A 48990-nucleotide genomic window follows, 5' to 3' on the forward strand; every position below is an offset into this window, starting at 1 on the left:
TACGGAGATCGTCCCGCACGCCAAGGTGCAGAGCGTCCGCCTCACCCAGGGCCCGTGGGCCCGCGCCCGGGGCCTGGCCGACGTCCACGTGGACACCGGCGCGAACGGCACGGTCACGGCCCGGCTGCGCGCGGCGGACGAGGCCGCCGCCCTGCTGGCCGCCCAGGCCGTCCGGGCCCGCACCTCCCGTGCGTCGGCCCGCCCGGACCGCTGGATGACCGGGCGGGGCGCGTGAGCCGGACGGGGGGAGGACTGCGGCACACGAGGTAACTGTGTGATTAAAAGAAGAGCCTATCGGTGACTCCGGGTAGCGAAGGGGGCGACGGATCCTCGACCTGATCCGTCGTCAGCAACCCCAAGGGACAGCACTGATGACTCCGAACAGCTCACGGCTCCTGCGCACGGCACGACTGGCCGCCCCCGCCGTGGCGGCGCTCGCGATGACGATGGCCCTCGCGGGCCCCGCGGCCGCCGACCCCTCGTTCGTGATGCGGTCGGGCGGCGAGGTCCGCTTCGCGGCCCTGCCCGGCGAGCAGAACACCGTGACCTTCAGCATCGGCGGCGGTGGCGTCGTCAACGTCACCGACTCCACGAGCACGATCACGGCCGGCCCCGGCTGTGTCCAGCAGGGACCCAACGCCGTCCGCTGCGGTGTGGTCACCGGGCTGACCCGCATCCAGGCCGCCCTGGGCAACGGGAACGACGTCGCCACCAACAACACCCCGGTTCCGTCCGACATGGACGGCGGATCGGGCGAGGACCGTCTGATCGGCGGCACCGCCGCCGACCGTCTCACCGACTCCGACGGCTGGAACGCCAACACCGGCAGCACCACCACCTTCGAGGGCAACGGCGGCAACGACACCCTCGTCAGCAAGAACGGCGGCTTCGACCGGATCACCTGCGGTACCGGCTTCGACATTCTCGTGGCCGACCAGGCGGCCCTCGACACCGTCCCCGCCGGATCGGGCTGCGAGTTCGTCATCCGCTGACCCCCGCCGCCCACCCGTGCACGGACGGCGTTCCCCCCGGGCCGGCAGCCCGGGGGGAACGCCGTGCGGGGGTCGGACTACGCGCCTGCGCCGCCGCCCGCGCGGACCAGGCCCGTCTCGTACGCCAGGACCACCACCTGGACCCGGTCGCGCAGCCCCAGCTTCGTCAGGATGCGGCCCACGTGCGTCTTCACGGTCGCCTCCGAGAGGACCAGCCGGGCCGCGATCTCCCCGTTCGACAGCCCCTGGGCCACCAGCAGCATGACCTCGCGCTCGCGTTCCGTCAGCCGCTCGATCTCCTTGTTCTGCGGCTCCTGCGTGGTTGTCGGCAGCATCGGCGCGAAGCGGTCCAACAGCCTCCGCGTCGTGGACGGGGCGACCACCGCGTCCCCGCTGTGCACCGAGCGGATGGCCCCCAGCAGCTCGGCCGGCGGGACGTCCTTCAGCATGAAGCCGCTCGCCCCGGCCTTCAGGCCGGAGAAGGCGTACTCGTCCAGGTCGAAGGTGGTCAGGATGATGACCTTGGGGTGCTCCGCCGGCTCGCAGATCCGCCGTGTCGCCTCGACACCGTCCAGCCTCGGCATGCGGACGTCCATCAGCACCACGTCCACCTTCGTGGCCCGCAGCACCTCCAGCGCCTCCAGGCCGTCGCCCGCCTCGGCGACGACCTCCATGTCCGGCTGGGCGGCGAGCACCATCCGGAAGCCGGTGCGCAGCAGCACCTGGTCGTCGACCAGCATCACTCGGATGGACATCAGTTACCTCGTCCTCGTCATCTCTTCTTCAGGGGAAGCAGTGCGCTGATCCGGAAGCCGCCGCCGGGACGCGGGCCCGCGTCCAGGGTTCCGCCGACCATACCGATCCGCTCGCGCATGCCGATCAGTCCGTGCCCGGCGCCGTCCGCGCCGCCGTCCTCGTACAGCTCGTGGGCCGCGCCCCGCCCGTCGTCCTCGACCAGCAGGCCGAGCCCGTCGTCGAAGTAGACCAGCCGGACGCTGGCCGTCGCCTCGGGGCCGCCGTGTTTGCGGGTGTTGGTCAGCGCCTCCTGCACGATCCGGTACGCCGTCAGCTCGACCCCGCTGGGCAGCCGACGCGGCGCGCCCTCGACCTCGAAGTCCACCGCGAGCCCGGCCGCCCGCACCTGCTCGACCAGGACCTCGATCTGTTCGACGTCGGGCTGCGGCACGTAGTCCTCGGACTCCTGCGGCTCGCCGGTGCGCAGGACGCCCAGCAGCCGCCGCATCTCGGCGAGGGCCTGGCGGCCGGTGCCGGAGATGGTCTGGAGGGCCTCCTTGGCCTGCTCGGGGGCCACGTCCATGACGTACGCCGCCCCGTCCGCCTGGACCACCATCACCGAGACGTTGTGCGCGACGACGTCGTGCAGCTCTCGGGCGATCCTCGCGCGCTCGCCGGCCACGGCCACCTTGGCCTGGGCCTCGCGCTCCTTCTCCAGCCGCTGGTTCCGCTCGATCAGCTGGGCGTAGTAGGCCCGGCGGGTGCGCAGGGAGTCGCCCAGCACCCAGGCCAGCACGAAGGGGATGACCATGAAGACGGCGAAGAGGACGTTGTCGACGCTGTTGCTGCCCTTGTCCACGCCGAAGCGCACGAAGTACAGCGGCGCGGCGGCCAGCCCCCAGCCCAGTGCGGTGCGGGAGACCCAGCGCGGGACCTCGCTCGCGGCGACCGTGAAGAGGATCACGAACATCGCGAGGTCGTAGACCCCGGCGACGATTCCCATGAGCAATTGGAAGACGCCCGCCCCGAGGGTGAGCCAGAACATGGCCTGCGTCCACTTGCGGCGCAGGGCCACGGCCGTGCTCAGCGCGATCACCACGGGGACGGCGGCGACCTTCAGGGGCTTGCCGATGTCGGGCTCACCCACGACGTTCAGCATCGAGACCCCGAAGAAGAGGACAGCCCAGAAGCTGTCGACGCCCGTCGGGTGTCTGCGGAGGAAGTCGTAGAGGCGCTGCACGTAACCCAGAGTAGGGAACGGTGATAGGTGCTGGAGTCAACCAGAGGTTCGAACCTGACAACAGGGGCGTACTCCCGAAGGTGGAGGGTGAACCTAACCTTTGTGGGTGAGCACCCAGGTGGGACATGCGACTCCGGTCCGGTGGCGCGACGCGATGGACGCCGCCCTGTACGGGCCCGGCGGCTTCTACGTGCGCCCGGGCGGGCCCGGGCCCGCCGGGCACTTCCGCACCTCGGTGCACGCCTCCGCGCTGTACGCGGGAGCCGTGGCCCGGCTGCTGCGGTGGGTGGACGCGGAGCTCGGGCACCCGCGGGCGCTGGACCTGGTCGACGTCGGGGCCGGGCGCGGGGAGCTGCTGGCCGGGGTGCTGGCCGCGCTGGACCCGGAGACGGCCGCGCGGGTGGTCCCGTACGCCGTGGAGCGCGCGGAGCGGCCCGCCGGGCTCGATCCGCGGATCCGCTGGGTCGCGGCCCCACCCGAACGGACGACGGGGCTGCTCTTCGCCAACGAGTGGCTCGACAACGTGCCGCTGGAGATCGCGGAGGACGGGCGCTACGTCCTGGTCGCCCCGGACGGTACGGAGAGCCCGGGCGGCCCGCTGGACGGCGCGGACCGGGCCTGGCTGGAGCGGTGGTGGCCCGGAGGCGGGGAGGCCGGTGGCGCGGAGGCCGGAGGCGGGGAGAGCGGCCGGGCGGAGATCGGCCGGGCGCGGGACGAGGCCTGGGCGGCGGCCGTGGCGAGCCTGGAGCGGGGGCTGGCGGTGGCGGTGGACTACGCCCACACCCGTGACGCGAGGCCGCCGTACGGCACCCTGACGGGCTTCCGGGCGGGCCGGGAGGTCCCGCCCGTCCCGGACGGCAGCTGCGACGTCACCGCGCACGTGGCGCTGGACTCCTGTGCGGGGCCGGACGCGGTCCTGTTGACCCAGCGCGAGGCGCTCACCGCCCTCGGCGTCTCGGGCGCCCGGCCCGCGCTGGCGCTGGCCTCGGCCGATCCGGGGGCGTACGTGCGGGCGCTGGCCTCCGCGGGTGAGGCGGCGGAACTGACCGCCCGCGGCGGGCTCGGCGACTTCCTCTGGCTCTGCCAGCCGGTGGGCATCCGGGCCTGGGGCGGGGCCGCCGCCGGCTGACGCGGACCCGCGGCGCCGTTGCCGGGGGCCAGCCCCCGGACCCCCGCGCCTCAAACGCCGGCGGGGCTGGATTGGGCGAGGCTGAGAGTCAGCCTCGCCCAATCACTTACTGCGTGACCTCGTCGTGGCCCTGGTGGAGGCCGCCGCCGCTGCCGCCGCCGGGGGTCGGCTGCGAGGTGACCGGCTTCGTCAGCGGGGCCAGGTCGTGCGCGTAGTGGCCGACCGCGTCCGCGATGACGTCGACGTTGATGTCGAGCGCCTTCTGGTCGATGTTGGTGATGTCGTCACCCTTGCCGTGGTAGTTCACGTCGTAGGCGACGCCCGCCTGGCCGCCGAACTTCGCGGCCTGCTCCGGGGTCTTGATGCCCTCGGCGCCGGTGAAGGTGCCGCCGGACGGGATGCCGACCTCGATGAACGGGCCGTAGTCCGAGCGGCCGGAGAAGTCCGTGCCCTCGTGCGGGATGTTCTTCGAGTCGAGGAAGTCGGTGATCCCCTTCTCCAGCTGGGCGGAGCCGGCCGGGCCGGGGCCCGCGCCCGTGGCGTCCGAGTCGTCGCCGTCGTAGACGAAGTACGCGGAGTTCGGCGAGCCGATCATGTCGAAGTTGAGGTAGAGCTTGATCTGCTTCTTCTGCTCGTCCGTCAGCCCGGCGACGTACGCCTCCGAGCCGAGCAGGCCGAACTCCTCCGCCGACCACCAGGCGAACTTGACCTTGTTCTTGACCTTCTTCTGCTCGCTCGCGAGCCGCTGGGCGACCTGGAGGATGCCCGCCGAGCCGGAGCCGTTGTCGTTGATGCCCGGGCCGGCCGCGACCGAGTCGAGGTGCGCGCCGAGGAAGACGGTGTTGTTCTCGTCGCCGCCCTTGGTCTCGGCGATGACGTTGAACGTCTTGCGGTTCTCGCGCAGCTGCCGGATGTCGAGGGTGACCTCGACCGGGCCGGCGGCGGCCTCGGCGGCGAGTTTCTCGCCGTCCTCCTGGGTGATGCCGCCCGTCGGGACCTTGCCCGCGTTCGGGTCGCCGAGGGTTCCGTTGAGGGCGCCCGCGGTGTTGTTGTAGATGATCGCGCCGACCGCGCCGGCCGCCGCCGCGTTCGCCTGCTTCACCGCGAAGGCGCAGCCGCCGCGCTTGACCAGGGCGATCTTGCCGGTGAAGGTGCCGGAGGCGAAGTCGCCCGGCTCGCAGCCGTTCGTCCCGTCCGCGTCGACCGGGGCCACGGCGACCGGGGCGGTCACGCCGCCCTCCGGGCTGTTCGCGGTGTACGACATCAGGTGGATCGGTACGTCGCGCTGGTTCGCGCCGCCCACCGTCAGCTTCTCCTCGACCGTCTCGACGTAGACGAAGTCGAACTCGTTGCGGGTGACCTTGTATCCGGCCGCCTTCATCACGGCCTCGATGTACTTGGCCGACTGCTCGTGGCCCTTGGAACCGGCCGCGCGGTTGCCGTTGTTGTAGTCGGCCAGCGACTGCAGGACCTTGAGATGGTTGAAGGCGCCCTTGCCGGTCGCCTCCTTGACCAGCTTCCTGGCGAGCGCGTCACCGCGGGCGGCGTCGCTCTGCGGGCTCCCGGTGGCTCCGGCCGGTCCGGCGAGCAGCAGCGGTGAGACGAGGGCCGCTGCGGCCAGGGCGGCGGTTGCTGCGGCTATACGGCGTGAGGGCATGAAGGTCCTTCCACGACAAAGGCGAGCAGGGCGGGCGGATCTGGGCACAGCAAGGCAGAGCAGGGCACAGCAAGGCGGGGCGTGGTCCAGCTGAAACGCAGAAGCGGTGTGCGTCTGGTGGGGAAACAGTGAGCGCACGTTAGACAGCAAGTGGCCACCATGGCCAGAGTTTTCGCTGTTTTCGGTTGATGAATTCCGCATATCGGTGACTCTGCGCCGATGGAATCCGGCCAAACGCCCGCTGGTTCCGCCTAGCGGAGGATGCCCTCGATGAAGTCGGATCCGATGCGGGCGACCGCCCCCAGGTCCAACTGGTGCTGGGCGTAGCGGCCTTGTCGTCGCGTGTGCATCAGGCCGGCCTTCTTCAGGACGGACAGATGCCGTGACACCTCCGGCGCGGTGATCCCGTACACGGTCGCCAGCTCGCTCGTCGTGTAGGGGGCCCGGGCCAGGCTCCGGCACAGCAGCATCCGCATGGGATGGGCCAGTGCCTCCATCCGCCGCTGGAGCAGCTCCACCGAGCCCGGCGCGGAGACCGGTTCGGGGGTGCCGAGCGGATAGTGGACCACCGGCCGCCAGCCCGGTGCGTGCACCACGAGCAGGTGCGGCCAGCCGAAGTTGGTCGGCACGAAGACGAGGCCGCTGCCTATTCGGGGGTCGGTCGCGGTCGCCGTCCCGTGGACCATCTTGTCGACGGTGATGGTGGTGAGGCCCTCGTCGACGCTGAGCGCCGCCGAGACCTCCCGCAGCGCGGCCGGCAGCCCCTTGCGGCGCAGCACCTCGGTCTTGTGCCGGGCGTCGGCGCTCTGCCCCGGTTCCACGCGCTTCCAGGTCTCCGCGAAGAAGGCCTCGTCGCAGTCCTCCAGGAGCCGGCGCATCCACACCCGTACGCCGGCGGTGTCGTCCAGCAGGCGTACGGAGAACTCCAGCTGGTGGGGGCCGCGGGCGGCGGCCACCTCCAGCGCCTTGGCCCGGGCCGCCGGGTTCGTGAGCGGGGACGGGCCGCCGCCCTCGTTGTAGAGCGCCAGCCAGCAGTGCTCCAGGGCGGCCATCACGAACTGCTCGTCGTCGAGCCGGTCGAGTACGTCGAGCTCCTCGGCCAGGTTCCCGGCGGGCACCCCGGTCCCGCCGGTGATCCCGGCGAAGGCCATGAAGATGTCGGAGAAGGAGCTCCGCCACATGAACTCGCCCTCCAGCAGCCGGTCCGCGAGGCACGGATCGAGCGCGGCGGCGGTCGCGGTGGTCCAGGAGGCGAGCGCGGGGTGGTGGGCGGGCTGGGAGAGCGCGTGCAGCGCCATGCAGAGCTCCGCGAGCGGGGAGGGCGCGAAGGTGATCCGCTCCGCGGGGAGTCCGGCGATGTCGATGGTGACGCTCATCAGGCCATTCTGTCGTCCCGCTCACCGAGGGTGGCGCCGGGCGGACCGTCCGGCGCCGCCGTACGAGTGGCCGCGGGCGGTTCGGCGCGGCGGCCGGACGAGTGATCGTCTGCGGGTGGGGCGGCTGCGGGGAGCCGTCGATTGACGGGGAACGTCAACTGTCGTGCGCGGTGCCGCCGACGGGGTGAGGGTAGAAGCATGAGCGCGATCGAGCAGTACCTCATAGACACCTGGCGGGCCTCCCAGCACGGGGAGCCGATGCCGCCGCCTCCCGGCCGGGACGACGTCGCCGTGCTGCGCGAGATCCGGTCGTACGAGCAGGTCAAGGCCGTCGTGGAGGGCCGCCCGGCCCGCCACCCCTGGCGGGCCGCGCTACTGCGGATGCTGAGCCGCCCCCGCGCATGCTGACCCGCCACCGGCTGCTGGACCGGGCCGACTGTGCCGGGGCCGGGCAGGCCGGGGTCGGAGGGGTGGGGCCGGGTGTGCCGGTGGCCTTGCCGGCCGGGGTGCGGGCTTCGGCGGTGCGGCTTGGGCCGGGTGTGTTCCGGTGCGTCTCCTCGGGCGTCGAACGTGTCGGGGGGTCGGTGGGCCGGGGCACCTTGTGTTCGACGCCCTGCGGGAGCGCCCCTGCACACACCCAACCCCGGCCCAACCGGCCGGGCTGCTACTCCAGCCCCTGCGGCCTTTCGGCCGGCCGCACCATCCAGCCTCGCCGCACAATTCCAGCCTCGCCGGCGTTTGAGGCGCGGGGTCCGGGGCGGAGCCCCGATCTTTGAGCCGCACCCGGCCTTGAGGCGCGGAGCCCCGGTAGGGGTGCCGGACTGGCCTAGGCGAAGTTGGGGGCGTTGCGTTCGTAGACCAGTCGCAGTCCGATCAGGGTCAGCCACGGTTCGTGGTCGTCGATCACCGCGGACTCGCCGAGAACCATCGGTGCCAGCCCGCCCGTCGCGATGATGCGGACGTCGTCCGGATCGCCGTTCGGCCCGGCCAGTTCCTTCGCCATCCGGGCCACGACCCCGTCGACCTGGCCCGCGAAGCCGTAGACCACGCCCGACTGCATCGCCTCGACCGTGGACTTGCCGATCACGTTGCGCGGCCGGGTCAGCTCGATCTTCCGCAGCTGGGCCCCCCGTACGCCGAGCGCCTCCATCGAGATCTCGATGCCCGGGGAGATCACCCCGCCCACGTACTCGCCCTTCGCGGACACCGCGTCGAAGGTGGTCGCCGTACCGAGGTCGACCACGATCGCCGGGCCCCCGTAGAGCTCGACCACCGCGACCGCGTTCACGATGCGGTCCGCGCCGACCTCCTTCGGGTTGTCCGTGAGGATCGGCACGCCCGTCTTGGTGCCGGGCTCCACGATCACCGCGGGCACGTCGCCGTAGTAGCGGCGGGTCACCTCGCGCAGCTCGTGCAGGACCGACGGCACCGCCGAGCAGATCGCGATGCCGTGGATCCCGTCGCCGAGCTCGCTGCCGAGCATCGGGTGCATGCCCATCAGCCCCTGCATGAGCACGGCCATCTCGTCGGCCGTGCGCTGCGGGTCGGTCGAGATGCGCCAGTGCTCGACGATCTCGTCACCGTCGAACAGGCCCAGGACCGTGTGGGTGTTGCCCACGTCGATGGTGAGGAGCACGGGTTACACCGCCTCGCGCAGATCGAGGCCGATGTCCAGGATCGGCGAGGAGTGGGTCAGTCCGCCGACGGCCAGGTAGTCCACGCCGGTCTCCGCGTACGCCCGGGCGGTGTCCAGGGTGAGGCGGCCCGAGGACTCCAGCACCGCGCGCCCGGCCACCAGGGCCACGGCCTCGGCGGTCTGCCCGACCGTGAAGTTGTCCAGCAGGATCAGGTCGGCGCCGGCCTCCAGGACCTCGCCGATCTGCTCCAGGGTGTCGACCTCGACCTCGATCGGGACCTCCGGGAAGGCCTCCCGCACGGCCTTGAAGGCCTGTGCGACGCCGCCCGCGGCCACCACGTGGTTGTCCTTGACCAGCGCGGCGTCCGACAGCGACATCCGGTGGTTGACGCCGCCGCCGCAGCGCACCGCGTACTTCTCCAGCGCGCGCAGGCCCGGCGTGGTCTTGCGGGTGTCGCGGACCTTCGCCCCGGTGCCCTCCAGCACGTCCGCCCAGCGGCGGGTGGCGGTCGCGATGCCGGACAGCCGGCACAGGATGTTCAGGGCGCTGCGCTCCGCCGTCAGCAGGTCGCGGGTGCGCGAGCGTACGGAGAGCAGGACCTCCCCGGCCTTGACCGTGTCGCCGTCCTCCGCGTGCCGCTCCACCTCGAAGGCCTCCGTGCACACCACGGAGAACACGGCCTCGGCGATCCGCAGACCGGCCACGACGCCGTTCTCGCGCGCGACGAAGTCGGCGATCGCCTCGGCCTCCTCGGGCACCGTGGCGACGGTGGTGACGTCCTCGCCGCCGTCCAGGTCCTCGGAGAGCGCCATGTGCGCGATGTCCTCGACCTCGATGGGGTCCAGGCCCGCGTCGGCCAGCAGCTGGGCGAGCGCCGGGTCCAGGCCGCTCTCCTCGCCGTCACCGCAGGCGCAGTCGTCGCCGCAGCCGCCGTCGTTCTGGTCGATCAGGGGAAGTTCGGGGGTGCTCACGGTCACTGCTCCAGGCTCGGGGTGCTCAGGGGGTGCACGGACGGGAAGTCCGCGGAGTCGGTGGGGACGACGACCAGGGCCCGCTTCTCGGTCGCCGAGAGCCGGACGACGAGGTGGCGCCGCCAGTCGGCATCGTCCCGGTCCGGGTGGTCCTCGCGCCAGTGGCAGCCGCGGGTCTCCTCGCGCCGCTGCGCGGCGGCGACCAGGACGCGTGCCACGCACAGCAGGTTGGTGGCCTCCCAGGTGTCCACACCCGGCTCGGCGGTCTTGCCGTGCGTCTCGAGGTCGTTCAGGGCGGTCGCGTACAGCGCTTCGAGGGCCTCGGCCGCCGCGGCCAGCGAGTCCGCGGAGCGGAGCACGCCCGCGCCCTGCGTCATGATCCGCTGGACCTCGTGGCGGGCCGTGGCGGGCTGCAGCGGGCCGGTCGACGGGACCGGGACGACCGGGCCGTTGCCGCCGAAGCGCTGCGCGGCGATGTCGTCGGCGATCCGCTCGGCGAAGACCAGGCCCTCCAGCAGCGAGTTGGAGGCGAGCCGGTTCGCGCCGTGCACGCCGGTGCAGGCGACCTCACCGCAGGCGTACAGGCCGCGGACGGTGGTCCGGCCGTGCAGGTCGGTGCGTACGCCGCCGGACGCGTAGTGCGCGGCGGGCGCGACGGGGATCGGCTCGGTCACCGGGTCGATGCCGTGCGAGCGGCAGGCGGCGAGGATCGTCGGGAAGCGCTGCTCCCACATCTCGGCGCCGAAGTGCCGGGCGTCCAGGTACATGTGCTGCGCGCCCTGCTCCTGCATGCGGCGCATGATGCCCTTGGCGACGATGTCGCGCGGGGCCAGTTCGGCCAGCTCGTGCTGTCCCTGCATGAAGCGGACGCCGTCCGCGTCGACGAGGTACGCGCCCTCCCCGCGGACCGCCTCCGACACCAGCGGCTGCTGCCCCTCGGCGTCCGGGCCGAGGAACAGCACCGTCGGGTGGAACTGCACGAACTCCAGGTCGGAGACCTCGGCGCCGGCGCGCAGCGCGAGCGCCACTCCGTCGCCGGTGGACACCGACGGGTTGGTGGTGGCGGAGAAGACCTGGCCCATGCCGCCGGTCGCGAGGATCACGGCGGGCGCGTGGACGGCGCCGACGCCGTCGTGCTGGCCCTCGCCCATCACGTGCAGGGTGACACCGGCCGTGCGGCCCTGCGCGTCCTGCAGCAGGTCCAGTACGAGTGCGTTCTCGACGGTCTCGATGCCCGCGGCCTGGACCGCCCCGACGAGCGCCCGGGAGATCTCGGCACCGGTGGCGTCGCCGCCCGCGTGCGCGATCCGGCGGCGGTGGTGGCCGCCCTCCCGGGTCAGTTCTATCTCGCCGGTCTCCGCGGAGGTGTCGAAGACCGCACCGGCGGCCATCAACCGCCGTACCGCGTCCGGGCCTTCGGTGACGAGCAGCCGTACGGCCTCCTCGTCGCACAGGCCCGCGCCCGCGACCAGGGTGTCGTCGAGGTGCTGCTCCGGGGTGTCGCCGTCGCCGAGCGCCGCGGCGATGCCGCCCTGGGCCCAGCGGGTGGAGCCGTCGTCGAGCCGGGCCTTGGTGACCACGACGGTACGGCGGCCCGCGGCGGCGCAGCGCAGTGCGGCGGTCAGGCCCGCCACACCGGAACCGACGACCACGACATCGGCTTCGAGGGACCAGCCGGGGGCGGGCGCGTGCAGCCGTATGCCGGTGCCCGCGGCCGTGTCTCCGCCGTCGCTGCCTGCGGGGCCTCTGCCTGGGGTGCTCACGAGTGTGCTCCGAATTCCAATGGGATGTTGTCGATCAGCCGGGTCGCGCCCACCTTCGCGGCGACGGCCAGCACGGCCTGCCCGGTGAAGCCGGGCCCGGCCTCGGTGAAGTCCTGCGGGTCCACCAGCGCCAGGTAGTCCAGCACGAGCGGCGGCTCGTGGCGGCCCGCCTCCTCCAGGACGTGCAGCGCGGCGGCCCGTACGGCGTCCGGCAGCCCCCCGCCCGCCGCCGAGACGGCGTGCGCGTCGGCCGAGGCCCGGATCTCGCCCAGCCGGGCCAGGGCGGTGGCCCGCTCGTCACTGGCCGGGGCGGCCTCGGCGCGGGCGCGCAGCGCGGCCTGCGCCGCGAGCCGGTCCTGCCCGGCGAACAGGGCGCGGGACAGGGCCAGGGCGGTGTGCCGCTCGACGGGGGAGAGGTAGCGGTTGCGGGACGACAGCGCGAGCCCGTCCTCCTCGCGGACGGTCGGGACGCCGACCACCTCCACGGGGAAGTTCAGGTCGGTCACCATCCGCCGGATCAGCGCCAGTTGCTGGGCGTCCTTCTGGCCGAAGAGGGCCAGGTCGGGGCGGGTGAGGTGGAGGAGCTTGGCGACGACGGTCAGCATCCCGTCGAAGTGGCCGGGGCGGGTGGCCCCTTCGAGGCGCTCGCCCATCGGCCCGGCGCTGATCCGCACCTGCGGGTCGCCGCCCGGGTAGACCTCGTCGACGGCCGGGGCGAACACCGCGTCGGCGCCCGCCCCTTCGGCGATCCGCAGATCGGCGTCGAGGGTGCGCGGATAGCGGTCGAGGTCCTCGTTCGCCCCGAACTGCAGCGGATTGACGAAGACGGTGACGACGACCTGGCCGCCCGGCCCGGCCTGCTCGCGCGCGGTACGGATCAAAGTGGCGTGGCCCTCGTGCAGGGCGCCCATCGTCATCACCACGGCCCGGCGGCCGGCGCGCGGAAGACCGTGCAGCTCCTCGGCGGTGTGCAGCAGCGGCCGGCTCACGCGTGGCTCCCGTCGGCGTCCGTGTCGGCGAGCACGCCGAGCAGGTCCTCGGCGAGTTCCGGCTTGAGCAGACCGTGCGCGAGGGCCCGGTCGGCGGTGGTGCGGGCCATCGCCAGGTATCCGGCGACCGTGCCCGGCGCGTGCCTGCGCAGTTCCGCGACGTGCGCGGCGACCGTACCGGCGTCCCCGCGGGCCACCGGCCCGGTCAGGGCGGCGTCCCCGGAGCGCAGGGCGTTGTCGAGGGCCGCGCCGAGCAGCGGGCCGAGCATCCGGTCGGGGTGCTCGACCCCGGCCTTGCCCAGCAGCTCCATCGCCTGGGCGACCAGCGTGACCAGGTGGTTCGCGCCGAGGGCGAGGGCCGCGTGGTAGAGCGGACGGTTCTCCTCCGCGATCCACTCGGGCTCCCCGCCCATCTCGATGACCAGGGCCTCGGCGGCGAGCCGCAGCTCCTCGGGGGCGGTGACGCCGAAGGAGCAGCCGGCCAGCCGCTGCACGTCGACCTCGGTGCCGGTGAAGGTCATCGCGGGGTGCAGGGCCAGCGGCAGCGCGCCCGCGCGGCGCGCCGGGTCGAGCACGGCCGTCCCGTACCGGCCGGAGGTGTGCACGACGAGCTGGCCGGGCCGGATCGCACCGGTCTCGGCCAGCCCCTCCACGAGGGAGGGCAGCACGTCGTCGGGGACCGTGAGGAGCACCAGATCGGCCCGCTCCAGCACCTGCGCGGGCGGCACGAGCGGCACGTCGGGCAGCATCCGCGCGGCCCGGCGCACGGACGCGTCGGACACACCGGAGACGGCGACGGGCCGGTGCCCGGCCTGCTGGAGCGCACGGGCCAGCGCCGGACCGACACGTCCGGCTCCGACGACGCCGACGGCGAGCCGGGCAGGGCGTGGCTGCTGTGATGGATTCACGCGGGGAGGGCCTTCCGTTCCAGTCCGCGGGGGGTACCGGACGATACGCCGCCATGCTAGCTCCTGGGGCAATTGGCCGGACGGCGACGACGAGGGCGAGGATCGGGCTCCATGAGCGACGACAGTGACCAGACGGAACGTACGAAGCGGCAGGTGGCGGCCTGGCGCGGAGCCGAGCGCAGGCTGTCGCGCAGCCTCCTCGAACCCACGGTGGGGGAGCTGCTCGCCGGGCTCGCCGAGGCCCCGTACGCCATGGACGGACCGGCCGACGTGTACGGCGACGGGGTCGTCGAGGAGCTGGAGCGCCGGGTCGCGGAGCTGCTGGGCACGCAGGACGCGGCGTTCTTCCCCAGCGGGACGATGGCCCAGCAGATCGCGCTGCGCTGCTGGGCGGGCCGGACCGGGAACCCGGTGGTGGCGCTGCACCCGATGAGCCATCCGGAGCGGTGGGAGGGGGACGCGCTGTCCAGCGTCTCCGGGCTGAGGGTGGTGCACCCGACGACGGAGCCCCGCCAGCCGACGCCCGCGGAGATCGCGGAGGTCCGGGAGCCCTTCGGCACGCTGATGCTGGAGCTGCCGCTGCGGGACGCCGGCTTTCTCCTCCCCGCCTGGGAGGAGCTGGAGGCCCTGGTCGAGGCGGCCCGCGAGCGGGAGGCGGTGGTCCACTTCGACGGCGCCCGCCTGTGGGAGTCCACCGTCCACTTCGGGCGCCCGCTGCCGGAGATCGCGGGGCTCGCGGACTCGGTGTACGTCTCCTTCTACAAGTCCCTGGGCGGCCTGAGCGGGGCCTGCCTGGCCGGGGCGCGGGAGTTCGTGGACGAGACCCGGGTCTGGCGCCACCGGTACGGCGGCCAGATCTTCCGGCAGTTCCCGCAGGCCCTGTCCGCGCTGGCCGGACTGGAACGGGAACTGCCCCGGCTGCCCTCGTACGTCGCCCAGGCGCGGATGGTGGCCGGGGCGCTGCGCTCGGCGTTCGCGGAGTCGCAGGTCCCGTGGGCCCGGATCCACCCCGAGGAGCCGCACACGCACCAGTTCCAGGTGTGGCTGCCGTACGAGGCGGACCGCCTGACGGAGGCGGGCCTGCGGCTGGCGGAGGAGACGGGCACGGTCCTCTTCCGCCGGTGGTCTCCCGACGGGCCGCCGGGTCTCGCGGTGACGGAACTGGAGATCACCGAACCGGGCCTGTCCTGGACGGAGCCCGACGTGAAGCAGGCCGTCGCCGACTTCACGGCGCGGCTCTAGGTCTTTCCGCCGGGTGCGACGGCCTTACGCACGGCTTCGCCCTGAATCACCGAATTCCGGGAAACTCATCGGTCCGGGCCGGTGTCGGAGTTACCGTCCACTCGACGGCAATTACCGGCCACCGTTGCCCGGAGGAGACACCATGACCGCTCAGCCCACGTGGCGGAAGTCCTCGTTCTGTGGTGAGGGCGACGCCTGCGTCTACGTCGCCACCGCCCCCGGAGCCCTCGTCAAGGTCGCCGACCGCGTCGACCCCGCACACCTCGTGCTCGCCACGACCCAGGCCGCCTGGGCCGATTTCATCCGCGCCGTGAAAGAAACCGCCGCGCCGTAATTGCTCACCCTCAGGGGATTTTGTCCGATTAGCGCGTATCTTCGGCCCATGCCCACGCCCTACGGATCCCGCGGCGGCATGGCGTTCAGCGCTGCTGAGCTGCACGTGCTCAGGCGTCTCCTCGCCCACGCCCTTCAGTCCTCCCCGGCCCCCCTGGCGGCCGCGGAGGTCCAGGACTGCCTGCGCCTCGCGCAGTCGGTGGACGAAGCGGTCCAGGAGGCGGGCCGGCTCAGAACGTTCCTCCTCGACGACCTGGCCCGCTACCGGGGCGCCCTGCCCGGCAGCCTCTCCGGCTACCTGGAGCTGCTGCAGGACGCCCTGGCCGCCGGCTACGAACCGGTGCCCGACGACCTCGCCGCCCTGCGCGCGCTCCGCGCCAATCCGGTCGCCGCGGCGCTGCTGGAACGGGCCCAGGGCGTCGCGGAGCGCTCCGTACGCCGGCGGCTGTCGACCACTCCCGCACCCCGGACCCGGCTGCTGGCGCTGGCCGGCGGGCGGGAGGAGCCGCCGAAGCCGGCCCCGCAGCCCAAGGAGCCGCCGCGCCCCGAGAAGCCGGTTCCCACCCCCGGCGAGGTGTTCCCGCCGCGCCGCAAGCCCAGTCCGCCCCCGGCGGCCGGGCGGGCGGCCGGGTAGCTACGCTGTGGGCATGGACTACGTCTCCGCGCTCGTGCCCCCCTTCGTGATGGCCGCGTTCTTCATCGCTCTCGTCGTGACGATCGTGAAGAGCCAGGGCGGCGCCAACAAGGCCAAGGAAGACGCCGCGGTCGACGCCGTGATCGCCCGGGCCGAGGCCGCGCGCCAGCAGAACTAGCCCTCCGGGCGACGGGAGTGCGGCCCTCCGGCCGCACTCCCGATTTTGTCGCGCGTTGCCGAGTGAATAGTCGGGCAATTCCGCACAAGCGGCACTATCGTGCTGTTGTGCCTCGCCCCTTGGGAGAACTCGAAGACGCCGTCATGACGCGGGTGTGGCAGTGGAACCGCCCGGTCACCGTTCGTGAAGTACTGGAAGACCTCCAGCAGGAACGGTCCATCGCGTACACCACGGTCATGACCGTTATGGACAATCTTCATCAGAAGGGCTGGGTCCGCCGGGAAGCCGAAGGCCGCGCCTATCGATATACGGCGGTCTCCACCCGCGCCGCCTACTCGGCCGCACTGATGAACGAAGCCTGGTCGACGAGCGACAACCCCGCGGCCGCCCTCGTGGCCTTCTTCGGCATGATGTCCGCGGAACAGCGGGAAGCACTCCGGGACGCCGTACGGGTCGTCCAGCACGACGACGAGTCCGGCGCCGAAGCCGTGGCCGGAGCCGTGGCCGAACCCATCGCTCCGCCGGAAGCCGAAGGGGACTCCGACGAGCGCCCGCGGGAGCCGGGGCGATAGCGTCCGCAGCCATGGGAGAGTTTTCCTCTGCACATGCAGAATCAGTGACGATCCGCCGTGCCCGCACCGGTGATGTTCCCGCGCTGCGCCGCCTCCTCGACCAGTACGTGCAGCAGCGGATCCTGCTGGACAAAGCCCCGGTCGTCCTTTACGAGGACATCCAGGAGTTCTGGGTCGCGGAACGCGACTCCGACGGTCAGGTGGTCGGCTGCGGCGCTCTCCACGTGATGTGGGAAGACCTCGCCGAAGTGCGTACTCTCGCAGTGGACCGTGGCCTGAAGGGCGGCGGCGTCGGCCACAAGGTGCTGCAGCAGTTGTTGCGGACCGCCCGCACGCTCGGGGTGAGCCGGGTTTTCTGCCTGACCTTCGAAGTCGAGTTCTTCGCGAAGCACGGCTTCGTCGAGATCGGCGAGACCCCGGTCAAGACCGATGTCTACATGGAGCTCCTGCGTTCCTATGACGAGGGCGTCGCCGAGTTCCTCGGTCTCGAACGAGTGAAGCCGAACACCTTGGGCAACAGTCGGATGCTTCTGCACCTCTGATCGATGGCCTCAGCTTTTCCGTCGATCCGCACACCTGTGGCCTATGTCCGAATCGCGCACGTTTCCCGCCCTGTTGCGGTCCTGAACCTCTCCCCGGGGGTTTGTGTTTTCCAGGCAAAAGCGGTTTCCTTTCCACGTACTGCTTTTCGATGAAAGGAAATCCCGGTGGCACAGAAGGTTCAGGTCCTTCTTGTCGACGACCTCGACGGTGGCGAGGCGGACGAGACGGTGACGTTCGCTCTGGACGGCAAGACCTACGAGATCGACCTCACCACCGCCAACGCTGAAAAGCTCCGCGGTCTGCTCGACCCGTACACCAAGGGCGGCCGCCGCACCGGTGGCCGCGCCTCCGCGGCACGCGCCAAGGGCCGCGCCTCGGCGACGACCGGCAACCCGGACACCGCGGAGATCCGCGCGTGGGCCAAGGAGAACGGTTACAACGTGAACGACCGCGGCCGCGTCCCGGCCGAGATCCGCGAGGCCTACGAGAAGACCAAGGGCTGACGGACCCCCGCCGTACGCCGGCCCAGGCGGGCCCGGTGGCATTCCGTCGCCGCCGCCGCCACCAGGCGTACGAGATCGGGCCCGGCGGTGCCCTTGCCGGGGCCGGGCAGGGCCGGCAGCAGTGCCTCACACCCCTGCTCGGGGGGTCGCAGCCACACGGCGGCCCCCCGAGGGCTTTCTCCCAGGGGCTGCCCCGGGGGAGCCGGGGCGGTGATCCGGCCACCCGCACCCAGGGCGGTCAGATCCAGGGCGACCCCGCCCCATTCCAGCCAGTCGAGCAGCCCCTCCAGCTCCTCTGCGCTCCCCGCGGCCACCAGGAACCGCATCCGGCGCCCCATGAGCGCCACCGGGCCCGTGGCGACCGGCCTGCGCAGCAGCGCCGCACCCGCATCGGACGGCAGCTCCAGCACGTCGAACCGGATCCCGGTCGCGAGCAGGCCGGGCGGACCGCCCGTGACGGCCCAGCCGAGCACCCTCTCGTACCAGGAGGCGTACGCGCCCTCCCCGGGCGCGACGCGGGGGAGCGGGACGGTCGGCGCAGCGGTTACGGCCATACCCGGAGCAACTCGCGAAACGCTCCCGGGTTACGGTCTCCGTGACACACCGCACTCACTCATATGCGGAACGTAAACATCTGTGGAGGCGGAGTCCCGCATTCGAGACGGAACTGTGTTCGCCCTTAGCTGAGGCGACCGGTGCCGGGGGCATGGAGTGTCAGTCCTTACGGGTAAGACATTCCTAGTGGATCGGGGCGACACGCTGATTTGACGGGCTCCCGTTCGCCGTCGGCGTACACGCATGACGGGTATCTGCCTGGCCTGCGGGAACATCGTCTCGCACCATCGAGTTGGAGCAGTTGTCGGCTCTCCGAGCCGGTTTTCCCGCTGATGCAGGGGTGAGCCGGGGACGGATGTCGGCAGTTGGAATGAGCTGTCCCGCCCCACGGGACTAGCATGCGGAAGGACAGGGCGGGGACCGACCCCGAACTGCCCGACCGCTCTGAGGAGCGATAAACGATGTTCGAGAGGTTCACCGACCGCGCGCGGCGGGTTGTCGTCCTGGCTCAGGAAGAAGCCCGGATGCTCAACCACAACTACATCGGCACCGAGCACATCCTCCTGGGCTTGATCCACGAGGGTGAGGGTGTCGCCGCTAAGGCCCTGGAGAGCCTCGGGATTTCGCTCGAGGCTGTTCGCCAGCAGGTTGAGGAGATCATCGGTCAGGGGCAGCAGGCCCCGTCCGGCCACATCCCCTTCACCCCGCGGGCGAAGAAGGTCCTGGAGCTTTCGCTCCGAGAGGCCCTCCAGCTCGGCCACAACTACATCGGCACCGAGCACATCCTGCTCGGCCTGATCCGCGAGGGCGAGGGCGTCGCCGCCCAGGTCCTCGTGAAGCTGGGCGCCGATCTCAACCGAGTCAGGCAGCAGGTCATCCAGCTGCTCTCCGGCTACACCGGTGGAGGCAAGGAGTCGGCCACGGCCGGCGGGCCGGCCGAGGGCACGCCCTCGACCTCGCTCGTCCTGGACCAGTTCGGCCGCAACCTCACCCAGGCGGCCCGCGAATCCAAGCTCGACCCGGTCATCGGGCGCGAGAAGGAGATCGAGCGGGTCATGCAGGTGCTGTCCCGCCGTACGAAGAACAACCCGGTCCTCATCGGCGAGCCCGGCGTCGGCAAGACCGCCGTCGTCGAGGGCCTGGCCCAGGCGATCGTCAAGGGCGAGGTTCCCGAGACGCTGAAGGACAAGCACCTCTACACGCTTGACCTCGGCGCCCTGGTCGCGGGTTCCCGCTACCGCGGTGACTTCGAGGAGCGCCTGAAGAAGGTGCTCAAGGAGATCCGCACCCGCGGCGACATCATCCTGTTCATCGACGAGCTCCACACCCTCGTGGGTGCGGGCGCCGCCGAGGGCGCGATCGACGCCGCCAGCATCCTCAAGCCCATGCTGGCCCGTGGTGAGCTCCAGACCATCGGTGCCACGACGCTGGACGAGTACCGCAAGCACCTCGAGAAGGACGCGGCCCTCGAGCGCCGCTTCCAGCCGATCCAGGTGGCGGAGCCTTCCCTCCCCCACACGATCGAGATCCTCAAGGGCCTGCGCGACCGCTACGAGGCCCACCACCGCGTCTCCATCACGGACGAGGCCCTCGTCCAGGCGGCGACGCTGGCGGACCGGTACATCTCGGACCGCTTCCTCCCGGACAAGGCGATCGACCTGATCGACGAGGCCGGCTCCCGGATGCGCATCCGCCGGATGACCGCGCCGCCGGACCTCCGCGAGTTCGACGAGAAGATCGCGGCCGTGCGCCGTGACAAGGAGTCGGCCATCGACTCCCAGGACTTCGAGAAGGCGGCTTCTCTCCGCGACAAGGAGAAGCAGCTCCTTGCGGGGAAGACCAAGCGCGAGAAGGAATGGAAGGCCGGCGACATGGACGTCGTCGCCGAGGTCGACGGCGAGCTCATCGCCGAGGTCCTCGCGACCGCGACCGGCATTCCCGTCTTCAAGCTCACCGAGGAGGAGTCCTCGCGACTGCTCCGCATGGAGGACGAGCTCCACCGCCGGGTCATCGGCCAGAAGGACGCCATCAAGGCGCTCTCCCAGGCGATCCGCCGTACCCGTGCGGGTCTGAAGGACCCGAAGCGCCCGGGTGGCTCGTTCATCTTCGCCGGCCCGTCCGGTGTCGGTAAGACGGAGCTCTCGAAGACGCTCGCCGAATTCCTCTTCGGTGACGAGGACGCGCTGATCTCCCTCGACATGTCGGAGTTCAGCGAGAAGCACACGGTTTCCCGTCTCTTCGGTTCGCCCCCCGGCTACGTGGGCTACGAAGAGGGCGGCCAGCTCACCGAGAAGGTGCGCCGGAAGCCGTTCTCCGTCGTCCTCTTCGACGAGGTCGAGAAGGCCCACCCGGATATCTTCAATTCCCTTCTCCAGATCCTGGAAGACGGTCGTCTGACCGACTCCCAGGGCCGGGTCGTGGACTTCAAGAACACGGTCATCATCATGACGACCAACCTGGGTACCCGGGACATCTCGAAGGGCTTCAACCTGGGCTTCGCGGCGCAGGGAGACACCAAGACCGGTTACGAGCGGATGAAGGCGAAGGTCAACGAAGAGCTCAAGCAGCACTTCCGGCCCGAGTTCCTGAACCGCGTCGACGACACGGTCGTCTTCCACCAGCTCACCGAGGAAGACATCATCCAGATCGTCGACCTCATGATCGCGAAGGTCGACGAGCGCCTGAAGGACCGCGACATGGGCATCGAGCTGAGCGGCGACGCCAAGCTCCTGCTCGCCAAGCGCGGCTACGACCCGATCCTGGGTGCCCGGCCGCTGCGCCGGACCATCCAGCGCGAGATCGAGGACATCCTGTCGGAGAAGATCCTCTTCGGCGAGCTGCGTCCCGGTCACATCGTGGTCGTCGGCAAGGAGGGTGAGGGCGAGGAAGCCAAGTTCACCTTCCGCGGCGAGGAGAAGTCGGCTCTGCCCGACCTCCCCCCGATCGAGGCCACGGGCTCCGGCCCGGACCTGTCGAAGGGCGCGTAACCCCCCTGGGGTAGGCAGCAGTACGAAGGGGCGGCCCGGAACCCACGAGGTTCCGGGCCGCCCCTTCGTCATGGCCTCGGGCAGCAGCTCTCCGTGCCGGGTCAGGGTGCGCAGGGGGAGGACGTACGGGATCGGCCCGTCGGCGGGGCTGCGGGCGGCGGAGACGGCCTCGGAGCCTAGTGACCTGGGCCTCAGACGGCCCTGGTTCCGGTGGGGGCGAAGGTCGGGGGCCGGTGACAAGCCGCACAAGACAAAACGGACGTACTAGGTCGTTTCGTAGATCCAATGCACCCCGCCACAGGACCTTCGCCCCTGGAGAGAGGCCGTCAACGGGGCGCGTCACACGGGCGGCGCTACGAGTTCCGGTAGTAATCGGGACGTTTGGGGAAGTCCCGGGCCACGGGTTACCAAGGATGAGCCAACCCGGCACTCGCTCGATCGTGCCGGGTTACTCCATGCCTCTCACAGGTGTGAAACCCCCTCGTCCCCGGCCCCGGAGGTCTGCACATGTTCGCGAAGCGCGTCTACACCCGTCGTACCCGTATCGCTGTCGGCACCACCGCTCTCGGTGCGGTGCTGGCCCTCGGGGCGGGCACGACCGCCGCGTTCGCAGACGCCCCGCAGACCGCTGTCACCGCCAAGGCGGCCGGCGCCGCCGGTGCCGCGGGCGCCTCGAAGACCGGCCTGTGGGACAAGCCGCTGGAGAAGTACACGCTGTCCGCGACCTTCGGCAAGGGCGGCAGCATGTGGTCGCACAAGCACTCCGGCCAGGACTTCGCCGTTCCGGTCGGCACCCCGGTCAAGTCCGCGGCCGCCGGCACCGTCGTGAAGGCCGGCCCGAACGGCGGCGGCGACGGCCCCGCGTACGGCAACGCCATCGTGATCAAGCACGCGAACAACACGTACTCGCAGTACGCGCACCTCTCGAGGATCCAGGTCAAGATCGGCCAGAAGGTCGCCGCCTCCCAGCGCATCGCGCTGTCGGGCAACACCGGCAACTCCAGCGGCCCGCACCTGCACTTCGAGATCCGCACCACCCCGAACTACGGCTCGGCCGTCAACCCGGTCGCCTTCCTGCGGAACGCCGGCGTTCGCATCTGACCCGACCGACCGGTCCCCGTGACCGTCCCCACGACCCGGCCCCGCCGGCTGCTCAGGTGAGCAGCCAGGCGTGGGCCGGCTTCGTTTCCGCCCCGAGCTTGCCCTCCTTGTACGCGGCCGCCTGCTCCGGCGTGAAGGCCGTGTCGTAGATCTTGATGTTGTGCAGGGCGCCCTGCCAGGCACCGGTCCAGATGTTGTGGTGCTTGGAGCGGCCCAGCTGGAGCGGACCGGGGGCCTGCCAGAGGGGCGGCACCTGGGTGGTCTCGCCGGCCTTCTTGCCCTCCACGTAGAGCGCGATGGTCTTCTTCTCGGCGTCGTAGGTGGCCATCAGCATCGTGGGGGTCTTCAGCACGGTGGGGCCCTCGGCGGCGACGGTCCTCGTCGTCGCCGCGGCGCCCTTGTCGCCGGTCTGCACGCGGAAGATCCAGGCCTGCTTGCCGCCCACCTCGTTCACGCCCAGCTCGAAGGAGAACGACTCCCCGTCGCCCTGGCTGATGGCGATCCGCGAGCCCTTGGTGCCGGAGCTGTAGACGCGGGCCGTGACGGTGAAGCTCTTGGTCACGTCCACGACCGGCTCGGCGGACTGGGCGTAGGAGTTCGCGTTGCCCTTGCCCACGATCTGGAAGCGCTTGCCCAGCGGGCCGAGCTGGAAGTCGGGGCCGAGCCGGATGCCGGTCTTGCCGTAGCTGTCGCGCAGCAGGGTCGCGTCGCCCTCGACGGTCGCGGTGTAGCCCGCGGGGGACTTCGAATCGACGGGCTCCGGCGAGGCGGACGTGGAGGGCTGGGCATCGGCCCCGTCCGGCCCGTCGCCGTTGTCGCCCAGCAGGAAGAACGTTCCGCCGCCGGCCAGCAGCGCCAGTACGGTCACCCCGCCGCCGATCATCCACAGCCGCTTCTTGCGCCGCTCGGCCGTGGACCGGTCGGCCATGGCCTCCCAGTCGGGCTGCGGCGTCGAGGATATGCCGGGCTGGGCGGACTGGGCCGGGGGCCACTGCCCTCCGGCGCCCTGCTGCTGGTACGGGTTCGGCTGCTGCCCCTGCTGCGGGTAGCCGTAGCCGTACCCCTCGCCACCGTCGGCCGGGTAGCCGTAACCGCCCTGGCCGCCGTCGTGCCGGGGCGGGCCTGACGGGGGGCCGTAGCCGCCGCCCTGCCCGGGCGGGCCCGGAGGGAACCCGTATCCGCCGCTCCCCGGGGCGGGCGAGGGCTGCGGGTTGCTCGGGGGATTCACGGCGTCGGTCATGCCAGGGATGCTAAAACACTGGCCCCCGTAGTCGTACCGCCCGGTACCGCTCGGGCCGCTCCGAGGCCTGCGGGCTGCGGATGCGGCGGGCGGACCGCAGGCCCTCCCGCGGTGCCATCCGGGACCTCCATTACGCCCCGGACCGGTGCGCAGGTCACGCCACGGGAACTCGGGGCTTGACGGTCCGGCCCCAGCCCTACGGCAGCTTGATCACCGGGAAGCTGCCCGTCGCCGTCGGGGCGTGCTCCGGCAGCCACAGGACCGCCACCGCGCCCGCCGCCCTGCCCTCGCGGTCGAAGCCGCCCGGGGCCGCCACGTTGCGGAAGGTCAGCCGGGCGCCCAGGACCCGGGCCTGGCCCTCCGCGATGGTCAGGCCCAGCCCGTGGCCCACGCCCGCGCGGTCCGTCGACCCGGTCCGGAACCGGCTGGGCCCCTCGCGCAGCAGTGCCTCCGGGAAGCCCGGCCCGTGGTCGCGGACCCGTACGACCCGGCCCTCCACGTCGACCTGGATCGGCGGCTGCCCGTACCGCGCGGCATTGGCCAGCAGGTTCCCCAGGATCCGCTCCAGCCGCCGCGGGTCGGTGCTGACGATCTCGTCCGCGACGACCCGTACGGTCGCCTCCGGCATCAGCGAGGTCACCCGCCGGCTCACGAACTCGCCCAGCGCCACGTCCTGGAGCTCCGCCCGCTCGGACGCGCTGTCCAGCCGGGCCACCTCCAGTACGTCCTCGACCAGCGCGCGCAGCGCCTGCGCCCGGTCCCGGACCAGCTCGGTCGGCCGTCCCGGAGGCAGCAGTTCCGCCGCCGTGAGCAGGCCCGTCACCGGCGTGCGCAGCTCGTGCGCGATGTCCGCCGTCACCCGCCGCTCGGCCTCCAGCCGCTGCTGCAGCGCATCGGCCATGGCGTCCACGGCCCGTGCCAGGTCGTCCGTCTCGTCGCGGACGACGCCCCCGACCGCGTCCCGCACCCGTACGTCGGGATCACCGTGCGCCACCCGCTGCGCGGCGGCCGCGGCCTTGCGCAGCCTGCGCGAGATCTGCCCGCCGATGAGCACGCCGAGCGCCGATCCGCCGATCACGGCGGCCAGCCCGCCGACGACCAGGGCCCGGTCCAGGTCGGGGATCAGGTTGGCGCTCTCCCGGAACTGCGTGTGCAGCGACAGCACCTGCCCGTTCTCCAGCGGCACGGCGGCCCACACCTCGGGCAGCCCGTGCGGCCGCTCCTGGATGTAGGTCCCGCGCCGTCCCGACTGCGCCTTGTGCCGCAGCTCGGCGGGGAGTTCGGGGTCGTTGAGCTTGGCGCCCATCGGCGGCTTGCGTCCGGCGTCGGCGTTGCGGGAGATGAACTGCACGCGGTCCAGCTGCACTTCGCGCGCGCTCTCCAGCATCGACACGCGGGCAGCACTGTGCACCACCAGGCTCAGCGCGATCGTGACGAGGGCGCCCACGGCGGCGATGGCGACTGTGATCTTCCAGCGGATCCCCGTACGGAGGGTGAACCGTCTCATGCCTTCAGCTTGTATCCGAAGCCTCGGACCGTTTCGATCCGGTCCTGCCCGATCTTGGTGCGCAGGCGCTGCACGTGGACGTCGACCACGCGGGTGTCGCCGCCCCAGTCGTAGTCCCAGACCCGTTCCAGCAGGCGGTCGCGCGACAGTACGGTGCCGGGCGCCGAGGAGAACTCCAGCAGCAGCCGCATCTCGGTCGGCGTCAGTGCCACGGCGGCGCCCGAACGGCGGACCTCCATGCCCTCGGTGTCCACCTCCAGGTCGCCGAAGGAGAGCACGCCGCGCTCCGCGTCCGACATGTCGTGCGCGGAGCCCGGTCCGCCGTTCTGCGGGCCGCCGGAGTGGTCGAAGCGGCGCAGCACCGCCCGGATGCGGGCCACGAGCACGGACCCGTCGAAGGGCTTGGTGACGTAGTCGTCGGCGCCCGCCTCCAGGCCCAGCACCACGTCGATGGAGTCGGCGCGCGCCGACAGCATGATGACGGGGACGGTGGACTCGTCGCGGATGCGGCGGCACAGGCTCACGCCGTCCATGCCCGGGACCATCACGTCGAGCAGTGCGATGTCCGGCTGGTCGGCGCGGAAGGACTCCAGGCCGGACAGGCCGTCGGGCATGGCGGTGACCACGAACCCGTCGCGTTCCAGCGCCAGGGTCGTGGCCTCACGGATGACGTCGTCGTCCTCCACGAACAGGACATGGGTCTCGGCCATGCGGGAGCCTCGCCTCGGTTCTTCTGTGCTCAGTTCTTCTGACTCGTGGCCGGGGCGGGCTGGACACCGCCGTCGATCACGTTGCTGTACTCCGAGTGCACTCGGTCGTGCTCGGTGAACGTCTCCCCGTTCCAGCGGTACGTGATCACGTCCTCGCCCGACGGATAGGAGAGCGGGTCGCTCTTTCCGTAGACCTGCTTCGTGACCACCAGGTCGCCCCGGTCGATCTCCGCGTAGACGGGTGGCTGTTCGTCCGAGAACACATTCTCGTACGAGCCGCCGTCCGCCCGGTACACGTACGAGCCGCGGCCCAGGGCGTCGGCGCAGGACAGGACGTTGACGACGATGTCGACGACGGCGCTGCCGGTGACCTTCCCGTAGCTCACGTCCACCGGGTACTCCTTGCCCGTACAGGGCTTGAGGTCCCGTTTGATCTCCGCGCTGACCTTCGGGTCCGCCTTGAGCAGCGCGACGGGGTCGACCTTCTTCAGCGGCCGGCCGGACGCGGGGGCCGAGCCCGAGGGGGCGTCGGCGGAGGTGGACGGGGCGGCCGGGCTGGCCTTGGCCACGGTGTCGGAGCGGGCGGGGCCGCCGTCGCGCAGGCCGGTGCCGCCGGTCGCGCAACCGACCGCGAACACGGCAGTGCCGACGAGGACGACCGTCCCCGCCGACACCAGTACCAGCGATCTTCCACTGGTCAGAACTTGGCCTTTCAGGCCGCGCACCGCTCACGCCCCTCGTACCGCATGGTGTGGTCACCGCGCTCCAGCGCCCGCATGTCGAGGTCCCGGCTCTCCAGTTCCTGCCGGAGGCGGGCCAGCGCGCGGTGCAGAGTGCTCTTCACGGTACCCGCAGACATTCCGAGTGCCGCGGCCGTCTCCTCGGTGCTCATCTGCTCCCAGTGTCGCAGCACGACCACACTGCGCTGCTTGGGCGCGAGCACCTTGAGGATGTCCATCAGCAGGGCGCGGTCGGCGCGCTGGTCGGAACCGTCCTCGACGGAGGCGTCGGGGAGCTGCTCGGTGGGGACCTCTTCGAGCTTGCGGGCCCGCCACCACTCGGTACGAGTGTTGATCATGACGCGGCGCAGGTAGGCGTCGGCCAGGGACTTGTCGGCGATGCCGTCCCAGCGGCCGTAGGTGCGCACGAGCGCGGTCTGCAGGAGGTCCTGGGCGTCGGTGGGGTCCGGGACCAGGCGCCGGGCGCTGCGCAGCAGCGCGTCCTGCCGGGTGCGTACGTACTCTTCGAATCCGAGTACCTCACCGTGCGCCATTCGAGACCGCCTCCGCTGCCGTCCACCGCTCATCCGCTGTCTTACGGATTCGAAGGTACGGAGGGGTTGTCACGGGCCTGTGCGAGCCAGCCTTCGGTGGGCGCACGGACACCCATAGGTTGTGTAACAGCGCCGTGAGCTGGGGTTTCCCGAGCAGAAGCGGAATCATCGCCTCAGTTCCAAGGTCGACTACGCGTGGTCGCGGAGCCGTCGCCGACAGCTCCGCTCAGGTCTGCGGAAGGCGGTACATGCCTCCGTCGAGGGGTTCCACCAGCCCGTCCGAGAGCAGCCCGTCCAGCGCCCGGGCCCGCTGCACCGGCTCGTCCCACACCGTGTCGAGCACGGCCTGCGGAACGGCGCCCACCGCGTCCCGGAGCACCGCGAGGAGCTTGCCGCGCACCTGCCGGTCGGTCCCGGCGTACGTCTGCCCGCGCCGCGGCGGTCCCTCGTGCGCCGGCTTCCCGGCCAGGCGCCACGCGCACAGCCCGGCCACCGGGCAGCGGACGCAGTCCGGGCTCTTCGCGGTGCACACCAGCGCGCCGAGCTCCATCGAGGCCGCCGCCCAGCGCGCCGCGGTCGCCTCGTCCTCGGGCAGCAGGGCCCGGGCCAGGCGCCGTTCCGCGGCGGTGGTGGCGTTCGGCGGGTACTCCACCCCGGTGGCGGTGCGCGCGAAGACCCGCCGGACGTTCGTGTCGAGGACGGCGTGCCGCTGCCCGTACGCGAAGGAGGCCACGGCGGCCGCCGTGTACTCGCCGATCCCGGGCAGCGAGAGGAGCTGTGCGTGCTCCCGCGGTACGTCGCCCCCGTGCCGCTCCGTTATGGCGACGGCCGCGCCGTGCAGCCGCAGGGCGCGCCGCGGGTAGCCGAGCCGCCCCCAGGCCCGTACGGCTTCTCCGGGGGCCTCGGCGGCCAGGTCGGCGGGGCGGGGCCACCGGGCGAGCCACTGCTCGTAGACCGGGAGGACCCGGCTGACCGGGGTCTGCTGGAGCATGAACTCGCTGACCATGACCCCCCAGGGGCCGGCCTCGGGGCGGCGCCAGGGCAGGTCGCGGGCGTGCTCGTCGAACCACGCGATGACGGGGGAGTGCAGCGCGTGCGGGGCGTCGGGGGACACGGTCGTGGCGGAAGCGGGAGATGCAGTCATGACAGACGGCATCCTGGCACGTTTCGGGTCCCTCCCGCCGGGCCCGGGCCGGTGAACCAGACGGCGGCGCGGACCCCGCTCGCCCGCATGGCGGCGATGATCGCACTGATCGGACCGGTGAGGGCGAGGACGATGAGGGCGGCGACCGAACCGCCCAGCAGCAGGCCCAACGCCACGTCGTGCGGGTAGTGCACGCCGACGAAGACCCGGGAGAAGGCCATCAGCAGGGCGAGCGGCACGGTCAGCAGCGCGAGCCGGCGTACGGCCAGGGTCAGCGCCACGGTGGCGGCGCCCGCGATGGCCGCGTGATTGCTGGGGAACGACCAGTCGCCCGGTGCCGGGCACGCGACCAGCGAGGCGGCGGCCCCGGCGACGGCGCGGCAGGGCCGCTCCTCGGCCACGGTGGACTTCACCGCCTCCGAGGCGACGTACGCGACGGCGGTGGCCAGTGGGGCGAGGACGGCGAGCGCGACCGGCCGGGGGCCGCCGCGGGCGCGCGAGCGCCACCAGACGGCCGTGAAGAGCACGCCGAAGAGCAGGAGCCCGTGGGCCGTCCAGGCCTCGAACGCGGACTGCACCCATCCGGGTGTGGAACGGGCGAAACCGGTGATGTCGAGGTAGAGGCCTGAGCTGTCCATGGCTACCGAACGTAGTCAAAGCGGATTAATCTCCGCATCAGACCTCTGGCCGGTTCCCGGTGGTTCCGGATACGCCCGCAGGATGATCATCGGCAAATCAAGCCCGCTGCGCGGCATGTGGGGCGCTGATCGGGCCGCGAACTCTCGTAAAGTTCCGTCCGTGGGATCTCTGCGCAATCCGGTCGGGCCGCTCCCCTCCTCCATCTACTGGCGACGGAGGGCTGTGCTGGCGTCCGTCGTCGCGCTCCTCGCGCTCCTCGCCGTATGGACCGTCAGTTCCGGCGGAGGGAAGACGAGTACGAACGGAAAGGGCCAGAGCGGCCCAGACCCCGTCGCCTCGATCACCCCCGGCCCGGCCGGCACGGGCCCCGCGATCAGTGCGGCCCCCGGCGGGCGTCCGGAGACGGGCAGCGGCGGAACCACCGGCTCCGAAGGCGGCGGAACGGGCGGCGCGGGCAAGAACGGTGAGCCGGGCAGCGGCACGGCCACGAGCGGCGGCTCCGGCACGGGCGGCGGCGCGGCGGCCGGCCCGGCGCAGGTCCCGGCGGACTCCCCGCTCCCCACGTGCGCGCCGGGTGCGCTGCAGTGGGAGGTCAAGAGCGCGAAGAACGAGTACGAGGCGAACGAGAAGCCCCGGCTCGAACTGGTCGCCCGCAACACCTCCGGCACCACCTGCAAGATCGACCTCGGCCCGAGGCAGGCGGTCCTGACCATCCTTCAGGCGAGCAGCAGCAAGGCGGTGTGGTCCTCGGCGGACTGCCCGCCGGGCGCGGGCAACGCGTTCTTCCGGCTGCCGGCGCAGGGGGAGACGAAGCAGGCGCTGGAATGGGACCGGAGGTTCAGCGCGGCCGACCAGTGCCAGTCGCCTCCGGCGGGGTCTGCGGCTCCCGACACCTACGTGGTCGAGGTCAAGTCCCCCGGCATGCCGGTCGCCCGCACCTCGTTCGTCCTGAAGCAGGACTAATACGGGGGCTCCGCCCCCGAACCCCGGTGGGGCTGGGTTATGCCCGGCGGACGGCCTCGGCCAAATCCAGCCTCGCCGGCGTTTGAGGCGCGGGGTCTGGGGCGGAGCCCCAGCAGCGGACCCGCAAGGTCAGACGTACCGCTCGAGGATCGAGGACTCCGCCAGGCGGGAGAGGCCCTCGCGGACGCTGCGCGCACGGGCCTCGCCGACGCCGTCGACCGTCTGGAGGTCGTCCACCGACGCCGCCAGCAGCTTCTGCAGGCCGCCGAAGTGCTCCACGAGCCGTTCGATGATGGCCCCCGGCAGCCGGGGAACCTTCGCCAGCAGCCGGTACCCGCGGGGCGACACCGCCGAGTCCAGGGTCTCCGGCGAGCCCGTGTACCCCAGCGCCTTCGCCACGATCGCCAGCTCCAGCAGCTCCGGATGCGTCAGCGCGTCCAGTTCCGCCAGCGCCTCGTCCACCGTGCGGGACCGCTTCGCCGTCGGCTCCGGCACGTAGTCCCGGATGACGAGCTCCCGCTCCTGCTCGATGCCGACCGTCAGCTCGTCCAGCTGCAGCGACAGCAGTCGCCCGTCCGTGCCCAGTTCGACCACGTACTCGGCGATCTCGGTCGCGATCCGGCGGACCATTTCCAGCCGCTGCGCGACCGCCGTCACGTCGCGGACCGTGACCAGGTCCTCGATCTCCAGGGCCGACAGCGTGCCCGCGACCTCGTCGAGGCGCAGCTTGTACCGCTCCAGCGTGGCCAGCGCCTGGTTCGCCCGCGACAGGATCGCCCCGGACTCCTCCAGGACCCGCCGCTCCCCGTCCACGTACAGCGCGATGAGCCGCATCGACTGGGAGACGGAGACCACCGGGAAGCCGCACTGCTTGGAGACGCGGTCCGCCGTGCGGTGCCGCGTACCGGTCTCCTCCGTCGGGATCGACGCGTCCGGCACCAGCTGCACACCGGCCCGCAGGATCTTGGTGATGTCCTTGTCGAGGATGAGCGCGCCGTCGAGCTTGCACAGCTCGCGCAGCCGGGTCGCGGTGAACTCCACGTCCAGGACGAAACCACCGGTGCACATGGCCTCGACGGACTTGTCCATGCCGAGGACGATGAGCCCGCCGGTGTTGCCGCGGACGATCCGCTCCAAGCCGTCACGCAGCGGCTGACCAGGTGCGACCGCGCTCAGCGAGGCGCGCATCATGGCCTCCTGCTTGGAGCTCGCGCCCGACTTCCCGGATGCTGCTGCCCCGTCCTTGGCTGCCACTGCACTCCTCCGGTCGCGGGTTGCGCCGCCCCGCGCCGCGGGCACGAGGACGTGCGTACGGCCGGGCGGACCAGCACAAAGTCTACCGGCGCGCGCTGCGGCCCCGCCGTGGCTTGGCCAGGTACGCCTGACGGGGGGCCCGTACGGACCCCCTGACCAGGGCCGCTGCCCCGTCAGTCCGAGGCCCGCTCCTTGGCCGGCGTACGGGTCCGCCCGCGCGGCAGCACCCGCAGCGCGTCGCCCACGTCGGCCACTTCGATCACCTTCATCCCGGCCGGGACCTTCCCCGGATCCGCCGGGACCAGCGCGTGCGTGAAGCCGAGCCGGTGCGCCTCGGCGAGGCGCCGCTGCACGCCGGTCACCCGCCGCACCTCGCCGGCCAGGCCGACCTCGCCGATCGCCACGAGGTTCTTCGGCAGCGGGACGTCACTGGCGGCGGAGGCGAGGGCGAGCGCGATCGCCAGGTCGGCGGCCGGCTCGGTCAGCTTCACCCCGCCCACGGTCGCGCTGTAGATGTCGCGCTTGCCGAGCGCCGTGATCCGGCCGCGCTGCTCCAGCACCGCCAGCATCATCGACACGCGCGAGGTCTCCAGGCCCGAGGTCGTGCGCCGGGGGGAGGGGATCTGCGAGTCCACGGTCAGCGCCTGCACCTCGGCGACCAGCGGGCGCTTCCCCTCCAGGGTGACCGTCAGACAGGTTCCGGGAACGGCCTCGGCGCGCCGGGTCAGGAACAGCCCGCTCGGGTCGGCGAGCCCGGTGATCCCCTCGTCGTGCAGCTCGAAGCAGCCGACCTCGTCGGTGGCCCCGTACCGGTTCTTGATGCCGCGCACCAGTCGCAGCCGCGCGTGCCGGTCGCCCTCGAAGCTCAGCACCACGTCCACGAGGTGCTCCAGCAGCCGGGGTCCGGCGATGGCCCCGTCCTTGGTCACGTGGCCGACGAGGAGGGTGGACATCCCGCGCTCCTTGGAGGCCCGGATCAGCGCCCCGGCCACCTCGCGCACCTGGGCCATGCCGCCGGGTGCGCCGTCGATCTCGGGGGAGGCGACGGTCTGTACGGAGTCCAGGATGAGGAGGGAGGGCTTCACGGCGTCGAGGTGCCCGAGGACCGCCGAGAGATCGGTCTCGGCGGCCAGGTAGAGGTGGTCGTTCAGTGCCCGGATGCGGTCGGCGCGCAGCCGCACCTGGCTCGCCGATTCCTCGCCGGTGACGTAGAGCGTGCGGTGCTCGTCGCTCGCCGCCTTGGCCGCGACGTCCAGCAGCAGCGTCGACTTGCCGACGCCCGGCTCCCCGGCCAGCAGGACGACGGCGCCGGGGACGAGCCCGCCGCCGAGGACGCGGTCCAGCTCGTCCACGCCGGTGCTGCGCGCGGTCGCGGTCCGGCCGTCGACCTGAGCGATCGGCAGCGCGGGCGCGGAGACCCGGCCGGCGGCGGTGGTCCGCACGGCGGGTGCGCCGCCCATCTCCTCGACGGTCCCCCAGGCCTGGCACTCGGGGCAGCGCCCGAGCCACTTGGCGGTGGTGTACCCGCACTCGGAGCAGCGGTAGGACGGCCGGTCCTTGGCGGATGAACGAGCGGTGCGGGCAGCCATGCCGCTCACGGTAGCCGCCCGCACCGACAGACCGGGCGGGGGTGGGGGCGGAGGGGGTGGTGGGGGCGGAGCCCTCGCACGTCAGGGCCTTCGTCAGCGGGTCACCGATCTGTTCACCCGTAAGGGCTAAAAGTGGGGAAGGCTTCCAGGGCGTCACCGGCGCGCCGCCTACGGTCGCCAGGTGAACAGCAGCAACCAGGCACACCCCTCATCGCGCACCGGCGCACACCGGGCGCACGGGCGCACGCACAGCGAGGGGGAGCAGCCGCCCCCCTTCCGGCACGAGCCTTACCTGGACGGTCTGTTCACGTACTGCCTGTCGGTCCTGTGCGACCACGACACCGCCACCGACGTGCTGGGCGATGTCCTCGCCGTGGCCGAGCGGCACCCCGGCCGCTGCCCCGACGAGGGGGACCGGCGGGCCTGGCTCTACGCCCTCGCCCGCTGGGGCTGCCTGCGCCGGCTGGTCGAGCAACGGCGCACCCGACCCGGAGCGCATTCCGCCCGTCGTGCGCCGGAGCACGCCGGGCGCACCCGTGCGCCGGGTGGTGACACGGACCCGGCCGGTGCCCCGGACGCCGAACGCGCCCCGGAGGCCCACCGGCCCGTTGACGTGAACGCCTACCGCCGGACCGAACTGGCCCGGCTCGCCTGGCCCGAGGCCGCCGGTACCACGCCCGCCCAGCGCGAGGCCCTCGAACTCGCCGTCCGCCACCGCCTCGGCGTCCCCGAACTCGCCGCCGTCCTCGGCACGCCCCCGGCCGCCGCCCGGGAGCTCCTGTCCGGCGCCGCCTGCGAGGTGGAGCGCACCCGGGCCGCCCTCGCCGTCGTGGAGACCGGGAACTGTTCCGCCGTCTCCCTGCTCACCGGCGCCGGCGCAGACGGCGAGGGCGCCGGCAACGTCCTGCTGTCCAGCACCCTGCGCGCCGAGCTCGTCCGCCACGTCGACGACTGCCCCCGGTGCCGCCGCGTCGCCGAACGCGTGGGCGTCGCCGCCCCCTGGCCCGGCTCCGGCGGCATCAACACCGCCGCCCTCCCGCTCGTACCCGCCCCCCGCACCGCCGTCCACGCCGCGATGCTCCGCTCCGGCCGGGGCCGCGGCCGCAGGCCCGGCCCGCGCTTCGACCGCACCGGCTTCCCGATGGACCCCAGGGACCGCGCGGCCCGCCGCGACCGGCTGCGCGCCCGGGCGGTGACCACGACCGTCGTCGCCACCGTCGTCGCCGCCCCGGTCCTGGCCCTGTGGGCGGCGTACCGCGGCGCCCCCAGCACGGGCGAGCCCGTCGGCGGCGACTCCACCCGCATCTCCGCCAGTGAGTCCGAGCTCCCGACGGCGCGTACGGACGGCCGCCCGCTGACGGCGTACGAGAACGCCGGGAACGCCGCCAGCACCACCGGCGGCCCCGGATTCGCCCAGAGCGACGACGAATCCGACGTCTCCGTCGAGGTGATCAGCAGCGGTCCGCCGGCCGGCCCCGACCACGCCGGAGCCCCCGGCCGCCTCGCCGTCGCCGCGTCCTCGCGCGGTTCCCTCACGCTGCTCACCCTCACCGCCTCGGGCGGCGCCCCGGTGGACTGGCGGCTCTGGTCCGACGCGCCCTGGCTGCGCGCGAGCCGGACCGCGGGCACGCTGGCCCCTGGAGAATCGGTCACCCTGCGGATCGCCGTGGACTCCGAGGCCCAGCCCGTGGGCGCCTGGACCGCCCGGGTCGGGGTCGATCCGAGCGGTGCGGTGGTCTCCATCCAGGGCCGCGGCCGCCCCGCCGCGACCCCGACGCCGGCGCCGGACCCGACGCAGCCCGCGACCCCGACGCCCACCCCGGACCCGACGCAGCCGCCCACGCCGACCCCGACGCCCACGGAGCCGACGATCCCGCCGCCGTCCCCGACGCCCACGCCGACCGCGACGCCGTCGGACGGCTCAGGCGGAACGGTTTCCCCGGGGCCGGACCCGGGCCCGTCCGGGTCACCGGGCTAACGGCGCCCAGGCCGGAAGCCCGCCCGCCGGACCGGTTCGGCCGGTCGGACGGGCGGCACAGGTCGGGCCGGTCAGGCCGGGTCGGCCGGGTGCGGGGCCATCGGCAGCAGGGAGGCCAGCCGCTCCTCGCACAGCTTCGCGAGCGCCTCGTACCCCTCCTTGCCCATCAGCTCCGTCAGCTCGGCGCGGTACGACACGTACACCGGGTCCCCGGCGCCGTGCGCGGAGGTGGCCGACGTGCACCACCAGTGCAGGTCGTGGCCGCCGGGCCCCCAGCCGCGGCGGTCGTACTCGCCGATCGACACCTGCAGCACGCGGGTGTCGTCGGGCCGGTCGATCCACTCGTACGTCCGGCGGATCGGCAGCTGCCAGCAGACGTCCGGCTTGGTCTCCAGCGGCTCGCGGCCCTCCTTCATCGCGAGGATGTGCAGCGAGCAGCCCGCCCCGGCGGGGAACCCCGGCCGGTTCAGGAAGATGCACGCGCCGTCCCAGCGGCGGGTCTGCTTCTCCCCGTCGTCGTCGTGCTGCGTCCACCCGCTCTCGCTCCCGACGTCGTGGAACTGCCACAGCTCCGGCGTCAGCCGGGCCACGTGCTGCGCGACCCGCTTCTCGTCGTCCTCGTCGGAGAAGTGCGCGCCGAGCGTGCAGCAGCCGTCGTCGGCCCGGCCCGCCTGGATGCCCTGGCAGCCCTGGCCGAAAATGCAGGTCCAGCGGGAGGTCAGCCAGGTCAGGTCGCAGCGGAAGACCTGTTCGTCGTCGCCGGGGTCGGGGAATTCCACCCAGGCCCGGGGGAAGTCGAGGCCCTTCTCGTCGGAGACGACGGGGTTCTTGCCCTTGCCGTTCCTGCCGCCGGAGTTCTTGCCCTTGGCGGTGTCCTTGCCCGTGTCCTTCTGCGACCGGGTCTTGTTGGCCTTCTTCGTATTTGGCACAAACCCAAGCCTAAGCGCCCCTTACCTCACCCCTCGGCGTTCATCGCAGTAGCGTTTCCCCCTATGAGACTCGGTGTCCTTGATGTGGGTTCGAATACGGTCCATCTGCTGGTGGTGGACGCGCACCCCGGCGCGCGCCCGCAGCCGGCGCACTCGCACAAGGTGGAAATAAGGCTGGCGGAGCTCCTCGACGACTCCGGCGCCGTCACCCCCGCGGGCGTCGAGCGTCTCCTTTCGGTCATCAACGAAGCGGTGCAGGCCGCCGAGGACAAGGGCTGCGAGGACGTCCTCCCCTTCGCGACCAGCGCCGTGCGCGAGGCCACGAACGCGGACGAGGTGCTGGCGCGGGTCAAGGCCGAGACGGGCGTCGACCTGCCGGTGCTGAGCGGCGCGGACGAGGCCCGGCTGACCTTCCTGGCGGCCCGCCGGTGGTTCGGCTGGTCCGCCGGGAAACTGCTGGTCCTGGACATCGGCGGCGGCTCGCTGGAGATCGCGTACGGCATCGACGAGGACCCGGACGCGGCCGTCTCGCTGCCGCTGGGCGCGGGCCGCCTCACGTCGGGCTGGCTCCCGGGCGACCCGCCGGACACGCTGGACGTCCGGGCGCTACGGCGGCACGTGCGGGCGGAGATCGCCCGCACGGTCGGCGAATTCAGCCGCTTCGGCGCCCCGGACCACGTGGTCGCGACGTCGAAGACGTTCAAGCAGCTGGCCCGCATCGCGGGCGCGGCCCGGTCGGCGGACGGTCTGTACGTGCAGCGGGACCTGAGCCGCAAGTCCCTGGAGGAGTGGGTGCCGCGCCTGGCGGCGATGACCACGGCCCAGCGCTCGGCCCTGCCGGGCGTCTCGGAGGGCCGGGCGAACCAGCTCCTGGCGGGCGCGCTCGTCGCGGAGGGCGCGATGGACCTCTTCGGTGTCGACGAGCTGGAGATCTGCCCGTGGGCCCTGCGCGAGGGCGTGATTCTCCGCAGGCTGGACCACATGCCGACGGGATCGTAGGAAGGCACGGGCCCCGGGCCCCGGGCCCCGGGCCCCGGGCCCCGGGCCCCGGGCCCCGGGCTCCGGGCGTGCGGGCTCCGGGCGCGCGGGCTCCGGCCGGCCGGGGTGGGCCGGGGCGGTCAGCGCAGCCGGAGCACGCTCGTGATCCCGGCGTGGTCGGAGGGCCACAGGCCCGACGGGGTGCGGTCGGCGGGGTTCTCGCCCACCCGGTCGGCCGTCAGCGCGTGGATCCTGCCGCGGAAGAGCACGTAGTCGATGCGCTGGCTGAGGCCGGAGACGGCGTTGCGCAGGTCGGGGGCCTGGCAGCAGGTGAAGCCGGGGCCGCCGGGGCGATGGCGGTTGGCGGTCCAGGCGTCCTTGAAGCCGGCGGCCAGGAGCTGGTTGTGGCTCTGGGTGGCGGTTCCCGGTGTCGCGCCGACTCCGCCGGCCGCCGAGTTGAGGTCGCCGAGCAGCACGGTGGGGAGCTCGGTGTTCAGCGGGCCCGCGAGCAGCTCGCCGGCCTGTGCCTCCTGGACGGCGGGGGCGGCCGGTTCGAGGTGGGTGGTCACCACGCGGGCGGTGCGGCCGCGGAGCGTGACGTCGGCCGAGACCCAGCCGCGCTCGACCTTCAGCGGCGGATTGGGCGGGCAGCCGAGCACGGGCCGGCAGATGGGCAGGTGGTTCTGGAACCGGGCGGCCCGCGCGTGCGCCACGGAGAAGGCGCGCGCCGGCAGGTCGGTGCGGGCCAGGAGGACGTCGCGGTCGGTGAGGCGGATGTCCTGGAAGCCGCCGCCGGGCGTGGCGCGCGGGGCCTCGAAGTCGCTGCCGACGGTGACGCTGGCCACCGCGCGGTAGTGCTTGCCGCGCGCGGAGAGCTCGTTGAGGAGGATCTTCAGGAAGTCGTACTCGACGTGCTTGGCCTGGCCCGGGCCGGCCGGGGTCTGGCTGCGCCACAGCACGGCTTCCTGGAGGCCCACGAGGTGGGGGTCGCTCTCGGCGATCTCGTCGGCCAGCGCCTTGGCACGCTCCGGGAAGTTCGTCGCCTGGACGTTCGCCCACACCCCGGTCACCGCGGCGACGAGCCCCTGCGCGCTGGTGGCGGCGAGGACGGGGGCGAGGTCGGCGCCCAGGTAGAGGTTGCGGGTGGTGACGCGCAAGGGGGTCCGGCCTCCCTCGGCGGCCGAGGCGGTGCCGAGCGAGCCGGGTGCGAGCAGCGCGAGCGCGCACAGGGCGGATGTGATCCAACGGCGAGTCATACGGGCAGCCCTCTCGGTGAAAAGCGGGCGAAAACCCGCATCTTGCCTGAAACCTAGGGCGGCTGACGGACCGTGGCGATCCAACTGTGGGCCGGGCGGCCTACGCCGCGCCGCCTACGGCCGCCACCCCGGTCCGACCGCGCCCCGCCCAAGCCGCCCCAGCACCAAACTCCGCGGCGCCGGCCCACCGCTTGCGCGGGCCTCGTACCGCGCCGAGCAGGGCCCGCGCCCGGCCTTGCACCGAAGGCGCCACCGGCGCTCGCACCGACCGCACCCCGACCTCGCCCGCCCTCCCGGGCGGCCTCGCGCCGGGCTCGCGCGTGGCTCGGGGCGGCCTCGCATTGGGCTCGGGGCCCGGCTCCGGGGCGGGTTCGGGTGGCGGTCGTCACGTACCGGGCGGGCGCGGGCCCCGTACCCTGTCTCCGTGGCAGAACCAGTCCGCATCCCGACCGCGAAAGTCGCCCTCTCCACCGCCTCCGTCTATCCGGAGTCCACGGCGACCGCCTTCGAGATCGCCGCGCGCCTCGGGTACGACGGCGTGGAGGTCATGGTCTGGACGGATCCGGTCAGCCAGGACGTCGACGCCCTGCGCCGGCTGTCGGACCACCACCAGGTGCCGATCCTCGCCGTGCACGCACCCTGTCTGCTGATCACCCAGCGCGTGTGGTCCACCGACCCGTGGACCAAACTGCAGCGGGCACAGGCGGCGGCCGAGCGGCTCGGCGCGTCCACCGTCGTCGTGCACCCGCCCTTCCGCTGGCAGCGCCAGTACGCCCGCGACTTCGTCACCGGCATCTGGCGGATGGCCGACGAGACCGACGTCCGGTTCGCCGTGGAGAACATGTACCCCTGGCGCTACCGCGACCGCGAGATGCTCGCGTACGCACCCGAGTGGGACGTGACGAAGGACGACTACCGGCACTTCACCGTCGACCTCTCGCACACCGCGACCGCCCGGACCGATGCCACCGCGATGATCGACCGGATGGGCGACCGGCTCGCGCACATCCACCTCGCCGACGGAAACGGTTCGGCGAAGGACGAGCACCTGGTCCCGGGGCGGGGTACGCAGCCCTGCGCCGAGCTGCTGGAGGGCCTCGCCCGGACCTCGTTCGACGGGCACGTGGTGATCGAGGTCAACACGCGGCGGGCGATGTCGTCGGCCGAGCGCGAGGCCGACCTCGCCGAGGCGCTGGCCTTCACCCGGCTGCACCTCGCCACCGCCGCCACGACCGACACCATCACTGACATCACCACCGCCCGGGACAGGGCCCGGCGGTCATGACGGGCACGGAGAAGCCGCGCCGCCGCGGGCCCGGCCGGCCCCGGCAGGACGAGGCCGACGACGGCCCCGGCACGCAGGAGCGCATCCGGCTGGCCGCCCGCGAGGTGTTCGCGGAGCGCGGCTACGACAAGACCTCCGTCCGCGGCATCGCGAAGGTGGCGGGCGTGGACCCGGCGCTGGTCCACCACTACTTCGGCAGCAAGGACGACCTCTTCGCCGCCGCCATCGAGATGAGCATGGAGCCGGCCCTCGTGGTCCCCGCCATCGTCGGCGCCGGACCGGACGGCATCGGCGAGCGGCTGGCCAGGTACTTCCTGGGCGTCTGGGAGAACCCGGTCACCCGCGCGCCGCTGCTCGCCGTGATCCGCTCCGCCCTCACGCACGAGGCCGCCGCGAAGGTGCTGCGCGGGCTGGTGCTGCGGCGGGTCCTGGAGCGGGTCGCCGCCGACCTCCACGTCCCCGACCCGACCTTCCGCGCCGAGCTCGCCGCCTCCCACATGGTCGGCATCGCGATCCTGCGCTACGTCGTCCAGGTCGAGCCCCTCGCGTCCGCGGACGCGGAGGACATCGTGGCGCTCGTGGCCCCTACGCTGCAGCGGTACCTGACCGAGGAGTGAGCCTGTCGTCCCGTCATGCGGACGCGCTGTCCGGATCGCGGGCGGTGGGCGTAGCCTCGTATCTGAGCCATATCCGCAGTCGCGGCTGACCGTACAGCCGCACTCATGGGGAGTGAACCGCATGCCCGAGCTGAGGTCCCGCACCGTCACCCACGGCCGCAACATGGCAGGCGCTCGTGCGCTGATGCGCGCGTCGGGCGTAGCGAGCGCGGACATCGGGAAGCCGATCATCGCGGTCGCCAACTCCTTCACGGAGTTCGTCCCCGGCCACACCCACCTGGCACCGGTCGGCCGCATCGTCTCCGACGCGATCCTCGCCGCCGGCGCCGTCCCCCGCGAGTTCAACACCATCGCGGTCGACGACGGCATCGCGATGGGCCACGCGGGCATGCTGTACTCCCTCCCCTCCCGCGACCTGATCGCGGACTCGGTCGAGTACATGGTCGAGGCGCACTGTGCCGACGCGCTGATCTGCATCTCCAACTGCGACAAGATCACCCCCGGCATGCTGATGGCCGCCCTGCGCCTCAACATCCCGGTCGTCTTCGTCTCCGGCGGCCCGATGGAAGCCGGCCAGGCCACCCTCGTGGACGGCACCGTCCGCAAGCTCGACCTGATCGACGCGATGGTCGACGCCTCCAACGAGAACGTCTCCGACGAGGACGTCCTGCGCATCGAGGAGAACGCCTGTCCGACCTGCGGCTCGTGTTCGGGCATGTTCACCGCCAACTCGATGAACTGCCTCGCCGAGGCCATCGGCCTCGCCCTCCCCGGCAACGGCTCGGTCCTCGCCACGCACACCGCCCGCCGCGCCCTGTACGAGGACGCCGGCCGCACGATCGTCGAGATCACCAAGCGCTTCTACGAGCAGGACGACCACTCGGTCCTGCCCCGCTCCATCGCGTCCCGCCAGGCCTTCGAGAACGCCATGGCCCTCGACATCGCCATGGGCGGCTCCACGAACACGATCCTGCACCTCCTCGCCGCCGCGCAGGAGGCCGGACTGGACTACGACCTCACGGACATCGACGAGATCTCCCGCCGGGTCCCGTGCCTGTCCAAGGTCGCGCCGAACGTGGCGCCCGGCGGCACGTACTACATGGAAGACGTGCACCGGGCCGGCGGCATGCCCGCCATCCTCGGTGAGCTGCACCGCGGCGGACTCCTGAACAAGGACGTCACCTCGGTCCATTCCGAGAACCTGGAGACCTGGCTCGCGGACTGGGACCCCCGCTCCGGCACGGCCACCGACACGGCCATGGAGCTGTGGCACGCGGCGCCCGGCTGCCAGCGGTCCGCGACCGCCTTCTCCCAGTCCGAGCGCTGGGACACCCTCGACCTCGACGCCGAGGGCGGTTGCATCCGCTCCGTGCAGCACGCGTACTCCAAGGACGGCGGCCTCGCCGTCCTGCGCGGCAACATCGCCGTCGACGGCTGCGTCGTGAAGACGGCGGGCGTCGACGAGTCGATCTGGACCTTCGAGGGCCCGGCCGTCGTCTGCGAGTCGCAGGACGAGGCCGTCGACAAGATCCTCCGCAAGGAGATCAAGGCGGGCGACGTCGTCGTCATCCGCTACGAGGGCCCGCGCGGCGGCCCCGGCATGCAGGAGATGCTCTACCCGACCTCCTTCCTCAAGGGCCGCGGCCTCGGCAAGGTCTGCGCCCTGGTCACCGACGGCCGCTTCTCCGGCGGCACCTCGGGCCTGTCCATCGGCCACGCCTCCCCGGAGGCGGCCTCGGGCGGCAACATCGCCGTCGTCCAGGACGGCGACCGCATCCGCATCGACATCCCGAACCGCTCCATCGAGCTCCTCGTCGACGAGGCCACCCTGGCGGCCCGCCACGAGGCCCTCGGCGGCGTCTACGCCCCGAAGAGCCGCGAGCGCAAGGTCTCCGCGGCCCTGCGCGCCTACGCCGCGATGGCCACCAGCGCCGACAAGGGCGCCGTCCGCGACGTCACCCGCCTGGGCTGACGAGCGCGAGCGGCCCCGTGGGCTGACGAACGGCCCCGCCGGCGCCCCCGCACCCTCCGGTGCGGGGGCGCCGGCGTCTCACCACCCGCCCGGATCCCCCGCCCCCACCGCGAACACCGACCCGTCGGGCGCCCCCGTGAACACCCGCCCACCGCCGACCACGGGCGCGGGCAGGGTGGAGGCGTAGCCCGACTCGCCACCCAGCCGGGGCTTCGTCTGCCCCAGGAGCCGGCCCGCGCCGTCGACGGCCAGCAGCCGCCCGTCCGAGGCCGTCAGGTGGATCCGCCCGTCGTGGATCACCGGCCGCGAGCCCACGGCCACGCCCGTCTCCAGCCGCCATTCCTCACGCTCCGCCCCCACCGCGGCCAGGGCGCCCGACGTGCCGAAGAGGTACACCCGGCCCTCGGGGCCGACCGTGGCCTGGGCCTCCATCACCTGCGCCGAGAGGGGGATCCTGCGTACGGCCCGCGTCGCGAGATCCACCCGCACGACCGCCCTGGTCACGGCGCCGGACGCGGACCGCGTGTCACCTTCCAGCAGGTAGAGCCCGCCGGCCCCCGCGCCGACCGGTTCCAGCAGCGCCGGACTCCGGACCTGCCAGCGCACCGAGCCGTTCGCGACGTCGACAGCGGAGATCTGGGTCGACTTCCCGTCCGCTCCCTGCGCGCAGAGGTACAGGCCGGCGCCCCCCGGCGCATCCGGTTCGGCGATCCATGCGGAGCCGGCTCCGCCGATGCGGTGCTCCCAGCGTGTCGCGCCCGTGGCCGCGTCGAGCATGGCGGTCTTTCCGTCCGGGCCCGTGACCAGCAGCAGACTGCCCACGGGCACCACCCGCCCGCCCTCCGGCAGGGCCCGCTTCCACCGCTGCGCACCGGATGCCGCATCCAGGGCCCGCAGGCCCCTTCCGTCGTCGTCCACGGCGAACACCAGTCCCGCGGCGTGCAGCGGAGCCGGATTCGGTGTCATCCGCGAAGCGGGTGCCGCTCCGCGCACGGACCACATCACCGAGCCGTTGGCCGGGTCGAGCCGGGCGGCCGCCAGCCCCGGCCCCGAGCAGTAGAGGCCGCCGGCCGACCACGAGCAGGCCGGCACGGGATTGCCACCGCCCCCTTCGCCCACGTGCACCGCCCACGGCGGCCCGGCCTTCGCCCCGGGACCGGGCTCCGTGGCCCCGGCGTGCACGGTGGAGTGCGCCGTCGGGTCCGCGTCCGTCCCGTACGAGAGGTATCCGCCGAGCGCCCCGCCGGTCAGCAGCAGCGCGCCACCGACCGACAGCACCAGCCGTGACCGCCGTCGCGGCGGGGTGGCGCCGGGCTGCTCGGCGGGGATCCGGTCCCGCCGGTGGGTGGCCTCCTCCCGCCGGCTGGGTCCGCGCGGCCTGGGGATGAAGGCCCGGGTGTCCTCCGACGTCGGATAGGCCAGCGCACGCAGTTCACTGATCAGCGCGTCAGGGGTCGGGCGTTCGGCGGGGTCCTTCGCGAGGCAGGACTCGACGACCGGTATCAGGGCCGTCGGCAGACCGGTCAGGTCCGGGTCGTGGTGAACGACCTGATACGCCACCAGATAGGGACTGTCGGAGTCGAAGGGGCCGCGCCCGGTCGCTGCGTGCACGAGTACGGCACCCATCGCGAACAGGTCCGCGGCGGGCCCCACTTCCCTGGGCCGCTGGAACTGCTCGGGCGCCATGAAGGGCGGTGTCCCGATCAGCTTTCCGGTCTCCGTCCGCAGGTCACTGTCGGTCGGCCGCGAGATCCCGAAGTCGATGACCCGTACTCCGTCGGGCGCCATCAGGACGTTGCTCGGCTTCAGGTCCCGGTGCACCACACCGGCCCGGTGGATGTCCCGCAGCGCCTCCGCGAGTCCGGCGCCGAGCCGGGCCAGTTCGGCCGGATCGAGCACCCGCTCCCGCACCCGCTCGGCGAGTGTCGGTGCGTCGATGAACAAGGTGGCCATCCAGGGCCGTTCGGCGTCCGGATCCGCGTCCACGACGGGCGCGGTGAACGCCCCGCTCACACGACGCGCCGCGGCCACTTCCTGCCGGAACCGGGCCCGGAACTCCGGATCCACCGCGTGCTCGGGGTGCACGATCTTGACGGCGAGTTTCAGCCCCGAGGCGGAGGTGGCGAGGTGGACGACGCCCATACCGCCCGAACCCAGGACGGATTCCAGCCGGTACTGCCCGGCGTACTCCGGAAAGCCCGCCCGTTCCCTGTGCAGCGACTGCACCGCTGACCACCCCCGCCGGAGCCTAGTCGATGGCACCCGGCTATCTCCAAGGTCCTGCTACCCTGCGCGAGTTGCGCAGCGCAACACTCAGGGGGGAGTTTTCGCATGTCCGAAAAGAGTGAGCCCGGTCAGGTCCAGAGCCTCGCCGCGGAGTCCGGTTTCCCGACCTTTCCGGTCGCTCCCGGGACCCGGGTGAACGTCCGCAGCGGCCCGGGCACCAGCTACTCCATCGTCAAGGTCCTGCCGTACGACTCGTACGTCTCGATCCGCTGCCAGGGCCCCGGTACGACGGTCTCCGGTCCGTACGGCACGACGAACATCTGGGACTGCATCGGCAACGGTCAGTTCGTCTCGGACGCCTACGTCCGGACGGGCAGCGACGGCTACGTCGCCACGCGCTGCTGACCTTCACCGGCCTTCCCAGGAAGAGAGCGGTGCTCACGGACGGCGCTGACCGCGTCTGACACGTGAGACACACCCGGCCCGGCCGGCCCGGCAAGGAATAATCGCTGCTGTGAGCGACGACCAGCGAGACCAGAACCCAGCCGAGCCGGCCGCCCAGGCCCCGGGGCCCACCGGCCCCGAGCCCGAGCCGATCCCGTTCTTCGGCACCACCTGGGTGAACCACGACGGCGGCTACGCCCTGCGCCGCGTCGGCCTCGCCCTCGGCTCGCTGGTCACCGCCATCGCCGCCGCCGTCCTGCTGCGCCTGTCGTACGAGGGCCTGGAGATCGGCAACGTCGGCCCCTTCCTCAGCATCTCCGTCGTCGTCCTCTTCGCGATCGCCAGCTCCATCGCCTTCGCCAAGACCTGGGAGTCCTTCAGCCGCCGCCCCGCCCCGTCCTCCGACGAGGCCGCCCTCAAGGGACTCAAGGCGATCGGTTTCATCGGCTCCCTCATCGCGTACTTCCTGCGCTGCCTCGGCGAGGCCCCGGGCGAGAAGCTCCGCCGCGCCGAGTACGAGCGCGCCCAGGCCGACTTCGCCCGCCGCCGCAGCTCCCGTACGGGGAACCCGGCCGCCCGCCGTCCCAAGCGCAAGAAGTAGCCCGGCAACCCGGCAACCCGGCAACCCATGACCCGGTAACCCGGCAGAGCTCCGCACCTCCCGGCGATTGACGTGCGGCACCGCCAGGAGCATTATTCATCACATGATGAATAACCAGTCCGAGGGAGCCCCGGCCGCCGTGCACGCCCACGGCCTGACCGTCCGCCGCGGCACCGGCCGTACCCCCCGCACCGTCATCGACTCCATCGCCTTCGACGTCCCCCGCGGCCGCATCACCGGCCTCCTCGGCCCCTCCGGCTGCGGAAAATCCACCCTCATGCGCGCCGTCGTCGGCACCCAGGCCCACGTCACCGGCACCCTCGACGTCCTCGGCCGCCCCGCCGGCCACCCCGAGCTCCGCTCCCGCATCGGCTACGTCACCCAGGCGCCCAGCGTCTACGACGACCTCACCGTCCGGCAGAACCTCGACTACTTCGCCGCCGTCCTCGACCCCGGCCGCTCCGCCGCCGACCGCCGCACCGCAGTCGTACGCCGGGCCATCGACGACGTCGACCTCACCACCCACGCCGACGCCCTCGCCGGCAACCTCTCCGGCGGCCAGCGCAGCCGCGTCTCCCTCGCCGTCGCCCTGCTCGGCACCCCCGAGCTCCTCGTCCTCGACGAACCCACCGTCGGCCTCGACCCCGTCCTGCGCCGCGACCTGTGGAACCTCTTCCACGACATCGCCGCCACCCGCGGCGCCACGATCCTCGTCTCCTCCCACGTCATGGACGAGGCCGAGCGCTGCCACGACCTCCTCCTCATGCGCGAAGGCCGCATCCTCGCCCAGGACACCCCCGACGCACTGCGCACCCGTACCCGCTCCGCCACCGTCGAGGAGGGCTTCCTCCGCCTCGTCGACGAGGCCAACACCCTCGCCGCCCAGGAGACGACCCCGTGAACAGTGCCCGCACCGCCGCCACCGCCGCCCGCGTCCTGCGCCAGCTCCGCCACGACCCGCGCTCCATCGCGCTGATGCTCCTGGTCCCCGTCCTGATGCTCACCCTGCTGCGCTTCGTCTTCGACGGCAGCCCCCGCACCTTCGACGGCATCGGCGCGTCACTCCTCGGGATCTTCCCCCTCATCACCATGTTCCTGGTGACCTCGATCGCCACCCTGCGCGAACGCACCTCCGGCACCCTCGAACGCCTCCTCGCCATGCCGCTCGGCAAGGGCGACCTCATCGCCGGCTACGCCCTCGCCTTCGGCGCCGTCGCCGTCGCCCAGTCCCTCCTCGCCACCGGCCTCGCCCTCTGGGCCCTCGGCCTCGACGTCGTCGGCTCCCCCTGGCTGCTCCTGCTCGTCGCCCTCCTCGACGCCCTCCTCGGCACGGCCCTCGGCCTCTTCGTCTCCGCCTTCGCCGCCTCCGAGTTCCAGGCCGTCCAGTTCATGCCGGCGGTGATCTTCCCCCAGCTGCTCCTCTGCGGCCTGTTCGCCGCCCGCGACACCATGCACCCGGTCCTCGAAGGCATCTCCGACGTGCTGCCCATGTCCTACGCCGTCGACGGCATGACCCAGGTCCTCACCCACACCGACATGACCGCCGACTTCGTCCGCGACGCCGTGGTCGTCGCCGCCTGCGCCCTGCTCGTACTCGCCCTCGGCGCGGCCACCCTCCGCCGCCGGACGCCTTGACTCCTACGGGCCTGACCGCACTCCGGACAGCGCCTCCCCCTTCCCCGCCCGGGTGCAAGGATGAGGACGTATAGGTAGCTCAGGCGCAAGAACAGTTCGGCGAGGTGAATCGGGCATGACCCAGACAGTCGCGGTCCTCGGTACCGGCAAGATCGGCGAGGCTCTGCTCAGCGGAATGATCCGCGGCGGCTGGCCCGCCTCGAAGCTCCTCGTCACGGCCCGCCGTGCCGACCGGGCCGAGGAGCTCCGCACCCGCTACGGGGTCGAGGCCGTCTCCAACGCCGAAGCCGCCAAGCGCGCCGACACCCTCATCCTCACCGTCAAGCCCCAGGACATGGCCAGGCTCCTCGACGAGCTCGCCCCGCACGTCCCCGTCGACCGCCTGGTCATCAGCGGCGCCGCCGGCATCCCCACCTCCTTCTTCGAGGAACGGCTCAGCCCCGGCACCCCCGTCGTCCGCGTCATGACGAACACCCCCGCCCTCGTCGACGAGGCCATGTCCGTCATCTCCGCCGGCAGCCACGCCACCGCCGAGCACCTCGCCCACACCGAGGAGATCTTCGGCGGCGTCGGCAAGACCCTGCGCGTCCCCGAGTCCCAGCAGGACGCGGCCACCGCCCTCTCCGGCTCCGGCCCGGCGTACTTCTACTTCCTCGTCGAGGCCATGACCGACGCCGGCATCCTCCTCGGCCTGCCCCGCGCCCAGGCCCACGACCTCATCGTCCAGGCCGCCATCGGCGCCGCCGTGATGCTCCGCGACAGCGGCGAGCACCCGGTCAAGCTCCGCGAGGCCGTCACCTCCCCGGCCGGCACGACGATCAACGCCATCGTCGAGCTGGAGAAGCACGGCGTACGCGCCGCCCTCATCGCCGCCCTCGAAGCGGCCCGCGACCGCAGCCGCGAGCTCGCCTCCGGCAACAGCTGAGACACCCGTACCGGTGGGGGCCCGAGCACGCGGGACCCCCACCCGTCACGGCTCCAGCAACCCGATGGCCCGGTACGCCCGGTCCACCACGGGCCGCGCCAGCTCCCGGGCCCGCCCGGCCCCCTCCCGCAGCACCTTCTCCACCCGGGCCGGATCGGCCGCCAGCTCCGCATGCCGCTCCTGCACCGGCCGCAACAGCTCGACCACCGCATCGGCGACGTCCCGCTTCAACGCCCCGTACCCGCTGTACCCGTCGGCGAGCCGGACCGGATCACCCCCGGTGCACGCCGCCAGGATGTCCAGCAGGTTCGCGACCCCCGGCCGCGCCTCCCGGTCGTAGACCACCCCGCCGTCCCCGCTGTCGGTGACCGCCCGCATCACCTTCTTGCGCACGACCCCGGGCTCGTCGAGCAGATAGACGATCCCCGCCCCGCTCTCATGGGACTTCCCCATCTTCGACGCGGGCTCCTGCAGGTCCATGACCCGCGCGGCCACCGGCGGAAGCGTCGCCTTCGGCACGGTGAAGGTGTGCCCGTACCGCTGGTTGAACCGCACCGCCAGATCCCGGGTCAGCTCGACGTGCTGCCGCTGGTCCTCCCCGACCGGCACCTCCTGGGTCCCGTACGCCAGGATGTCGGCCGCCATCAGCACGGGATAGGTGAGCAGCGACAGCCGTACGCCCTCCCCGGAGACCTGCGCCTTCGCCGACTTCTCCTTGTACTGGATCATCCGCCGCAGCTCCCCGTCGGTGGCGGTGCACTCCAGCAGGTACGCCAGCCGCGTGTGCTCGTCGACATGGCTCTGCACGAAGAGCGTGCACCGCTGTGGATCCAGCCCGGCGGCGAGCAGCAGCGTCGCCGCCTGCCGGCTCAGCCTCCGTACGCGCGCCGGCTCGTGCTCGACGGTCAGCGCGTGGAGGTCGACGACGCAGAACAGCGCCTCGTCCGGCCCCTGGTCGGCGGCGACCCACTGCCGTACGGCCCCCAGGTAGTTCCCCAGCGTCAGATGACCGGTCGGCTTGACCCCGCTGAAGATCCTCGTCATGTCCTGCTCTCCCTGTGTGTGAGTGGTGTCGGTGCCATCGCGTGGGGCGACCGAGCCACTCCCGGGAGGGAGAAACAAAAACGGCCGCCGAAGCGGCGGCCGTGAGCGCATGCGTGCTCGCGTGGAAGGTCGGCCGCCGTCAGGCGGCCCACCAGCGAAGGCTGAGCGTGAGCGCATGCGTAGTCATGGGCCCAGCGTAGACGGCCGGGGGTGGGCGCGGCGTGGGTTTCGAGGAGGTCCGCGCGTCGGCCGGCGGGGGGTTGACACAGGTGTGCCAGGTCCGTAAGGTTCTTCGAGTTGTCCGAAGTGAGCGCCGACCCCGGTCGGTCCCCGGACGGCCATTCCGCACCACACATTCGAACGAACGACGCACTCCGTCGTCTCGTTTTCATGCGTATTTGCGAATGAGGAATCCGTGTCCGAGGACGCGGCCGCCGATTAGGTTCGGGGGCGAGGAATCCGCTACTGTCTCACTCGCCGAAGGGGCCAAACAGCCCCGAGGCAAAGCCCGCTGACTGGGAGTCAGGCCCGAAAGGATCTGATAGAGTCGGAATCGCCGGAAAGGGAAAGCGCGAAAGCGCAGGAACTGGAAAGCACCGAGGAAGTCGGGCCCGAAAGAGTCTGATAGAGTCGGAAACGCAAGAACAGAACGAAAGCCCGGAGGAAAGCCCGAGAGGGTGAGTACAAAGGAAGCGTCCGTTCCTTGAGAACTCAACAGCGTGCCAAAAATCAACGC

At 72.3% G+C, this 48990-nt stretch carries 47 protein-coding genes (1 of these 47 running past the window's edge); 24 read left to right on the forward strand and 23 right to left on the reverse strand.

Translation table 11 applies throughout. The annotated features are described in order from the left end of the window. Nucleotides 1-235 carry the end of a PH domain-containing protein gene (locus tag ACIPYQ_RS31570; protein ID WP_401257446.1) on the forward strand. It extends 1121 nt beyond the left edge of the window, so the window shows 235 of its 1356 coding nt (coding positions 1122-1356); its start codon lies off the left edge, out of view; its stop codon occupies nucleotides 233-235. Between the two features lie 136 nt (nucleotides 236-371). Then, nucleotides 372-992: a hypothetical protein gene (locus ACIPYQ_RS31575; RefSeq protein WP_401257369.1), complete on the forward strand. Its 621-nt coding sequence runs from the start codon at nucleotides 372-374 to the stop codon at nucleotides 990-992. Between the two features lie 77 nt (nucleotides 993-1069). Here the strand turns inward: ACIPYQ_RS31575 and ACIPYQ_RS31580 are convergent, their stop codons facing one another. Both ACIPYQ_RS31580 and ACIPYQ_RS31585 read right to left on the reverse strand, forming a co-directional pair. Beyond that, on the reverse strand, nucleotides 1070-1747 hold the full coding sequence (locus tag ACIPYQ_RS31580) for a response regulator (RefSeq protein ID WP_401257371.1): 678 nt from the start codon (nucleotides 1745-1747) through the stop codon (nucleotides 1070-1072). Nucleotides 1748-1764: 17 nt separating this feature from the next. Beyond that, nucleotides 1765-2967: a sensor histidine kinase gene (locus tag ACIPYQ_RS31585; RefSeq protein WP_401257373.1), complete on the reverse strand. Its 1203-nt coding sequence runs from the start codon at nucleotides 2965-2967 to the stop codon at nucleotides 1765-1767. 154 nt (nucleotides 2968-3121) lie between these two features. Between ACIPYQ_RS31585 and ACIPYQ_RS31590 the strand changes: the two genes are divergently transcribed. Next, on the forward strand, nucleotides 3122-4096 hold the full coding sequence (locus ACIPYQ_RS31590; protein WP_401257448.1) for an SAM-dependent methyltransferase: 975 nt from the start codon (nucleotides 3122-3124) through the stop codon (nucleotides 4094-4096). A gap of 106 nt (nucleotides 4097-4202) precedes the next feature. On the opposite strand, the gene ACIPYQ_RS31595 is transcribed toward ACIPYQ_RS31590, so the two are convergent. Together ACIPYQ_RS31595 and ACIPYQ_RS31600 are read right to left on the reverse strand one after the other, a co-directional pair. Then, complete coding sequence (locus tag ACIPYQ_RS31595; protein ID WP_401257374.1) at nucleotides 4203-5753, reverse strand: M28 family metallopeptidase; 1551 nt, start codon at nucleotides 5751-5753, stop codon at nucleotides 4203-4205. A gap of 251 nt (nucleotides 5754-6004) precedes the next feature. After that, on the reverse strand, nucleotides 6005-7129 hold the full coding sequence (locus ACIPYQ_RS31600; protein WP_401257376.1) for a DUF5937 family protein: 1125 nt from the start codon (nucleotides 7127-7129) through the stop codon (nucleotides 6005-6007). Between the two features lie 198 nt (nucleotides 7130-7327). Between ACIPYQ_RS31600 and ACIPYQ_RS31605 the strand changes: the two genes are divergently transcribed. Next, on the forward strand, nucleotides 7328-7537 hold the full coding sequence (locus tag ACIPYQ_RS31605) for a hypothetical protein (RefSeq protein ID WP_361752578.1): 210 nt from the start codon (nucleotides 7328-7330) through the stop codon (nucleotides 7535-7537). Between the two features lie 418 nt (nucleotides 7538-7955). Here the strand turns inward: ACIPYQ_RS31605 and ACIPYQ_RS31610 are convergent, their stop codons facing one another. The 5 genes from ACIPYQ_RS31610 to ACIPYQ_RS31630 are packed head-to-tail and all read right to left on the reverse strand — an operon-like array spanning nucleotide 7956 to nucleotide 13397. Further along, on the reverse strand, nucleotides 7956-8765 hold the full coding sequence (locus ACIPYQ_RS31610; protein WP_401257378.1) for a type III pantothenate kinase: 810 nt from the start codon (nucleotides 8763-8765) through the stop codon (nucleotides 7956-7958). A 3-nt stretch (nucleotides 8766-8768) separates the two neighbouring features. Then, nucleotides 8769-9737 (reverse strand): carboxylating nicotinate-nucleotide diphosphorylase, encoded by a 969-nt coding sequence (nadC, locus tag ACIPYQ_RS31615; protein ID WP_361770420.1) that lies wholly within the window; start codon nucleotides 9735-9737, stop codon nucleotides 8769-8771. A gap of 2 nt (nucleotides 9738-9739) precedes the next feature. Next, nucleotides 9740-11500 (reverse strand): L-aspartate oxidase, encoded by a 1761-nt coding sequence (locus tag ACIPYQ_RS31620; RefSeq protein ID WP_401257381.1) that lies wholly within the window; start codon nucleotides 11498-11500, stop codon nucleotides 9740-9742. Further along, nucleotides 11497-12489 (reverse strand): pantoate--beta-alanine ligase, encoded by a 993-nt coding sequence (panC, locus tag ACIPYQ_RS31625; protein ID WP_401257382.1) that lies wholly within the window; start codon nucleotides 12487-12489, stop codon nucleotides 11497-11499. Before panC ends, ACIPYQ_RS31620 begins: the two co-directional genes overlap by 4 nt. After that, nucleotides 12486-13397: a DUF2520 domain-containing protein gene (locus ACIPYQ_RS31630; RefSeq protein WP_361770429.1), complete on the reverse strand. Its 912-nt coding sequence runs from the start codon at nucleotides 13395-13397 to the stop codon at nucleotides 12486-12488. The genes panC and ACIPYQ_RS31630 overlap by 4 nt, the downstream gene beginning before the upstream one ends. Nucleotides 13398-13508: 111 nt before the next feature. On the opposite strand from ACIPYQ_RS31630, the gene ACIPYQ_RS31635 reads away from it, so the two are divergent. The 7 genes from ACIPYQ_RS31635 (at nucleotide 13509) to ACIPYQ_RS31665 (ending at nucleotide 17402) form a co-directional block, all read left to right on the forward strand. Continuing rightward, a complete protein-coding gene (locus tag ACIPYQ_RS31635) occupies nucleotides 13509-14639 on the forward strand; it encodes a beta-eliminating lyase-related protein (RefSeq protein WP_362237248.1) in 1131 nt (376 codons plus the stop codon). A 142-nt stretch (nucleotides 14640-14781) separates the two neighbouring features. Continuing rightward, nucleotides 14782-14973, forward strand: coding sequence for a DUF397 domain-containing protein (locus ACIPYQ_RS31640; RefSeq protein WP_319732881.1), 192 nt, complete (start codon nucleotides 14782-14784; stop codon nucleotides 14971-14973). 48 nt (nucleotides 14974-15021) lie between these two features. Next, nucleotides 15022-15606 carry a hypothetical protein gene (locus ACIPYQ_RS31645; RefSeq protein ID WP_401257385.1) on the forward strand — a complete coding sequence of 195 codons (585 nt, stop codon included), beginning with the start codon at nucleotides 15022-15024 and terminating at the stop codon, nucleotides 15604-15606. A gap of 13 nt (nucleotides 15607-15619) precedes the next feature. Beyond that, on the forward strand, nucleotides 15620-15784 hold the full coding sequence (locus ACIPYQ_RS31650; RefSeq protein WP_361770438.1) for a hypothetical protein: 165 nt from the start codon (nucleotides 15620-15622) through the stop codon (nucleotides 15782-15784). Between the two features lie 107 nt (nucleotides 15785-15891). Continuing rightward, the gene (locus ACIPYQ_RS31655; protein ID WP_361770440.1) at nucleotides 15892-16356 is read left to right on the forward strand and encodes a BlaI/MecI/CopY family transcriptional regulator; all 465 of its coding nucleotides are present in this window, start codon (nucleotides 15892-15894) and stop codon (nucleotides 16354-16356) included. Nucleotides 16357-16367: 11 nt separating this feature from the next. After that, nucleotides 16368-16898 (forward strand): amino-acid N-acetyltransferase, encoded by a 531-nt coding sequence (locus ACIPYQ_RS31660; protein WP_361770443.1) that lies wholly within the window; start codon nucleotides 16368-16370, stop codon nucleotides 16896-16898. A gap of 165 nt (nucleotides 16899-17063) precedes the next feature. After that, nucleotides 17064-17402 (forward strand): Lsr2 family protein, encoded by a 339-nt coding sequence (locus tag ACIPYQ_RS31665; RefSeq protein ID WP_327415603.1) that lies wholly within the window; start codon nucleotides 17064-17066, stop codon nucleotides 17400-17402. Here the strand turns inward: ACIPYQ_RS31665 and ACIPYQ_RS31670 are convergent. Further along, nucleotides 17381-17956: an SCO3374 family protein gene (locus tag ACIPYQ_RS31670; protein WP_401257388.1), complete on the reverse strand. Its 576-nt coding sequence runs from the start codon at nucleotides 17954-17956 to the stop codon at nucleotides 17381-17383. The two genes, ACIPYQ_RS31665 and ACIPYQ_RS31670, sit on opposite strands and share 22 nt — an antisense overlap. Before the next feature lie 462 nt (nucleotides 17957-18418). On the opposite strand from ACIPYQ_RS31670, the gene ACIPYQ_RS31675 reads away from it, so the two are divergent. Then, nucleotides 18419-20944, forward strand: coding sequence for an ATP-dependent Clp protease ATP-binding subunit (locus tag ACIPYQ_RS31675; protein WP_327415605.1), 2526 nt, complete (start codon nucleotides 18419-18421; stop codon nucleotides 20942-20944). 507 nt (nucleotides 20945-21451) lie between these two features. Beyond that, nucleotides 21452-22045: a M23 family metallopeptidase gene (locus tag ACIPYQ_RS31680; RefSeq protein WP_401257390.1), complete on the forward strand. Its 594-nt coding sequence runs from the start codon at nucleotides 21452-21454 to the stop codon at nucleotides 22043-22045. A gap of 52 nt (nucleotides 22046-22097) precedes the next feature. On the opposite strand, the gene ACIPYQ_RS31685 is transcribed toward ACIPYQ_RS31680, so the two are convergent. The 7 genes from ACIPYQ_RS31685 to ACIPYQ_RS31715 form a co-directional block, all read right to left on the reverse strand. After that, nucleotides 22098-23285 (reverse strand): LamG-like jellyroll fold domain-containing protein, encoded by a 1188-nt coding sequence (locus ACIPYQ_RS31685; RefSeq protein ID WP_401257392.1) that lies wholly within the window; start codon nucleotides 23283-23285, stop codon nucleotides 22098-22100. Nucleotides 23286-23481: 196 nt separating this feature from the next. Then, complete coding sequence (cseC, locus tag ACIPYQ_RS31690) at nucleotides 23482-24792, reverse strand: two-component system sensor histidine kinase CseC (protein WP_401257394.1); 1311 nt, start codon at nucleotides 24790-24792, stop codon at nucleotides 23482-23484. Beyond that, nucleotides 24789-25502 carry a two-component system response regulator CseB gene (gene cseB, locus ACIPYQ_RS31695; protein WP_401257396.1) on the reverse strand — a complete coding sequence of 238 codons (714 nt, stop codon included), beginning with the start codon at nucleotides 25500-25502 and terminating at the stop codon, nucleotides 24789-24791. Before cseB ends, cseC begins: the two co-directional genes overlap by 4 nt. A 29-nt stretch (nucleotides 25503-25531) precedes the next feature. Further along, entirely contained in the window at nucleotides 25532-26227 is a 696-nt protein-coding gene (locus tag ACIPYQ_RS31700) for a hypothetical protein (RefSeq protein ID WP_401257398.1), read from the reverse strand. Next, entirely contained in the window at nucleotides 26215-26775 is a 561-nt protein-coding gene (locus tag ACIPYQ_RS31705) for a SigE family RNA polymerase sigma factor (protein ID WP_030010715.1), read from the reverse strand. Before ACIPYQ_RS31705 ends, ACIPYQ_RS31700 begins: the two co-directional genes overlap by 13 nt. 226 nt (nucleotides 26776-27001) lie before the next feature. Next, nucleotides 27002-27919, reverse strand: coding sequence for an A/G-specific adenine glycosylase (locus ACIPYQ_RS31710; RefSeq protein WP_401257400.1), 918 nt, complete (start codon nucleotides 27917-27919; stop codon nucleotides 27002-27004). Further along, the gene (locus ACIPYQ_RS31715) at nucleotides 27916-28557 is read right to left on the reverse strand and encodes a phosphatase PAP2 family protein (RefSeq protein ID WP_401257402.1); all 642 of its coding nucleotides are present in this window, start codon (nucleotides 28555-28557) and stop codon (nucleotides 27916-27918) included. Before ACIPYQ_RS31715 ends, ACIPYQ_RS31710 begins: the two co-directional genes overlap by 4 nt. A gap of 160 nt (nucleotides 28558-28717) precedes the next feature. On the opposite strand from ACIPYQ_RS31715, the gene ACIPYQ_RS31720 reads away from it, so the two are divergent. After that, nucleotides 28718-29521, forward strand: a complete 804-nt coding sequence (locus tag ACIPYQ_RS31720; protein ID WP_401257404.1) for a hypothetical protein — start codon at nucleotides 28718-28720, stop codon at nucleotides 29519-29521. 129 nt (nucleotides 29522-29650) lie between these two features. On the opposite strand, the gene disA is transcribed toward ACIPYQ_RS31720, so the two are convergent. Next, nucleotides 29651-30775, reverse strand: coding sequence for a DNA integrity scanning diadenylate cyclase DisA (gene disA, locus ACIPYQ_RS31725; RefSeq protein ID WP_361769502.1), 1125 nt, complete (start codon nucleotides 30773-30775; stop codon nucleotides 29651-29653). Between the two features lie 173 nt (nucleotides 30776-30948). Then, entirely contained in the window at nucleotides 30949-32364 is a 1416-nt protein-coding gene (gene radA / locus ACIPYQ_RS31730; protein ID WP_401257406.1) for a DNA repair protein RadA, read from the reverse strand. Between the two features lie 181 nt (nucleotides 32365-32545). Between radA and ACIPYQ_RS31735 the strand changes: the two genes are divergently transcribed. Then, nucleotides 32546-34342 (forward strand): hypothetical protein, encoded by a 1797-nt coding sequence (locus ACIPYQ_RS31735; RefSeq protein ID WP_401257408.1) that lies wholly within the window; start codon nucleotides 32546-32548, stop codon nucleotides 34340-34342. Nucleotides 34343-34413: 71 nt separating this feature from the next. On the opposite strand, the gene ACIPYQ_RS31740 is transcribed toward ACIPYQ_RS31735, so the two are convergent. Then, a complete protein-coding gene (locus ACIPYQ_RS31740; RefSeq protein ID WP_401257410.1) occupies nucleotides 34414-35271 on the reverse strand; it encodes a hypothetical protein in 858 nt (285 codons plus the stop codon). A 63-nt stretch (nucleotides 35272-35334) separates the two neighbouring features. Here ACIPYQ_RS31740 and ACIPYQ_RS31745 point away from each other — a divergent pair, with 63 nt between their 5' ends. Further along, nucleotides 35335-36270 carry a Ppx/GppA phosphatase family protein gene (locus ACIPYQ_RS31745; protein WP_361769508.1) on the forward strand — a complete coding sequence of 312 codons (936 nt, stop codon included), beginning with the start codon at nucleotides 35335-35337 and terminating at the stop codon, nucleotides 36268-36270. Between the two features lie 119 nt (nucleotides 36271-36389). On the opposite strand, the gene ACIPYQ_RS31750 is transcribed toward ACIPYQ_RS31745, so the two are convergent. Then, the gene (locus ACIPYQ_RS31750) at nucleotides 36390-37505 is read right to left on the reverse strand and encodes an endonuclease/exonuclease/phosphatase family protein (RefSeq protein WP_401257412.1); all 1116 of its coding nucleotides are present in this window, start codon (nucleotides 37503-37505) and stop codon (nucleotides 36390-36392) included. A 424-nt stretch (nucleotides 37506-37929) separates the two neighbouring features. Between ACIPYQ_RS31750 and ACIPYQ_RS31755 the strand changes: the two genes are divergently transcribed. From ACIPYQ_RS31755 to ilvD, 3 genes are all read left to right on the forward strand, one after another. Continuing rightward, nucleotides 37930-38790 (forward strand): sugar phosphate isomerase/epimerase, encoded by an 861-nt coding sequence (locus tag ACIPYQ_RS31755; RefSeq protein ID WP_361769512.1) that lies wholly within the window; start codon nucleotides 37930-37932, stop codon nucleotides 38788-38790. Then, complete coding sequence (locus ACIPYQ_RS31760; protein ID WP_401257414.1) at nucleotides 38787-39407, forward strand: TetR family transcriptional regulator; 621 nt, start codon at nucleotides 38787-38789, stop codon at nucleotides 39405-39407. The genes ACIPYQ_RS31755 and ACIPYQ_RS31760 overlap by 4 nt, the downstream gene beginning before the upstream one ends. Before the next feature lie 121 nt (nucleotides 39408-39528). Then, nucleotides 39529-41379: a dihydroxy-acid dehydratase gene (gene ilvD / locus ACIPYQ_RS31765; protein WP_361769516.1), complete on the forward strand. Its 1851-nt coding sequence runs from the start codon at nucleotides 39529-39531 to the stop codon at nucleotides 41377-41379. Nucleotides 41380-41457: 78 nt separating this feature from the next. Here the strand turns inward: ilvD and ACIPYQ_RS31770 are convergent, their stop codons facing one another. Then, nucleotides 41458-43605 carry a serine/threonine-protein kinase gene (locus ACIPYQ_RS31770; RefSeq protein ID WP_401257417.1) on the reverse strand — a complete coding sequence of 716 codons (2148 nt, stop codon included), beginning with the start codon at nucleotides 43603-43605 and terminating at the stop codon, nucleotides 41458-41460. 105 nt (nucleotides 43606-43710) lie between these two features. Between ACIPYQ_RS31770 and ACIPYQ_RS31775 the strand changes: the two genes are divergently transcribed. The 5 genes from ACIPYQ_RS31775 to proC all read left to right on the forward strand — a co-directional run bounded on the left by ACIPYQ_RS31775 (nucleotide 43711) and on the right by proC (nucleotide 47210). Next, the gene (locus ACIPYQ_RS31775) at nucleotides 43711-44010 is read left to right on the forward strand and encodes a peptidase (protein WP_401257419.1); all 300 of its coding nucleotides are present in this window, start codon (nucleotides 43711-43713) and stop codon (nucleotides 44008-44010) included. 109 nt (nucleotides 44011-44119) lie between these two features. Then, nucleotides 44120-44650 carry a hypothetical protein gene (locus ACIPYQ_RS31780; RefSeq protein WP_401257421.1) on the forward strand — a complete coding sequence of 177 codons (531 nt, stop codon included), beginning with the start codon at nucleotides 44120-44122 and terminating at the stop codon, nucleotides 44648-44650. 103 nt (nucleotides 44651-44753) lie between these two features. Next, nucleotides 44754-45551: an ABC transporter ATP-binding protein gene (locus ACIPYQ_RS31785; RefSeq protein ID WP_401257423.1), complete on the forward strand. Its 798-nt coding sequence runs from the start codon at nucleotides 44754-44756 to the stop codon at nucleotides 45549-45551. Beyond that, nucleotides 45548-46285: an ABC transporter permease gene (locus ACIPYQ_RS31790; protein WP_401257425.1), complete on the forward strand. Its 738-nt coding sequence runs from the start codon at nucleotides 45548-45550 to the stop codon at nucleotides 46283-46285. The genes ACIPYQ_RS31785 and ACIPYQ_RS31790 overlap by 4 nt, the downstream gene beginning before the upstream one ends. Before the next feature lie 115 nt (nucleotides 46286-46400). Next, the gene (gene proC, locus ACIPYQ_RS31795) at nucleotides 46401-47210 is read left to right on the forward strand and encodes a pyrroline-5-carboxylate reductase (RefSeq protein ID WP_361770955.1); all 810 of its coding nucleotides are present in this window, start codon (nucleotides 46401-46403) and stop codon (nucleotides 47208-47210) included. A 45-nt stretch (nucleotides 47211-47255) separates the two neighbouring features. On the opposite strand, the gene trpS is transcribed toward proC, so the two are convergent. Continuing rightward, nucleotides 47256-48254 (reverse strand): tryptophan--tRNA ligase, encoded by a 999-nt coding sequence (gene trpS, locus ACIPYQ_RS31800; protein WP_401257427.1) that lies wholly within the window; start codon nucleotides 48252-48254, stop codon nucleotides 47256-47258. Nucleotides 48255-48990: the final 736 nt, after the last annotated feature.

The sequence above is a fragment of the Streptomyces sp. NPDC090045 genome, assembly GCF_044747975.1.
GTDB lineage: Bacteria > Actinomycetota > Actinomycetes > Streptomycetales > Streptomycetaceae > Streptomyces.

What these genes read in the sequence shown, in the direction of transcription:
- ACIPYQ_RS31590 (WP_401257448.1), top strand. Translation starts at nt 3,122, where the DNA reads ATGGACGCCGCCCTGTACGGGCCCGGCGGCTTCTACGTGCGCCCGGGC.
- ACIPYQ_RS31750 (WP_401257412.1), bottom strand. Translation starts at nt 37,505, where the DNA reads ATGACTCGCCGTTGGATCACATCCGCCCTGTGCGCGCTCGCGCTGCTC.
- ACIPYQ_RS31710 (WP_401257400.1), bottom strand. Translation starts at nt 27,919, where the DNA reads ATGACTGCATCTCCCGCTTCCGCCACGACCGTGTCCCCCGACGCCCCG.
- ACIPYQ_RS31605 (WP_361752578.1), top strand. Translation starts at nt 7,328, where the DNA reads ATGAGCGCGATCGAGCAGTACCTCATAGACACCTGGCGGGCCTCCCAG.
- cseC (WP_401257394.1), bottom strand. Translation starts at nt 24,792, where the DNA reads ATGAGACGGTTCACCCTCCGTACGGGGATCCGCTGGAAGATCACAGTC.
- ACIPYQ_RS31760 (WP_401257414.1), top strand. Translation starts at nt 38,787, where the DNA reads ATGACGGGCACGGAGAAGCCGCGCCGCCGCGGGCCCGGCCGGCCCCGG.
- ACIPYQ_RS31775 (WP_401257419.1), top strand. Translation starts at nt 43,711, where the DNA reads ATGTCCGAAAAGAGTGAGCCCGGTCAGGTCCAGAGCCTCGCCGCGGAG.
- ACIPYQ_RS31785 (WP_401257423.1), top strand. Translation starts at nt 44,754, where the DNA reads ATGATGAATAACCAGTCCGAGGGAGCCCCGGCCGCCGTGCACGCCCAC.
- ACIPYQ_RS31580 (WP_401257371.1), bottom strand. Translation starts at nt 1,747, where the DNA reads ATGTCCATCCGAGTGATGCTGGTCGACGACCAGGTGCTGCTGCGCACC.
- ACIPYQ_RS31640 (WP_319732881.1), top strand. Translation starts at nt 14,782, where the DNA reads ATGACCGCTCAGCCCACGTGGCGGAAGTCCTCGTTCTGTGGTGAGGGC.
- ACIPYQ_RS31745 (WP_361769508.1), top strand. Translation starts at nt 35,335, where the DNA reads ATGAGACTCGGTGTCCTTGATGTGGGTTCGAATACGGTCCATCTGCTG.
- ACIPYQ_RS31650 (WP_361770438.1), top strand. Translation starts at nt 15,620, where the DNA reads ATGGACTACGTCTCCGCGCTCGTGCCCCCCTTCGTGATGGCCGCGTTC.
- ilvD (WP_361769516.1), top strand. Translation starts at nt 39,529, where the DNA reads ATGCCCGAGCTGAGGTCCCGCACCGTCACCCACGGCCGCAACATGGCA.
- proC (WP_361770955.1), top strand. Translation starts at nt 46,401, where the DNA reads ATGACCCAGACAGTCGCGGTCCTCGGTACCGGCAAGATCGGCGAGGCT.
- ACIPYQ_RS31685 (WP_401257392.1), bottom strand. Translation starts at nt 23,285, where the DNA reads ATGACCGACGCCGTGAATCCCCCGAGCAACCCGCAGCCCTCGCCCGCC.
- ACIPYQ_RS31715 (WP_401257402.1), bottom strand. Translation starts at nt 28,557, where the DNA reads ATGGACAGCTCAGGCCTCTACCTCGACATCACCGGTTTCGCCCGTTCC.
- ACIPYQ_RS31600 (WP_401257376.1), bottom strand. Translation starts at nt 7,129, where the DNA reads ATGAGCGTCACCATCGACATCGCCGGACTCCCCGCGGAGCGGATCACC.
- radA (WP_401257406.1), bottom strand. Translation starts at nt 32,364, where the DNA reads ATGGCTGCCCGCACCGCTCGTTCATCCGCCAAGGACCGGCCGTCCTAC.
- trpS (WP_401257427.1), bottom strand. Translation starts at nt 48,254, where the DNA reads ATGACGAGGATCTTCAGCGGGGTCAAGCCGACCGGTCATCTGACGCTG.
- ACIPYQ_RS31705 (WP_030010715.1), bottom strand. Translation starts at nt 26,775, where the DNA reads ATGGCGCACGGTGAGGTACTCGGATTCGAAGAGTACGTACGCACCCGG.
- ACIPYQ_RS31595 (WP_401257374.1), bottom strand. Translation starts at nt 5,753, where the DNA reads ATGCCCTCACGCCGTATAGCCGCAGCAACCGCCGCCCTGGCCGCAGCG.
- ACIPYQ_RS31635 (WP_362237248.1), top strand. Translation starts at nt 13,509, where the DNA reads ATGAGCGACGACAGTGACCAGACGGAACGTACGAAGCGGCAGGTGGCG.
- cseB (WP_401257396.1), bottom strand. Translation starts at nt 25,502, where the DNA reads ATGGCCGAGACCCATGTCCTGTTCGTGGAGGACGACGACGTCATCCGT.
- ACIPYQ_RS31645 (WP_401257385.1), top strand. Translation starts at nt 15,022, where the DNA reads ATGCCCACGCCCTACGGATCCCGCGGCGGCATGGCGTTCAGCGCTGCT.
- ACIPYQ_RS31670 (WP_401257388.1), bottom strand. Translation starts at nt 17,956, where the DNA reads ATGGCCGTAACCGCTGCGCCGACCGTCCCGCTCCCCCGCGTCGCGCCC.
- ACIPYQ_RS31675 (WP_327415605.1), top strand. Translation starts at nt 18,419, where the DNA reads ATGTTCGAGAGGTTCACCGACCGCGCGCGGCGGGTTGTCGTCCTGGCT.
- ACIPYQ_RS31660 (WP_361770443.1), top strand. Translation starts at nt 16,368, where the DNA reads ATGGGAGAGTTTTCCTCTGCACATGCAGAATCAGTGACGATCCGCCGT.
- ACIPYQ_RS31680 (WP_401257390.1), top strand. Translation starts at nt 21,452, where the DNA reads ATGTTCGCGAAGCGCGTCTACACCCGTCGTACCCGTATCGCTGTCGGC.
- ACIPYQ_RS31575 (WP_401257369.1), top strand. Translation starts at nt 372, where the DNA reads ATGACTCCGAACAGCTCACGGCTCCTGCGCACGGCACGACTGGCCGCC.